We start from the raw sequence: 55,712 nt of genomic DNA on the forward strand, positions 1-55,712 counted from the left end.
GCGCGGCGTGCTCGACGGGCATGCAGAACCTGTGCGAGCTCGGCGCGCACCTCGGTGCGGGCACCCAGATCAGCGATCACACCGCCCGCCACCACGCCCGTGGGCAGGACCTCGGCCTGATGTGCCTGCTGGGCACCTTCGCCCGGCACACCGTGGTCAGCGAGGCCAACTGCATCAAGATCGACGGGGACGTCGCGCTGGACAAGGCGTGCCTCCTCGGCTGCGGAGTTGTGACGGGCTGGGGTTCGGCGGTCAACGCGGGCGGCGTGAAACCCGGCGACACCACCGTGGTCGTGGGCGTTGGCGGCATCGGCATCAACGCGGTGCAGGGCGCGGCGCTCGCCGGCTCCGAGTTCCTGGTCGCCGTCGACCCGGTCGAGTTCAAGCGGCAGAAGGCGATCGAGTTCGGCGCCACCCACGCCGTCGCCACGAGCGAGGAGGCGACCGAGCTCGTCGCCGGGCTCACCCATGGGCGCGGTGCCAACGTCGTGGTCAACACGATGGGCGTCGGCACCGGCGAGCAGATCGCGAAGAGCCTGGCCATGACCGCAAAGCGCGGCACGGTCGTGGTGACCAACCTGCACGAGGCCACCGAGACGACGGTCTCGATGTCCGCGCTCGACCTCGTCCTGATGGAGAAGCGGGTGGTCGGTTCGCTGTTCGGCACGGCGAACCCGCGTCGTGACATCCCACGGCTGCTCGACCTGTACCGGCACGGCAAGCTCAAGCTCGACGAGCTGGCCACCCGCAGTTACAAGCTGGAGGACGTCAACGCCGGCTACCAGGACATGCGGGACGGGCACAACCTCCGCGGAGTGATCACGTTCTAATATTTCTTCACGCGGCGCGCATCTTAAGTAGAATGTGCGGACCCTGTCCAGGGACGAAGGGGTCCGCCATGGGAGTCGCCGGTCCGCAGCTGAGGCCGGTGATCGCCCTGTCATGGCGCCGGGCCGCGATGAGCGGCCTCGACCCCGGCGCGCCGGTCGGCCACCTCGGCATCGAGGACGTCGACCGGCGCAGCCGGCTCATGACCGCCGCCACCCCGGTGCTCGACGAGATGGCGGAGGACCTGGACGGCACCGGCTTCGCGGTCATGCTCGCCGACCGGCGGGCGCGGCTCGTGGATCTCCGCTTCGGCGATCCGGCACTGCGCCCGCGTGTCGAGCGGGTGGGCGCCGTCCCCGGCTACCGCTTCGTCGAGCAGACGACCGGCACCAACTCGATCGCCACCACGTTCGAGGTGCGCCGCGGTGTCGCCGTCCACGGCGAGGAGCACTTCATCGAGTCGCTCAAGAAGTTCAGCTGCTACGGCCACCCCGTGCTGCACCCGGTGACCCGGCGCCTGGAAGGCGTACTGGACATCACCTGCCTCGCCGAGCACGACAACCCGCTGCTCGCACCGTTCCTCCTCCGCGCGGCGGCGCGGATCGAGGAGCGCCTGCTGTCCGGGGCCCGCGAGGCCGAGCAGCGGATCCTGGCCGCCTTCCAGCACGCCCAGCGGCGCGGCCGCTCGGTTCCCGTGGTCGCGGTGGGTGACGACCTGCTGCTGGCCAACACCGCCGCGACCGAGCTGCTCGACGCCGCCGACCAGGCCATGCTGCGCGGCGCGGCCGTCGACGCGTCGGCGGGCCTGCCGGTATCGCGCCGGCTCACGCTCGGCACCGGACAGGAGGTGCTGGCCTCGATCGAGCGGGTCCCCGGCGGTACAGGTGCGGTGTTCGTCCTCGAGCCCGTCGCCGTCCCGTGGTCAACGACGGTGCCTCGCCGGGGGAGCGCGCCCGTGCTCGTCCACGGCGAGCCCGGGTCGGGCCGCACCACTGCCGTGCACGACATCGCCGGGGGCGAGCCGGTGTCCGTCCTGGACGCGGGGGACGTGCCCGTCGTGGGTGGGCGGGTCTGGCTGGCCACACTGGACGACCTCCTGGCGACGGCGCCGCTGGTCGCGGTCGAAGCCGTGCACCTGCTTCCCGAGGCGCTGGCCCGCCGGGTCGCCGCCGCGCTGCCGAAGGCCACCGGGCGGGTCGTGCTCACCAGCGGTCCCGTCGCCGAGCTCAGCGGCGAGCACGCGGGCCTGGCCGGTCACTGCGCGGAACGCATCGAGCTGCGGCCGCTGCGCCATCGCCGGGACGAGATTCCCGCGCTCGTCCGCTCGATGCTCACCGCGCTCGGCGCGCCACGGGAACTGCGGTTCACGCCGGGCGCGCTCGAGGCGCTGGCCGGGCAGGACTGGCCGGGCAACCTGCGTGAGCTGCTCGCGGTGCTGCGGCAGGTGGCCGAGACGCGTCAGGTCGGCGACGTCGTCGTCGGCGATCTCCCGGAGGCCTACCGCGGCAGCGCGCGGTGCCGCCTGCTCACCCCGATGGAGCGGGCGGGACGCGACGCCATCGTCGAGGCCCTGCGCGCCGCGGGCGGGAACAAGAAGGACGCGGCTCGACGTCTCGGCATCAGCAGGACCACGCTCTACAACGCGATCCGCGCGTTCGGCATCGTGGCGCCCGTGTCCAGAAGTTGAACACCGCCGCGATCCGAGGTTCGCGACGATCTCCTTCGAGCGCGACGTCGAAGGAGCCGCTGTGGACCTGCACTACGAATCGTTGCTGATCGGCGGCCGGTGGGCCGCACCTCGCTCTGCCGGCCGGATCACCGTGGTCTCGGCCAGCACCGAGGCCACGATCGGCTCGGTGCCGGAGGCGAACGAGTCCGATGTGGACGCCGCCGTGGACGCCGCGCGCGGCGCCTTCGAGGATCCGCACGGCTGGGCGCACTGGGCGCCGGCCGACCGCGCCGCGGCGATGGAGCGCCTCGCCGACATCATCGAACGCGACGCCGAGGAGTTCGCCCAGCGCGTCGGCGCGCAGAACGGAATGCCGGTCGCGGTGGCGCGCCAGCTCGAGGGCGCCTTCCCCGCTGTGCTGCTGCGCTACTACGCCGGCATCGCGCGGGAGTCGGCGTTCGAGGAAGCCCGGCCGGGCCTGTTCGGCGGGCAGACGCTCGTGCGGCGCGAACCGATCGGCGTGGTGGGCGCGATCGTGCCGTGGAACTTCCCCCAGACACTGGCCGCGTTCAAGTACGCCCGCGATGGCCGCGGGCGCGACGGTCGTGCTCAAGCCCTCTCCCGAGACCGTGCTGGATGCATTCCTCCTTGCCGAGGCCGTGGTGGAGGCGGGCATCCCCGCCGGCGTGATCAACATCGTCCCGGGTGGCCGCGAGATCGGCGCGTACCTGGTGTCCCACCCGGGCGTCGACAAGATCGCCTTCACCGGGTCGACGGCAGCGGGGCGCTCGATCGCCGAAACCTGCGGCCGTCTGCTCCGGCCGGTCACCCTCGAACTCGGCGGCAAGTCCGCCGCGATCGTGCTCGACGACGCGGAGCTGGAGCTGGAGAAGATCGCCGAGCAGCTGTTCACCGCGACCCTGCTCAACAACGGCCAGACCTGCTTCCTCGGCACGCGGGTACTGGCCCCACGGGCCCGCTACGGCGAGATCGTGGATCTGTTCACCGGGTTCGCCGCGGCGCTCAGGGTCGGTGACGCGCTCGACCCGAACACGCAGATCGGCCCGATGGCGAGCGCGCGGCAGCGGGAGCGGGTCGAGAGCTACATCGCCAAGGGACGAGCCGAAGGCGCGCGGGTCACCACCGGCGGTGGGCGCCCGGACGGCCTCGGTAAGGGCTGGTTCGTCGAACCGACGATCTTCGCCGACGTGGACAACAACCACACGATCGCGCAGGAGGAGATCTTCGGGCCCGTGCTGTCGGTGATCCCGTACGGCGACGAGGACGAGGCCGTCCGCATCGCCAACGACTCCGACTACGGGCTGGGCGGCACCGTGTGGACGAGCGACCCGGAGCGCGGCGTGGCCGTGGCCAAGCGGGTGCAGACCGGCACGATCGGCGTCAACACGTACCTGCCCGATCCGACCGCGCCCTTCGGCGGAGTCAAGGCCAGCGGAATCGGGCGCGAGCTCGGGCCGGAGGCGCTCGCGAACTACCAGCAGCTCAAGTCCGTGTACCTCGGCACGGCCTAGTCCTACAGCCGGATTTTGTGATCATGGGTGTTCGGCGCTGCTGCCGGGTCCCGTTCGGCGGTGGCCGCGCCCATGATCCGCAGTATCGGTTGCTCATGGCTGTGGCGACAACCGTGTGCAACCGATACTTGTGATCTTCGCGTCCATGATCTGGAGTTTCGGGTGCTCATGGTCGTAGCGGCGGCCGTGGGCACCCGATAGTTCGGATCTTGCCCGCCGCCGGCCCGGGCGCCTGGCGGCCCGGGGTGCGATCGTGTCGGTCCATCGGGTCGGTCTGGTCGGTTACCTGCCGGTGGGCGCGCCGTTCCCGGCCCGGGTCGCCCGGCGCCCGCCCCGTGGTCCGGGCTTCGCGTGTGTGTCCGCCGGCTGCATCGACCCGGTCGCTTTGCCGGGGTGGCTGGGTTGGGTGCACTACCGATTAGTGGGGTTGCGTGGGCGGCCGTCCCCGACGCGGGCACAGGCCCGTTGCGACGAGACCGTCCTGCCGGGTGCCACGCGACTGGCTGTGGTCCCGACCCTCCACCCCCAGTGGCTCTCCTGGATGATCACGGCCAGACCACCCCAGGGACAGGGCCCACGCACAGGTCCAGCAGGAACGGGACATCAACCGCAGGGTGCCTTCCCGGTCAGAACACACCGGCTGCCGGGGTGCAGCTCAGGTATCGATTCCGCTGATCACCCCCCAGATTCCAGGCGTGGCCAGGGGGCGCCGACGGGACCACAGCCAGTCGCGTGGCACCCAAACCGCGGTGGTCTCGTCGAGGACGGGCGTGCCTCCGCGTCGGGGACGGCCGCCCGAGCAACCACATGATTCGGTAGTGCACCCAACCCAGCCATCCCCGGAAGGCGAAGGGTTGAGGTGAACCGGATCGCTACGACGGCAGCCCCCGCGGCTGGTGGGGAGGCCCGGGGGCTACCCGGTGCCGGGAACGGCGCGCCCACGAAAGCGTCCGGCACCCGGCCGTATCCCCGGGGGGCGCGGAACGCACCGCGACCCAGACGGTGATCAGCGGCTCGGCGCGAAACCCGACGCCCCGCGTCGGGAAAGGCGCCGACCTGATGATCACAGACTCGCCGAGCCACCCAGCCCGGGCTCTGTGGAGCCCGGCGCGCTCGTTCTCGGCCGGCGCACCCCGTCGACGGGGTGTCTGACCTGCGACGGGCTGCGTCGGCCGACACGGGTTGCGCCGGCGGCTCCGCCGTGCCGAGCGGCGGCCCGAGCCCTGCGATCAGAGGAATGATCACGAAGTCCGGCTGCTAGGTGGCTGGTGTCTTTCGCGTGGTGGTCCGGCCTCCGGTGGCCCTGATCACCAGAAGTGGTGCCAGGGCGACAGATCTGACGCTTTGGCACCACTCCTGCCGATCATGCGAACCTTGATCACCCCGAGTGGTCCCGGGACGACAGATGTGTCGTCCCGCCACCACTTCCGACGTCACGAGCCTCTGGCGGACGCGGGGGCCGACACCGGCCGCCGCGGAGGCTGCCCACGCACTGAACCGGGTGCGGGACGGCCCGGGGAGATCCGTGAGACCGCCTCCTGGCGGCGCCGCGCGCACCACCGGCAGGCCCCGCACCATGCGCGGCGCCGTCAGAAGGCCGGTTCATGTCCAGGACACCAACCACCGAAAGACACCAGCCACCTAGCGTCCCCCCGGCGGCAACCGTCAGCCGCCCTCGGCGATCTGGACGGTGCGCGCGACGGCTTCGGTGGTCGCCCCCAGTGACTCGGATACCTCCCACGCCACCGCCCGTACGCGCTCGCCGAGCTCGGCGGCTCGCCGCTCGTCCATCCGCACCTCGGGCACGGAGGTGCCGAGCGCCCCGACCACGTTGCCGGTGTGGTCGAAGAGCGGGGCCGCGACGGCCCAGATGCCGGGATAGCGCTCGGCGTGCGACTCCGCCCAGCCGCGGGAGCGGATCGTGGCGAGCTGGGCGCGCAGCTCGCCGGGGTCGGTGACCGTCCGGGGCGTGGCGGCCGGGATCGGCCGGGAGAGCCAGCGCTCCTGCCGGTCGGGGGGCAGCATCGAGAGGATCGCCTTGCCCGGGGCGCCGTGCGGCAGGGCCAGCGGCACGCCGATGTCGGTGTAGGTGCGCCGCAGCGACTGGTGGCTCTCCACCTGGTCGATGACGGCACGTTCGTCCGTGGGTAGCAGCTCGTGCACGGCGACGGTCTCGTCGATCTCGTCCCGCAGCGCACGAAGGAACGGGAGCGCCGCGTCGCGCAGCGTGGTGGGCACGGCTCCGCTGCGCGCGAGCTGCACGAGCAGCGGCCCGAGGCCGTAGCGGCGGCCCGGGGTCTGGCGCACCAGGCTGTTGCTCTGCATCGCGGCGAGCAGCCGGTGGGTGGTGCTCGTCGACAGGCCCGTCATGCGGGCGATCTCGCTGATACCCAGCTCGGGGCGGCGCGCGTCGAAGCAGCGCAGGATCGCGACCGCCCGGTCGATCGACTGGACGCCTGCCCGCGTGGGGGCGTCCGCTGCCTCCGTGCTCACCGCTCCTCCGCTGCCCGAGCCTTGACCACGTCCAGGACGGATCGTAGGGTTTCCATAACACGGGATGATATCCCGTGATACGGGAAAGGCGGTAAGGTGCTCCCGCTCGACGGATTCCGCGTCCTCGACCTGACCCGGTTCCTCTCCGGGCCGTACTGCACGATGGTGCTGGCCGAGCTGGGCGCCGACGTGATCAAGGTCGAGCAGCCGGTCACGGGTGACGACTCCCGCAGGCTCGCGCCGAAGGTGGAAGGCGAGAGCTACCCCTTCGCGATGCCCAACCGGAGCAAGCGCAGCATCTCGCTCGACCTCAAGACCGACCGAGGGCGCGAGCTCTTCCTCCGCCTTGCCGCGGGCGCCGACCTGGTGATCGAGAACTTCCGCCCCGGCGTGGTGCGCCGCCTCGGCATCGACTACGCGGCCGTGAAGGCGGTCCGGCCCGACGTCATCTACTGCTCCATCAGCGGCTTCGGCCAGACCGGGCCGTACCGCGACCGCCCGGGCTTCGACATCATGGCCCAGGGCGCCGTCGGCCTCATGCGCATGACCGGGGAACCGGGAGGCAGGCCGGTCAAGGTCGGCATCGCGATCAACGACATCGCGGCCGGAGCCACCGCGATCTACTCCGTGCTCGCGGCGCACCTCCAGCGGTCCCACACCGGCGAGGGGCAGTACCTGGACATCTCGCTGGTCGACGCGGGCCTCGCATGGACGGTGTGGGAGTCGGGCGCGTGGTTCGGCGGGGGCGAGGAGCCCGCGGCCACGGGCACCCGGCACCGGCGGTCCACGCCGTACCAGGCGTACCGCACCGCCGACGGCTACGTCACGATGGGCGCCAACAACGACCGGCTCTGGCAGCGCCTGGTCACGGGCGTGCTCGACCGGCCCGAGTGGCTCACCGACCCCCGGTTCACCACGCTTCCCGACCGGATGGCGCACATCGACGAGCTCGAGGTCGAGATCGAGCGGATCACCACCGAGCTCAGCACCGATGAGTGGATCAAGCGCCTCGACCGGGCAGGCGTGCCGGGTGGCCCGGTGCTCACCTACGCCGAGGCGCTCGACGATCCGCACGTCATCGAGCGGGGGATGATCGTCGAGCAGGAGCACCCGATCATCGGGCCGATGCGCACGATCGCGCCGCCCACCAAGTTCTCCGGCCTCGACTTCCGGGTGCGCGGCCCCGCGCCGTGGCTCGGCCAGCACACCGCGCAGGTGCTGCGCGACAGCGGGATCGGCGACGCCGAGGTGGCCGAGCTGTTCGCGAGCGGCGTGGCCTACGACGCCCACCCGGAAAGGCAAGCATCCTGATCATGTCCGACCAGATCCTCATCGAACGCGCCGGGCCGGACGGCGTCGCCACCGTGGTGCTCAACCGGCCCCAGAGCCACAACGCGATCACCATCGACATGTACCGGGAGCTCCCCGGCCTGCTCGCCGGGCTCGACGCCGACCCGGACGTGAAGGTCGTCGTGCTGCGCGGCGCCGGGCAGAAGGCCTTCGCCTCGGGCGCGGACATCGCGGAGTTCGAACGCGAGCGCGGCGACGCCGAACGCGCCCGCCGCTACAACGAGCACGTCGCGGCGGCCGAGCGCGCGCTGGACGGCATGGTGAAGCCGACGATCGCGATGGTCCACGGCTACTGCATCGGCGGCGGGGCAGGGCTCGCCCTCGCTTGCGATCTGAGGTTCGCCGACGACCGCGCCCGCTTCGCGATCACCCCCTCCAAGCTCGGCCTCGTCTACAGCCTCGAGTCGACGCGGCGCCTCGTCGACCTCGCCGGGCCGTCGCGCGCCACCTGGATCCTCGTCTCGGGCCAGCAGATCCCGGCCGATCGTGCGTTGCAGCTCGGCCTGTTCGACGAGGTCGTGCCCACCGACGACCTCGCCACCACCACCTACGCGTTCGCCGAGGTCGTCACGACGCGGGCGCAGTACAGCGTGCGGAAGGGCAAGGAGATGGTCCGCCGGGTCGTGGCGGGCCAGCTCGCCGACGACGCGGAGACCACGGCGATCCGCAACGGTTCGTTCGACACCGCCGACTACGCCGAGGGCGTGCGCGCGTTCCTGGAGAAGCGCCCGCCGCGGTTCACGTGGACGTGAGCACCGACATGACGGCCGATCCCGCCGTGGCACGGGCCGCGGAGGCGGCGGCCGAGGCCCGTCCCGAGTTCGGCGCCTTCTTCCTGGCTCGCTTCCTCGACCTCGGCATCTCCTACGACGACGAGGCCCGGACCTGCACCGTCGTGCTGCCCTACGCCGCCCACCTGTGCAACCCGCAGGGCTCGATGCACGGCGGCGTGATCGCCACGGCGATGGACGTGTCCATGGGGCACCTGTGCCACCACTTCCTCTCGACCGCCGTGACGATCGAGATGAACCTGCGGTTCTTCCGGCCGCTCACCGGCCCAGGCCGCTGCACCGCCGCGATCCTCAACGCCGGTCGCAGGCTCGTGCACATGGAGTCCCGCCTCACCGACGACGAGGACCGGCTCGTGGCGTTCGCTGCCGGTTCGTGGCACCGGCTCGACCCGAATCCCAGCACGTAGACCCCGCACTCCGGCACCGGCGCCGGGAAGGGAGATCGTCATGTTCAGGACTTTCCTCCGAAGGGTGCTCGCCGCGGCCGCTGTGCTGGCGATGGCCGCCTGCTCCGGCGTGGGGACGCGCGAGTCCCCGGAGCAGTACCCGTCGCAGGACCTGGACTGGACGATCGCCTTCGGACCGGGCGGCGGGAACGACATCATGGCCCGCACGATCGTCGACATCCTGCAGAAGCATCGGCTCTACCCGCACGACATCGTCGTCGAGAACCGGGAGGGCGGCAGCGGCGCCACCGGGTGGGGGCAGGTCTTCAGCGACGCGGGCAGCGGGTACTCGATCTCGACGACGTCCGGCTCGTTCATCACCACCCCGCTGCAGGCCGACACCGGGTGGCACCCGCAGGACTTCACGCCGGTCGGGCTCTTCGCCACCGACGACTCGCTGTTCCTGGTGCCCGGCACGAGCCCGATCGCCGACTGGGCGAGCTGGGTGGAGCACGCCCGCGGGAAGGGCACCGTGGTCGTCGGTGGGATCGGCACCGTCAACGTCGACTTCATCGTCCAGGCGATGCTCGCCGACCAGGCCGGCTACCAGATCGAGTACGTGCCGTTCAACGACGAGGGCCAGATGCAGACGGCCATGCTGTCCGGGAGCCTCGAGGCGATCATCTCCAACCCGGGCACGGTGCTCGGCCAGGTAGAGGCCGGCCAGCTGCGGGCGCTGCTCACCACCGCGGCCGAGCCGCTGCCGGAGATCCCGGACGTGCCCACCGACGAGTCGCTCGGCTTCACCGGCCTCCCGTCGATGCCCCGCGGGCTGATCCTCCCGCCCGGCGCCCCCGACTACGCGCAGCAGTGGTGGATCCGCACGATGCAGCAGGTGGTCGAGACGCCCGAGTGGAAGTCCTACGTCGAGAGCAACCACCTGTCCCAGGACCTGCGCTGGGGCCCGGACTTCACCGCGTTCCTCGAGCAGACGCAGGCGGACTTCAAGCGCATCCTCACCGAGCGGGGCGCGCTGTGACCGCCGTGCAGCCCGAGGTCGTTCCGGTGGCGGTCACACGGCGGTTCCACGTCAGCGCACGGGCGGTGTTCTTCGGGATCCTGCTCGTGGTCCTCGCCGTCTACTTCCAGCTCGCACTCGGCATGGAGTGGCGCACCGCCGCGGGACGGATCGGGCCCGGGTTCTTCCCGCGCATCATCGGCGGGATCGGGATCGTGCTCACGATCGTGGCGCTGGTGGGCAGCGTGCGGCGCGCGGATCCCGCCGCCGACGCCGACCGGGAGACCGACGCCGGTGCCGCGGACCTCGGCCGGCACCCGGGCACCATGGCGATCGTCGTGGCGGCAAGTGCGGCGCTCGCGGCCGCCTTCACGCTGCTCGGGGCTGCCGTCGCGGGCGCGTTGTTCCTGCTCGGCTGTCTGTGGCTGCTCAACCGCGAGCACCCGGTGTTGAACGCCGTGCTCGCCGTCGGCACGGCCACCGGGCTGTACCTGCTGTTCCAGACCCTGCTGGACGCGGGCCTGCCGGCCGGCGTGCTGCCGTTCTAGAGGAGCCGGGGGACGACACCGTGGACGTCTTCACCGACCTGGGCCAGGGGATACTGGCGCTGCTCACCGTGCAGAACGTGTTGCTGCTCGCGGCCGGTGTGATGATCGGGATGGTCGTCGGCGTCATCCCGGGCCTCGGCCCGTCGGCCGGCCTCGCGATCCTGCTGCCGCTCACGTTCGGCCTCGACCCGACCGGCGCGATCATCATGCTGGCCGCGGTCTACTACGGCGCGATGTACGGCGGCACGATCACCTCGGTGTTGATCAACACGCCAGGCGAGTCGGCCACCGTCGCCAGCACGTTCGACGGCTACCCGCTCGCGCGGCAGGGGCGGGCGGGTCCCGCGCTGATGATCGCCGCGGTCGCCTCGTTCGTCGCCGGCACGGTCGGGGCCGTCCTGATCAGCATCGCGGCGCCGCTCATGGCGTCGGTGGCGAGCAGCTTCGGCCCGCCGGAGCTGTTCCTCGTCGTGATCGCCGGGCTGCTCACGCTGATCGTGATCATCGGCAGGAACTGGTTGCTCGGCGCGCTGTCGGCGCTCATCGGGTTCGCGCTCGCCACCGTCGGCGTCGACATCGGTGGCGGTGCGCAGCGCTACACGTTCGGCTCGACGGAGCTGATCAACGGGATCGACTTCATACCGGTCGCGATCGGCCTGTTCGGCATCGGCGAGATCCTGCACACCCTCTGGCGGGGCGGGCATCTGGAGCGCATCGGCTACTTCACCGTCGGGTCGCGCGGGCGCGCCTTCTGGCCCGATCGGGAGGATGTGCGCGAGTCGCGCGGCCCGATCCTGCGTGGCTCCTTCCTCGGCTTCCTCGTGGGCACGGCACCGGGGGCGGGCGCCACGGTCGCGTCGCTGATGTCGTACAGCCTGGAGAAGTCGATCTCGCGGCGCCCGGAGCGGTTCGGCAAGGGCGCGATGGCAGGGCTCGCCGGGCCGGAGGCGGCCAACAACGCCGCCTCCGCCGGGGCGATGGTGCCGTTGCTGACGCTGGGCATCCCGGGGTCGGCGGCCACCGCTGTGCTGATCGGCGGGTTCCTGATGTGGGGGTTGCAGCCGGGGCCGCTGCTCATGGAGCAGAACCCCGAGTTCGCGTGGGGCCTCATCGCGAGCATGTACCTGGGCAACGTGATGTTGCTGCTGGTCAACGTGTTCTGCATCCCGGCGTTCGCGAGCATCGCCCGCGTCCCGTTCCGGGTGCTGGCGCCGGTGATCATCCTGCTCTGCATCACTGGGACCTACTCGGTGAACGGGAGCATCGTCGAGGTCGGGATCATGCTCGCCTGCGGCGTGCTGGGGTTCTTCATGCGCCGCTACGGCATGTCGCCCGCGGCGCTGGTGATCGCACTGGTGCTCGGCCCGCTCGCCGAGGAGACGCTGCGCCAGACGATGATCATCTCGGGCGGCGATTTCACGATCTTCCTGGAGCACACGGCGTCGCGGGTGCTGCTCATCGCGATCGTGCTGCTCGTACTGCTGCCGACGGTGGTGCCGCGCATCCGCCGGATGATCGCGGCCCGGCTGGCCGCCGTGGGGCGGCGACGGGCCGCAGCCGCCGAACCCGCCGACTCGCCCGCGCCCCGTCCGTGAGACAACTGGAGCATGAGCATGCGCCTGGCCAGCATCCGTGTCGACGGGACCGAGGTGCCCGCCGTCGTCGACCCCGCCCGCGGCGTCGCCCGCGTGCCCGAGCTGCTCCCCGGGTTCGACGGGGACATCAGGGCGGTCCTCGTCGAGGAACGCGTGGCGGAGCTGGCGAAGGCGGTGGAGTCCGCGGCCGAGGCGCTGTTCGTACCGGAGTCGTCGGTGGAGTTCGGCGCGCCGTACCGGCACCCGCGGCTGATCTGGGGCATCGGGCTGAACTACGTCGACCACGCCGCCGACCTCTCCGAGCAGGTCCCCGATGAGCCCGCGTCGTTCATCAAGGCCGACCACACCGTGATCGGACCGGGCGAGGAGATCCCGATCCCGCCGCAGAGCAACCGCACCACCGCGGAGGCCGAGCTGGGCCTCGTGATCGGGCGCTACTGCCGCAACGTGACCGAGGAGGACGCGCTCGACCACGTCTTCGGCGTCACGACCGTGCTCGACCAGACCGCCGAGGACATCCTGGAGCGCAACCCGCGGTTCCTCACCCGCTCCAAGAACTTCCCGGGCTTCTTCTCGTTCGGGCCGCAGATCGTGCCGCTCGCCGAGGTGGGCGACCTGGCGCCCGTGGAGGTGAGCACCGTCCTGGACGGCGCGGTGCACCGCAGCAACACCGTCTCGCGCATGCGCTACTCACCGCAGTTCCTGGTGAGCTTCCACAGCGCGGTGATGCCGCTGTACCCCGGCGACATCATCTCCACGGGAACGCCGGGCGCGGTGCACATCCGCCCCGGCACGGTGGCCGAGTGCCGCATCCCCGGCGTCGGGGTCCTGACGAACCCGGTCGTCCAGGGGTAGCAACCGGCGTGTGACGCACACCACCGCCCCATCTGCGGCGGTGGTGACGGATTCTGCTCCGGCGGCTGGTCTTGATAGGTACCGACCAGCCTGCTCCAGGAGTCCTCGATGCCGTCGAATTCCGAGTTCGCCGCCCAGACCGAGCAGTTCCGGCCGGAGCTGCTGGCTCACTGCTACCGGATGCTCGGCTCGATCCACGACGCCGAGGACCTGGTCCAGGAGACCTACCTGCGCGCGTGGCGCGCCTTCGGTGGCTTCGAGGGCCGCTCATCGGTGCGGCGCTGGCTGTACAAGATCGCCACCATGGCGTGCCTCACGGCGCTGCAGACGCGTTCGCGCCGGCCGCTTCCCTCAGGCCTCGGGGCGCCCGCCGACGACCACCGGGTGGCGGTGGCACCCGGTGAGACGTCGGTGGCATGGCTCCAGCCGGCCCCGGACGCGCTGTTCGGCTCGGACGACCCGGCGGTCGTCGTGGCGAGCCGGACCGGGGTGCGGCTCGCGTTCATCGCCGCGCTCCAGTTCCTGCCCGCCCGGCAGCGGGCCGTGCTGACGCTGCGCGACGTGCTGGCGTTCCGGACCGCCGAGGTCGCGGAGATGCTGGACACGACGACCGCGGCCGTCGACAGCACGCTGCGCCGGGCCCGTGCGCAGCTGGCGGCGGCAGGCCCGATAGAGGACGACATGGTCGAGCCGCGCGAGGACGTCCGGCGGGCCCTGCTCGACGGCTACGTCGAGGCGTTCACCCGCGCCGACCCCGGCGCGCTGGTCGACCTGCTCCGGGCCGACGTCGAGCTGGAGATGCCGCCCATCCCCACCTGGTTCACCGGCCGGCCGGCCGTCGTCGGGTTCCTGGCGAGCCGCGTGCTGCGCCGCGATGGCCAGTGGCGGATGGTCCGCACGAGCGCCAACGGCCAGCTCGCGGCCGTCGCGTACGAGCACACGGCCGACGGCCGGTACGAGGCGCACGGCGTCGAGGTCCTGACGCTGATCGGGGACCGGATCGCCCGCATCACCGCGTTCAACGACCCGAGCCTGGTGCCGACGTTCGGTCTCGCGCAGGCGCTCGCGACCTGACGCACCGCTTCCACCGCGTTCCGGCCCACTGGCGGCCGGAGCGCCATCGAGACACGGCCGCCGTCGATCCGTCGGCGCCCAACGAATTCATGACGTGACTAGGAAAGGTGTACATGAGCACCCAGCGGGTTGGATCGAGTACCGGCAGGGCGAACCTCGTCCTGACCACCCTGTTCCTCGGGATGTTCGTACTGGGTACCGCCGAGCTGCTCGTGGTCGGCGTGCTGGACCTGATCGCCGCCGACATGCGGGTCTCCATCCCCGCAGCCGGCGCATCGGTCACCGGATACGCGCTCGGCCTGGCCGTCGGCGGCCCGCTACTGGCCGCGCTCACCATCAGGCTGGACAAGCGGACGGTGCTGGTGGGCGCGCTCGTGCTGTTCATCATGGCGAACCTGGTCACGGTGCTGACCGCGAGCTACGGGCTGTTCCTCGTGGCACGGGTCGCCACCGGCGCGTTCCAGGGCCTGTTCATCGCCGCCGCGTTCGGGGTCGGCATCTCGGTCGTCCCGCCGGAGCGCATGGGCCGGGCGATCTCGGTGGTCGTCTCCGGCGTCACCGTGTCGGCCGCGCTGGGGGTGCCGCTGGGCACGCTCGTCGGCCAGACATTGGGCTGGCGCGGCTCGTTCGCCGCGATCGTCGCGCTCAGCGTCATCGCACTGATCGCCACGCTGGCGCTGGTCCCGTCCGTGCCCGGCACCGCAGGCGGCGCGGGTCGCCAGGCCAGGTACGCGTTCGCGCCGCGGGTGCTCGCCGTGCTGGTCCTGCACACCCTGGTGTTCGCCGCGGTGTTCGCGGCGCTGACCTACATCGTGCCGTTCCTGCAGATCGTCACCGGCATCTCCGGCGCATGGGTCAGTGCGTTCCTGCTGGCCTACGGGGTGGCGACGGCGGTGGGTTCGTTCGGCGGTGGCCGGTTCGCCGACAAGAACGCCGCCCGCACGCTGATCGCCGGAACCATCGGGGTGGTGGTCGCGCTGGCGGTGCTGCACCTACTGGGCGCGATCGCGCTGCTCGCCGCGATCGCGGTGCTGGCACTGGGCCTGTTCGGCATGGGCATGGCACCTTCCCTCCAGTACCGCGTGGTGAGCCTGGCCGGGCCGGGCGCAGCGCTGGCGCAGTCGCTGCCGGCCTCCGCGGTCAACGTGGGGATCGCGCTCGGCTCGTTCGCCGGGGGTGTGGCGATCGAACGCTCCACCGCATCGTCCACGGTGCTCCCCGGCCTGGCCATCGCCGTGATCGCCGTTGGGGTCGCTTGGGCCACCAGGAACTTGGCGCCGCCGGTGGTCGATGCGGCGGACGCGGCCGTCGAGCCCGCGCAGCCGGGTCCGGCGTCCTTGACAAATGATACGCATCTGTAGACGATATGCATGTGTCTACGATTGCCGCTCGCGCGGCCGCACTGCTGCCCAGCCGGGTCTGGATCCCGTGGGAGCCCGGCCCGGAGGCGGCCACGGCCGGGCCGGTGGTCGTGAGTCTCACCGACTTCACCATGCACTCGCTGCGGTCGCTGCCGGGTATCGCGCGGACCGGACGACGCCTCGGCCTGGGTTGGTACGCGGTGCCGGGAGCGGTCGGCGTGCATCTGTGGACCGACCCGCTCAGGCGCAAGGTCGGCTCGTTGTCGGTGTGGACCGACCTCGCAGCGATGCGCCGGTGGGTCGGGCTGCCCCTCCACGTCGCGACCATGCGCCGCTACCGCACCCACGGTTCGGTCAGCTCGACGACGTGGCACGACGAGAGCTTCGACCGCGAGGCGACGGTCGCAGAAGCCACGCGGATCCTCGACGGTGGTCAGCGGGGGAGGTAGGTCTCCAGCATCGCGTTGCGGAACTTGCCCTCCGGGTCGTGCTTCAGCGTGAGGGTGGCGAAGTCCGTGAGGTGCGGCCAGAGCGACGCGACGGTCGCGGGCGCGGTGCCGAACACCTTGCCCCAGTGCGGCCGGGTGCCGAACTCGACGAGCGCCGACTCCAGCGCGGCCACCGCGGGCAGCACGGCGTCGGTGTCGGGAACCCAGGTGAAGTGCAGTGCCGCGGTGTCGCGGCCATGGGCGGGGGAGAGCCACAGGTCGTCGGCGGCCACCAGGCGGATCTCCGAGACCTGCAGCACCGGCCGCAGGTGATCCCGGACGCCGTCGATGGCACGCAGGGCGTCGGCGAGGGCGGCGCGTGGCACGAAGTACTCCGACTGCAGCTCGTCGCCGCTGCTCGGGGTGAACGCGAGCCGGAAGTGCGGCAGGCGCTCGTGCCACGGGCCCGGCTCGCCCAGCTGCGGGGTGCAGTGCTGCGGGTCGACGCCGGGCACCATGTGCACCGGCGCGGGTGCCCTCGTCGCGCCGAGCCAGCGGACAGGCGGCTCGGGGTCGGTGTCGAGCTGCTTGAGCCACACCTGCTCGAAGCCGTCGCCCGCCCAGTGGGTGAACAGGCTGACGCTGTAGCCCGCGACGAGGGCCTCCTCGGCGTCGTCGAGCGCGAGCCCCTCGTAGATCCACTGCCGGATGCCGAACGTCGGGCGTAGATCCAGCGTGAGCGCGGTGACGATGCCGAGCGCGCCGAGCGCAACCACCGAGCCGGGGAACTCGTCGTCGCCCCTGCGGACGGTGCGCAGCTCGCCGTCGGCGCCCACCAGCTCGACGGCGGACACCGCCGTGCCCAGCGCGCCGTTGCCCTGCCCGGACCCGTGCGTGCCGGTGGCGCAGGCGCCGGCCACCACGATGTGCGGGAGCGAACCCAGGTTGGGCAGCGCGAACCCGGCCTCGTGCAGCTGCCCGGTGAACTCGCCGTAGCGCAGGCCGGCAGAGACCCGTGCGGTCGCGGCGGCCGAGTCGATCTCGACGACGGGCGGGAGCCCGGCGAGCGTGACGTGCTCGCCGTCGGTGTCGGCGATCCGGCTGAACGAGTGCCCCGAACCGAGCGCCCTGACCCGGTCGCTCCGCGCGACCAGCTCCTGCAGCTGGGCCATCGAGGCGGGGCGGTGGACCTCCCGCGAGGAGAAGACGACGTTGCCTGCCCAGTTCGCGGTCACCATGGAGCTGAACCTACCCACCCGGCGGGACCGTCTAGGCTGGTTGTCCGGTAAGCGAGTGGAGCAGGGGAAGTCCGTGTCGATCGAGGTGTGCAACGAGTCGGGCGTGCCCGTCGACGAATCGCTCGTGGCATCGGTGGCGCGCTTCTCCCTCGACGCGATGCACGTCAACCCTGCGGCCGAGCTGTCGATCCTCGTCGTGACCGAGGAGGTCATGAGCGAGCTGCACGAGCGCTGGATGGACGAGCCGGGGCCAACCGACGTCCTGTCGTTCCCGATGGACGAGCTGGTGGAGGAGTCGCGGCGCCCTGACGCCCCCGACACCGGCCCCGCGCTGCTCGGCGACATCGTGCTCTGCCCCGAGTTCGCCAAGGCTCAGGCCCGCAAGGCAGGCCACGGCCTCGCCGACGAGATGCACCTGCTCACCGTGCACGGGGTGCTGCACCTGCTCGGGTACGACCACGCCGAGCCGGAGCAGGAGCGGGAGATGTTCGGCCTGCAGGCCAGGCTGCTCTCCGACTGGCAGGCTGCGCGCAAGAAGGCCGCCGCCCAGGTCGCGCGGCAGCGCAGCGACTCCGCGGTACTGGGCACCGCAGGCCTCGAGGACGACTGATCACCCCGATCATGGACGGCACCCTCCCGCTGATCGTCACCGCGATCCTGCTGGTCCCGCTCGCAGGGCTGTTCGCCGCCGCCGACGCGGCCCTCAACACCGTGTCGCGCGCCCGTGTCGACGCGCTCGTGCGCGCCGGCCGCCCCGGCTCGCGCGCGCTCGCCGCCGTCGCCGCCGACCGCCCCCGGCACGTCAACCTGCTCCTGCTGCTGCGGCTCGCCGCCGAGACCGCCGCCACCGTGCTGCTCGCGATCGCGCTGATCCAGATCTACGACCGGGACTGGGCGGGCGGGCTCACCGCAGGCGCGATCATGGTCGTGGTCAGCTACGTGCTCATCGGTGTCGGCCCGCGCACGCTCGGCCGCCAGCACCCCTACCGCATCGGCATGCTCGTCGCGGCGCCCGTCCGCGCGCTCGCCACGCTGCTCGGCCCGCTCACCAAGCTGCTGATCCTCGTCGGCAACGCGATCACGCCCGGCCAGGGGTTCCGGCAGGGCCCGTTCTCCTCCGAGGTGGAGCTGCGCGAGCTCGTCGACATGGCGAGCACGAGCGGCGTCGTCGACGAGGACGAGCGCCAGATGATCCACTCCGTGTTCGAGCTGGGCGACACGCTGGTGCGCGAGGTGATGGTGCCGCGCCCCGACGTCGTGTGGACCGACCGTGACACGCCCGTCGACAAGGTGCTGCGGCTCGCCCTCAAGAGCGGGTACTCCCGGATCCCGGTGCTCGGGGAGAACATCGACGACATCATCGGTGTCGCCTACCTCAAGGACCTCGTGCGCGCGCAGGTCGAGACGCCGGACGCCCCGCTGGCCGAGGTGATGCGGCCCGCTGTGCTCGTGCCCGACACCAAGCGGGTCGACGAGCTGCTCAAGGAGATGCAGGCGGCGCGCAACCACATGGCGATCGTGGTGGACGAGTACGGCGGCACCGCGGGCGTCGTCACCATCGAGGACATCCTCGAGGAGATCGTCGGGGAGATCACCGACGAGTACGACACCGAGGAGGTGCCCGACGTCCAGGAGCTGGAGGAGGGACGCCTCCGGGTGTCGGCGCGCCTGCCCGTCGAGGACCTCCTCGAGCTCTTCGCAGGCCCCGACGGACCGGCGGGGCAGGAGGACGACCTGGGCGAGGTGCTCGCCGCCGCCGACGTCGACACCGTCGGCGGGCTGCTCGCCCAGCAGCTCGGCCGCGTGCCGCTGCCCGGGGCAGAGACCGAGGTGGCCGGGCTGCGGCTGCTGGCCGAGGGCGGCAAGGACGCCCGCGGCCGGGTGCGGATCAATACGGTGCTCGTGGAGCCCGTCGACAAGCCGGCGCCGGACGACGCCGAACAGCGGGAGGAGAGCGATGCCCGACCAGGGTGACCCTGTGACGCTTGATGCCGAGGACGCAAAGATCGTCACGCTGGCGCGGTCGGCCCGGGCGCGTACTGGCGCCGCGGAGGGGGCCGCCGTCCGTGACACGGACGGGCGCACCTACGCCGCAGCCACCGTCGCGCTGCCGTCGCTCACGCTCACCGCGCTGCAGGCCGCCGTCGCCGCCGCGGTGTCCAGCGGCGCACCCGGGCTGGAGGCGGCCGCCGTCGTCACCGGGGGCGGGACCGTCGACGCGGCCTCGCTGGCCGCCGTGCGTGACCTCGCTCCGTCCGCATACGTCCTGCGTGCTGACCAGTCCGGCACCGTCGTCGAGATCCACACACCGGAGACCGCTTCATGAGCACCCCCTCGTTCGACGTCGTCGTGGTCGGCGGCGGCATCGTCGGCCTCGCCACCGCTCACGCCGTGGCCCGCACCGGGCGTTCCGTCGCCGTCGTCGAGCGCGAGCCGCAGCTCGCCCGCCACCAGACCGGCAACAACTCCAACGTCATCCACTCCGGGCTCTACTACGCCCCCGGTGGCTACAAGGCGCGCCTCGCGGTGGCCGGGTGCGCCGAGACCGTGGCGTTCTGCCGCGAACACGACCTGCCGCACGAGGTCACCGGCAAGCTGGTGGTCGCCACCGATCCGGAGGAGCTGCCGCGGATGGCGGAGCTCAAGCGGCGCGGCGACGCCAACGGCGTCGAGAACCACGAGCTGGACCAGGCCGGCATGCGCGAGCACGAGCCGCACGTCCGCGGCATCGCCGCCCTGTACGTCCCGTCGACCGGCATCACCGACTACCGCGTGATCGCGGAGAAGATCGGCGAGCTCGTCGCGAAGGAGGGTGGCGAGATCCACCTGAACCGGCCGGTGCTCGGGATCGCGCGCCGGGCCGACGACGTCGTGGTGCGCACCGCGACCGGCGATCTCCTCGGCAAGCAGGTCGTCGTGTGCGCCGGGCTGCGCTGCGACGAGGTCGCGAAGGCCGCGGGCGCCGACCCGGGTGTGCGGATCATCCCGTTCCGCGGCGAGTACACCGGCTTCAGCGACCGGGCCGCCGACCTCGTCAAGGGCCTGATCTACCCGGTGCCCGACCCGGCGTTCCCGTTCCTGGGCGTGCACGCCACCCGCGGCATCGACGGGCACGTGCACGCAGGCCCGAACGCGGTGCTCGCGCTCGCCCGCGAGGGCTACTCATGGGGCGTGGTCAAGCCCAAGGAGTTCCTGCAGACGATCACCTACCCGGGCATGATCAAGGTTGCGCAGCGGCACTGGAAGTACGGGTTCGGCGAGATGCACCGATCGCTCTCGCGCAAGGCGATGGTCAAGCAGATCCAGCGGATGCTGCCCGACGTCCGCGCCGAGGACCTGCACCGCGCGGGTGCCGGCGTGCGCGCCCAGGCGGTGAAGGCCGACGGCACGCTCGTCGACGACTTCCTGTTCGTCGAGCAGGGGTCGGGTGCCGGCTCCGTCCTGCACGTGCTGAACGCCCCCTCGCCCGCCGCCACCGCGGCGCTGCCGATCGGCCGGGAGATCCTCGAGAAGCTCACCGGTGAGAAGCTCGCACCCCTGACGGCGTCGTGACCGGCTTCGCGCAGGTCCCGGACGGCTTCCGGTCCGGGTTCGCCTGCTTCGTCGGGCGGCCCAACGCGGGCAAGTCGACGCTGACCAACGCGCTGATCGGGCAGAAGATCGCGATCACCTCCAGCCGCCCGCAGACCACGCGGCACGCGATCCGCGGCATCCTGCACCGAAAGGACGCCCAGCTCGTCGTCGTCGACACGCCGGGCCTGCACAAGCCACGCACGCTGCTGGGCAGCCGGCTCAACGACGTCGTGCGCGAGACGTGGGCGGAGGTCGACGTGATCGGCTTCTGCGTGCCCGCCGACCAACCGGTGGGCCGCGGTGACGAGTTCATCGTGAACGAGCTGCGCTCGGTGGCGGCCCGCACGCCCGTGTTCGGCATCGTCACGAAGACGGACAAGGCGCAGCCCGACCAGGTCGCCGAGCGGCTCACGCAGATGGCGGGGCTCATGGAGTTCGCGGAGGTCCTGCCGTGCTCGGCCGTCCGCGGCTTCCAGGTCGACCTCCTCGCCGACCTGCTCGTCGCCCGCCTCCCCGAGGGCCCGCCGCTCTACCCGGACGGCGAGCTCACCGACGAGCCGGAGGAGACGCTCGTCGCGGAGCTGATCCGCGAGGCCGCGCTCGAAGGTGTGCGCGACGAGCTGCCGCACTCCATCGCCGTCGTGATCGAGGAGATGGTGCCGCGCGAAGGCCGGGACGACCTGCTGGACGTGCACGCCAACCTCTACGTCGAGCGGTCCAGCCAGAAGGGCATCGTGATCGGCAAGGGCGGCGCGCGGCTGCGGCAGGTGGGCGCCGACGCGCGCCGCCAGATCGAGGCGCTGCTGGGCACGAGGATCTACCTCGATCTGCACGTGAAGATCGCCAAGGACTGGCAGCGGGACCCGAGGCAGCTGCGCAAGCTGGGCTTCTGAGGCGGGCGCCCCCGCGAGTCGCGCTGTTAGTGCACGCGAGTCGCGCTGTGAGTGCGGCTGAGTCGGGCTCCTGGCTCAGAGCGTGACGGGCAGCGCGGCCAGTCGCCAGGTGCCGCCGTCGGGCGCGCGCTGCACGTCGCCGGCGAGGGCGAGGCCGGGGGCGCGGCGCAGGAGCGCCGTGAGCGCCACCTGCGTCTGCACCCTGGCGAACGAGGCCCCCAGGCAGAAGTGCGGCCCGTGGGCGAAGCCGAGGTGGGCCGCGGAGCCGGTGCGGGTGATGTCGAGCGTGTCAGGGTCGGGAAACACCCGCGGGTCCCGGTTGGCCGCCGGGATCACGGCGGTGACCAGCCCGCCCTTCGCGATCGGCACGCCGGCCAGCTCGACGTCCTGCGCCGCGATCCGGGGGATCGTCAGCAGCTGAGGGCTGCACCACCGGATCAGCTCGTCGACGGCCTGTGGCGCCAGGCCGGGATCGGCGCGGAGCGCGGCGAGCTGACCGGGGTGCGCGAGGAGCGCCTCGACGGAGTTGGCGATGAGGTTGCTCGGCGTCTGTCCGGCGAGGACGAGCAGCCAGACGAGGGCGACGAGTTCGACGTCGGTGAGCCGGTCGCCGTCCGCGGCGTGCGCGCGGACGAGGTCGGACACGATGTCGTCGCGTGGCTCGCGCCTGCGAGCCTCGACCGCGGCCTTGGCGTCGCGGACGATCTCGGAGAACGCCGCGGCGAACTCCGCAACCGCACCGGCCGAGATCGCCGCGCCGTACCGCAGCCACCGCGGACGATCTTCGTCGGGAATGCCGACGAGCTCGCACATCACCGCCATCGGCAGGGGCTGCGCAACATGGGTGAGCAGGTCGGCGGCGCCGGCCGTGGCCTGCTTGGCCAGGTCGTCGAGGAGCTCCTCGACGATCGGTTCGATCCGGGGCCGGAACTCGGCCGCCCGCCGCGCGGTGAACGCCGGTGCCACGAGCTTGCGCAGCCGAACGTGATTGGGGCCCTCCATTTCCTGCACGGTGTGCAGGTAGGGCAGCAGGTCGTCGGAGACCTCCAGCCGGAAGGCGTAGCTCGCGGGGCTGAGCGCGAAGCGTGACGGGTCGGAGAGCATCGCCCGCGCCTCGGCGTGGCGCAGCACGCCCCACATCGGCGGCATCCCCGGGGCGTGCAGCCGGGCTATCGCTGAGCGCTCCCGCGCCGGTCCGTAGGCGGTGAAGGGGTCGTTCAGTACGGCTGGGTCGGTGAGGTCGATCTCGGGCAGGTCAGGCAACGGATCTCCAGATGCTGCTATCAGATGTTCTCGTCATCTGAATGATGACCGTAGCATCGCGGCTCGAGTTGCGGCAACGACGGGAGGGCGATGGCTCGCCTCACGAGGGCGCAGGCACAGGAGCGCACCCGCGAGCGGGTGCTGGCGGCTGCCCGCACCGAGTTCGTCGAACGCGGCTTCCGCGACGCCAAGATCGACGTCATCGCCGAGCGCGCGGAGCTGACGAGGGGCGCGGTCTACTCGAACTTCCCGGGCAAGCGAGCCCTCTACCTCGCCGTGCTCGCCGCGGAGGCGGAGCGGGCGCCGATCCCGGAAGTGGTCGCGGGCACGACGGCGCGCACCGCGCTCGGCGCGTTCGCGAGGGCATGGGCCGGGCGGATGCCCCTCCCGTCGGACGACCCGGACGGCACGGTCCCGCTCGGCGCCGACCTCCTGCCGGAGGTATTGGCCGACGAGCGCATGCGCACGCCGTTCGCCCAGCTCATGGCCCTCGACGCGATCCTGCTCGGGCTCGCTCTCGAGCAGATGCACGGGCCGTCGGCGGCAGGCCGCCGGGTGCGTGCGGCCGAGGTCGCGCTCACCACGCTGCACGGTGCGAGCCAGCTGGCTGCCGCCGCTCCGGGGTTCGCCGACCCGTTCGACGTCGTCAGCGCCTGCGAAGGGCTCTCCGACCTCGAGCTCGGCAGCGGGCGGGGGGACGAGTGGGCCCCGCCCCACCTGCCGTACGTGCCCCGCGCACGCCCGGCAGGCCGGCCGTGGGAGCCGCCCGCGGCGATCGACGCCGTACGGGGTACCGCGGCCCGCCTCACCGGCGACGGCGTCGTCGCGGTGCTCGGCCTGCACCGGCTCGTGGCCGTCGAGGAGGCGGTGCGGGCCGCGCCGCCCGGCTCGGTCGTCACCGCGGTGCTGGTCTCCGGTGAGCCCGGCGAGCTGGCCTCACTCGCCCGGCTCGTGGTCGCGGACGTCTGCCGCTGCATCCGGCTCGCGTTCCCCGAGTCGGCGTGGCCCCGGCTCCAGGTCGTGCACGACGAGACGGGAGCCGTGGCGGCGGCCGCGGGGGAGCGGGTCGTCAGCGACGCCACCGAGGTCGCCGTCCGCGTCGCGGGCCGCCGGATCGTGGCCCACGCCGAGGGACGGGGAGCCTGCCACGCCGCCGCCTCGGCGTGACGTTGTTCACGCCGTCTTCACCATTCCGCCGTCGATCACCAGGTCCGACCCGCTCATGTTGGGCACGCGCCCGGAGGCGAGCAGCACCACGAGCGCCGCGATCTCCTCCGGCTCGGTGAACCGGCCGGTCGTCACCCCGAGCATCGCCGGGAGCCGGTCGGGGACGTCCTCCGGTGCGATGCCCGCCCGCCGCGCGAGCGCGTCGCCGGGGCCGCCCTCGGCCCGCCACACGTCGGTCAACACCGGGCCGGGGGAGATGGTGTTCACCCGCAGCCCGCGGCCGGCGAACTCCTCGGCGAGCGCCTTGCCCAGGTTCGCCAACGCCGCCTTGGCGGCCGACAGGGCGACCAGGCGCGGCTGCGCAAGGCGGGCGTTGATCGAACCGATGTTGATCACCGCGCCCCTGCGCTCGAGGAGGCTCGGGAGCGCCTCTCGCGTCGCGCGGACGGCCGACAGGAACGCCAGGTCGAACGTGTGCCGCCACGCGTCGTCGTCGAGCTCCAGGAACCCACCGGCGGGTGTCGAGGTGCCCGCGACGTTGTTGACGAGCAGGTCGACTCTGCCGTGCCGGTCGATCGCGTGCCGCACGAGGAGCGCGGGCCCCTCCGGGGTCGAGAGGTCCACCTCGAGCGCCTCCGGTGTGGCCACGCGCAAGGCGTCGGTGACGGTGCGGCTGCCGGCGACCACCGTGAACCCGTCGTCGACGAGCGCCCGCACGATCGCGAGCCCGATCCCCCTCCCCGCCCCGGTGACCACCGCCAGGCGCGCACCATTCGTCGTCACCACGATCCTCCAACCGCTCGCACATGATCTCTTCCACAGCGAGCCTGCAGGTTGAACTACGGTTCACGTCAATGGCCGGACTGTCGATCTCCGAGCTGCGGGCCCGCACCGGGTTGGCGGCGTCGGCGCTGCGCTTCTACGAGCGCAAGGGCCTCCTGCGTGCCACGGGGCGCGTGGGAGGCAAACGGTTCTACGACGAGGGCGCCGTCGAGCGGGTCGCGTTCATCGACCTGCTCAAGCTGGCCGGGTTCACCCTGTCCGAGATCGCGGCGATCGTCCCCCCGGCCGGCGGAACCGCACCCGGCTGGCGAGCGATCGCGGTGGAGAAGCTGCGGCAGCTCGACGACCGCGTCCGGGAGATCGAGCGGGCCCGGACGGCGCTGCACGCCATGCTCGAGGCGCCGCACGACCGTCTCGACGAGTGCCCCGAACACCACCGGATCCTCCGCGCGCACGCCGAGGAGCTCGCCACCGCGAAGCGAAGCTAGTGTCCCGAACCGGACTTCCGGTTCTGGATACGAGGAGCTGTTCGGGAAGTCGGGGTGCGGGCTCGGCGGTACTGCAGCGGGATTTCGTGATCGCACGCGTTCGGCGCTGGCCGGGAACATGATCCGACGTTGCGGGTGTTCACGGTCGTGGGGACAGCCGTGGGCAACCGCTAGATCGGATCATGTCCCGCCGGGGCAGTGGTGCTGGTGGTGACCAACGCCTTCTAAGGATCGATCTTTTGCCAGGTGAAGCGTTGCTGCCAGGCGTTGTCGTGGCGGGCGAATCCGGTGAACGCGGTGATGACCTCGTCGAGGTCGGGGACCTCGGAGCGGAAGTGCTCGTCCGCGGAGCCGTGGCGACGCTCCAGTGCGTACCAGCCGGGACGGGTTCCGGCCTGCTCGCCGTAGCCGACCTGGACGTACGTGCCGCCATGCTCGAGAACGGCGAACCAGTTGTCGCGGGACAAGGTGCGCAGCATGCGCTCGATCGAGCTCGCACCGGGGTCATCGGCCTGAGAGCCGTCGCAGGTCGACAAGACCGAGTCGGGCTTGGTCCGCATGACGTCCGGGTGGTGCACCGATCGGTTCTGCGGGTCGTAAAGCACCAAGCCGTGCTCTTCGGCCAGGCTCCTCACGTAGGGCGCGACTTCGTCGACCCGGGACCAGCTCATCGGCATGACAACGGCGTCGGTCGTCACCGTCAGCCCGGCGGACCAGGGTGAACGCTCGTCGTCGGCCGGCAGGCTGTCCAGCTCCGGATACCGGCCTGTCAGCTCCCTGTGGAACGCCGTCACCTGCGGATGCGCCGGACCGGTTCGCTCTGCAGGCTCCTCGCAGAGGTCGGTGTACTTGCGGGTCGCTTCGTGTGCCGCGATCCCGGACGATTCGTACCAAACGGCGAGGTCGTAGCTCACCCGGTCCCCCCTGAACGGCTGTCCTTCAGTCCACGCTCAGAGCGTAGGGGCGGGGTTAGGCGGCTCGCGCCCGCCCCAGCAGCTGGATCATCGCCTTCCGGACGGCGTCCGGGGTGTCGGTGCGCTCGTCGAACGGCAGCCGCACGGCCGTCTCCTGGCCGCCCGGCTCGTCGGCTGCGAGTACGGCGAAGCCGTAGCGGTCGACGCCCACCATCCGCGCCTCGGCCGTGTCGGGCCGTTCGGCGAAGCGGCGGCAGAACAGCACGAGCGCCTCGGCGTGGTCGTCGTTCATGTGGGCGATGATCCGCTCGGCGTGCGGGCGCAGCGGGTCGGGCTCGGCGTCGGCGTAGCTCGCGGCGTCCACCCAGCTCATCCGGCCGAATCCGCCGACGTAGCGGACCGACTCCACCTGCAGGCGGTAGAGCCGGAAATCGGCGAACCCGGCGTAGAACGCACCGGGCTGGGCGGCCTGATACATCTCGAGTGCTGCCGCGCGCTCGTCGCCCGCGAGCTCCCCGACGCGGCCGATCACGGTGACCCGCGCAAGCGCGAGCGGGTCGCCTGCGCCCGCCTCGGTGGCCATCAGCGACGCCCTCGGGTCGGCGGCGAGGTTGCGGCTGTGCTCGGCGAGGTCGCTGAGCAGCAGCAACGGTCGGCCGACCGCGTCGACCGCGTGCGACACGAGCGAGCCGAACGGGAACCCGCCCTCGCCGATAGTGGCGAGCGAGCCGGTGCGGACGGCGGCGATCAGCGTGCGGGAGCGCTCGGCGTCGCTTGGCTCGCCACGCACCCCCGGTGTGGCCGCGAGAGTGCGTTCGGCCGCATCACGCTGATGCTCGGGCACGACGTGGGTCACCTGGTCTCCTCGGATCGGGGTTAGGGTCACCTCACCCGGTGTGGGATGGAGGTGTCAAGCGGGAGCGGCCGTAGGCTTGGGCGGTGACCCTGTGGCGTGACACCGGCCTCGTGCTGCGGGTGCAGAAGCTCGGCGAGGCGGACCGCATCGTCACGCTGCTCACCCGCCGCCGCGGCAAGGTGCGCGCGGTGGCGAAGGGCGTGCGGCGCACCCGGTCGCGCTGGGGTGCGCGGCTCGAGCCGTTCAACCACGTCGATGTGCAGTGCTACACCGGCCGCTCCCTGGACATCGTCACGCAGGCCGAGACCGTCGACGCGTTCGGCGCCGGCATCATCGGCGACTACAGCCGCTACACGACCGGCTGCGCGATGCTGGAGACGGCCGACCGGCTCGTCGCGGAGGAGGGCGAGCCCGCGCTGCGCGTGTACCTGCTGCTGGTGGGTGCCGTGCGGGCACTGGTCGGCCATGAGCGCGACCCGTCGCTCGTGCTCGACGCGTTCCTGCTGCGCGCGATGACCCACGCCGGGTGGGCACCAGCGATCTCCGAGTGTGCCCGCTGCGCCGAGCCCGGCCCGCATACCGCGTTCAACATCGCCGCGGGGGGAGCGGTGTGCCCTCGCTGTCGCCCGCCCGGCTCGGTGCGCCCATCGCGGGAGACGTTCGCGCTGCTCGACGCGCTGCTGCACGGCGACTGGGACACCGCAGACTCCGCCACCGGCGTGACCCGCCGCGACACCAGCGGGCTCGTCGCCGCCCACCTGCAGTGGCACATGGAACGGCAGCTGCGGTCGCTGCCGCTGGTGGAGCGGCGGGTTACGACCTGATCCCGGCCCGCCGCGCGAACGCAGGAGCGTGCTCGGGGCGCAGCCCCACCCCGATGAGGTAGGCAGGCACGAACGACGCCGCGGGGATCGCCTTCAGCAGCGCGACGATGGGCTTCGGTGGGCCCTGCCGCTCCCCGTCGATGATCGGTTTCACGACGGCGCGGTGCAGGATCCTCTGCAGGGTCTGCACGGCGATGGTGGGCACCAGCCTGCGCCTGCGGACCTTGGCCAGCACGTCCACGCCGACGGCGCCCCGCCGCAGCGGCTCGGCCAGCAGGGTGGCCGCGGCGACGGCGTCCTGCACGGCGAGGTTGATCCCGACCCCGCCGATGGGCGACATGGCGTGTGCGGCGTCGCCGATGCACAGCAGCCCGTCGACGTGCCAGCGGTCGAGCCGGTTCAGCCGGACGTCGAGGTGCTTGACGTCGTCCATCGACGCCAGCTCGTGGACCCGGTCGGCGAGCCACGGCACGGCCTCGGCGATCTCCCGGCGGAACCACTCGATCCCCCGCTCGCGGAGCTGGGTGTCACCACCCTTCGTGGCGAGGTACGCGATCTGGAGGAAGTCCTCGCGCGGGATCACGAGCACGAACCGTCGGCTGCTCGCGACCGGTGTCAGCGCGGTCGGGTCGCCTGGCGTGCGCGGCAGCCGGAACCACCAGGTGTCGATCGGGACCGGCAGCTCCTTCGGCCGCAGCTCCGCCTGCGCGCGGGCGATCGACCAGCGGCCGTCCGCGGCCACCGTGAGGTCCGTGCGCAGCTCGTGCAGCTCGCCGTCCTCGGTGCGGTAGCGCACCCCGCGCACGCTCCCGGACTCGCGGATCAGCTCGGTGACCTCGGCATGCATTCGCAGCGTGTACGCCGGCTCGTGCGATCCGGCCTCCGCGAGCAGGTTGAGCAGGTCCCACTGCGGCACCATCGCGATGTAGGGATGGGCCACTTTCAGGCGGCTCAGGTCGCCGACGACGACCCGGCTGCCGTCGGGGAACGGGAAGGCGATCTCGTGCAGCTCGCTGTGCGGGAGCTCGGCGAAGCGCGGGCCGAGCCCGAGTTCGTCGAGCAGCTGCAGGGTGGACGGGTGGACGGTGTCCCCGCGGAAGTCGCGCAGGAAGTCGCCGTGCTTCTCCAGGACTGTGACGTCGACTCCTGCCCTGGCGAGCAGGAGGCCGAGCACCATGCCGGCCGGGCCGCCGCCAACGACAGCGCAGGTCGTGCGCTCGGTCATCGCGATCCTCCTTTTTCATCGGTTGATGAATAGAGGAGACGGTACTCCGCGGCAGGGGCAGCGTCCAGGTTCACGACCCCAGGTAGCGCAGCACCGCCAGCACTCGCCTGCTGTAGCCCGCCGTCTCGGGGATCCCCAGCTTCCCGAAGATCGAGGCGACGTGCTTCTCCACGGCGCTCACCGACATCCGCAACCGCTCCGCCGTGCCGGCGTTCGTGAGGCCCTCGGCCATGGCGTCGAGCACGTCGCGTTCGCGGGGCGTGAGGCGGGAGAGCGGGTCGGCCCGCCTGCCTGCGGCGAGCAGCTGCCGCACCACCTCCGGGTCGAACGCCGCACCGCCCGCCCCGACCCGTTCGAGGGCGTCCAGGAACTCCCCGACCTGGGCCACCCGGTCCTTCAACAGGTAGCCGACGCGGCCGCCGTCGTCGCCGATCAGCTGCGCCGTGTGCCTGCGCTCGACGTACTGCGACAGTACGAGCACCCCCACCCGCGGCCACCGGCGCCGGATCTCCAGCGCCGCGACCACACCCTCGTCACTGTGGGTCGGCGGCATGCGCACGTCGGCCACGACGACGTCGGGCTGGTCGCGCTCGACCGCCCCGAGCAGCGCGCGGGCGTCGCCGACCGCGGCCACCACCTCGTGGCCCTCGTCGACGAGCAGGCGGACGAGCCCCTCGCGCAGCAGCGCGGAGTCCTCGGCGATCGTCACGCGCACGGCAGCTCCGCGGTGACGACGGTCGGCCCGCCCGGCGGGCTCTCGACGGCGAACTCGCCGTCGGCGGCTGCGACGCGGCGGGCCAGCCCGGCGAGGCCGCCGCCTGCGGGGTCGGCGCCGCCGCGGCCGTCGTCGCGAACGCTGGCGTGCAGCCGCCCGTCCACCATCGCCACCTCCACGTCCACGCGCAGCGCCCCCGAGTGCTTGGCCGCGTTCGTCACCGCCTCGCTGATCACGAACCAGGCCGCGGCGCGCACGGTAGCCGGCGGCTCGACGGGCAGGTCGCAGCGGATGCGGACCGGCAGGGGAGCCCGCTCGGCCACCGACTCCAGCGCGGTTGCCAGCCCGCCGGTGTCCAGCGCCGCCGGGTAGACCCGCCACGACACGTCGCGCAGCTCCACGAGCGCGTGCTGCGCCTCGTCGTGGGCCTGGGCGACGAACTCGGCCGCGCGGTCGGGGTGGCGGCGCGCCCTGCCCAGCAGCATGCCGAGCGCGACGAGCCGCTGCTGCACGCCGTCGTGGAGGTCGCGCTCGATGCGGCGGCGCTCGTCGTCGACGGCCGCGACGATCGCGTCCCGGGTGCGCGAGAGCTCCTCGACGCGCTGGGTGAGCCGTTCCTCGCGCGAGGGTGCGAGCATCCGGGCGAGCAGGCTGCGTTCCCAGCGGGCAACGCCCGCGGCGCCGGCGAGCGCGAGGTAGAGCAGCACGGCGCCGGGAATCGCGTAGTACGCGACCAGTGCACCGCTGACGACGACGGCCGGATCGCGCTCCATCACCCACGGGGTCTGGGTGACCCACGAGAGGAGGAGCGTGGCGGCGAAGGTCAGGCCGATGCCGAGCAGCGTGAGCACCGCGCCACCCAGCAGCCCGACGGGAATCCGCGCCGCCAGGTAGCGCAGCGCACGGGCCGACGGTGGCTCGGTACTCGCGTCCGTGCCGCCGAACAGGACCGCGATCCGGCGGCGCTCCAGCGCGGCGACCCGCCGGACCGCCACCTCCGCCTTCGGCCGGAGCGCGGGCGCGAGCAGGACCGCGGCGACCGGGAGCGCCAGCAGCAGGTGCACCGCGGCCGAGCAGGCCCCGATGGCGAGGCCCGCGCCGGTGCGCGCCCAGGTCCGCACGGCGCTAACGCGATGACCGGTGCGGCGGCGCGTCGGGCCGGACCACCGGGAGCCGCTGGGTGGGCTGCGCCGACCACTCCGTCGACGACGGCTCGGCCGACCATTGCCGCACCGGCTCCTGCGGCCGGACCCGGATCACCGGGATCTGCTCGGTCGGCGCGTCGTCGAGGTCCGCGGGAACCTCATTGCGCTTGCGCCTGATCCGCAGCACCACGAAGACCACCACCGCGATCGCGACCGCCACGAGCACGACCCTCGAGAGGATGCCCGCGTAGCTCTCGACGATGTGCCAGTTCTCGCCCAGCTGGTAGCCGGCGACGACGAACACCGAGTTCCAGATCAGGCTGCCGGCTGCGGTGAGGGCGAGGAACAGCCCGATGTTCATCCGCTCGACCCCGGCCGGCACCGAGATCATGCTGCGGACCAGCGGCACCATCCGTCCGAAGAACACCGCCTTCGCGCCGTGCCTCGCGAACCACGCCTCCGCCTTGTGGATGTCGCCGACGTCCACGAGCGGCATCTTCTCGGCGATGGCGCACAGCCGGTCACGGCCGAGCGCGGCGCCGATCCCGTACAGCGCGAGGGCGCCGACGACGGAGCCGATCGTCGTCCAGACGATCGCGGCGACGAGGCTGAGCTCGCCTCGGGAGGCGGCGAACCCGGCGAGTGGCAGGAACACCTCGCTGGGCAGCGGTGGGAACACGTTCTCGAGCGCGATCGCGAGACCGACGCCGGGCGCGCCGAGCGTCTCCATCAGATCGACGACCCAGCCGACGATGCCGTCGAGCTGCGGGGCGGTGGTCATGATTCACACGGTAGAGGGATGGGCGGTATGCCCGGACTGGGGTGCTCGCCGGAGGGACCCTGAGGTTTCCCGCACCCCGCCCCCTAGGGTTGGCTCGTGAGCCGCCGGTTCCAGCCTCCGCCGCCGCACCCGTCGGGCGCGCGGCCCCCGGCGATCCCGCGCGAGCTGGTGCCGAACCACGTCGCGCTGGTCATGGACGGCAACGGCCGCTGGGCCAACGCCCGCGGGCTGCCCCGGATCGAGGGGCACCGCCGCGGAGAGGCCGCCCTGATGGACGTGGCCCGCGGCGCGATCGACATCGGGGTCCGGTGGCTGTCGGCCTACGCGTTCTCCACCGAGAACTGGAAACGCAGCCCCGACGAGGTGCGCTTCCTCATGGGCTTCAACCGGGACGTGATCCGCCGCCGCGTCGACGAGATGGACGCGATGGGCGTGCGCGTGCGCTGGGCGGGCAGGCGTCCCCGGCTGTGGCGTTCGGTGATCAAGGAGCTGGAGATCGCCGAGGAGAAGACGAAGCACAACGACGTGCTGACGCTCACCATGTGCGTCAACTACGGCGGGCGGGCAGAGATCGCCGACGCCGTGAAGCAGATCGCGCGCCAGGTCGCGGAGGGCCGGATCAAGCCCGACAAGATCGACGAGCGGACGATCGCGCGGTACCTCGACGAGCCGGACATGCCCGACGTCGACCTGTTCGTGCGTTCATCGGGGGAGCAGCGCACATCGAACTTCCTGCTCTGGCAGTCCGCATACGCGGAGCTGGTCTTCCTCGACACGCTCTTCCCCGACTTCGACCGCCGCCACCTGTGGCAGGCGATCGAGATCTACGCACGGCGCGACCGCCGGTTCGGCGGCGCGCTCGACACCCCGGAGGCCGCCTCGTGACCGGTGCCATCGCCGACCAGCTGGCCGTCGCGAAAGCCGCGCTGGAACGCTTCCACGACGTCACCGTCGACGAGGACGGCGCCCTCACCTTCGCCCACGGCGGCGTCGTCTGCGCGCTGCAGGGCCTCGACATCGAGGATGGCCTGCCGGTCCTCAACCTCACCTGCGTGGTGGCGTGGGACCTGCCCGCCGAGTCCGACGTGCCCACGCAGGTGGCGCTCGGCGTGGGCGAGGGCCTGTTCGGCACCGCGCGCGTGATTCGCGGCAGCGCAGGCTGGGACGTCACCTGGCGCTACGCGTTCCCCGCCGCCGGTCTGGACGAGAAGGCGATGGGAACGCTGCTGATGCTCGTGGTGAGCGGTGCCTCCAGCTTGCGAGCGGAGCTCAGCCCGGCGACGTGACGTGTGCGCCGGCGCCCGGCTGGAAGACGGACTCGTGGCCGTCCTGCCAGCGCACCCGGTAGCAGGTGCGGTCGCCGGAGCCGATCACTTCGAGAATCTCGCCCTCGCGTCGCGCCTGGTCGACGATCGTGCCTTCGACGACGATGTGGTCGCCCGTCTTGGCCTCCATCGGCAGGTCATCTCCCTTCCGGTTCGGGCTCTCCACGATGCTCCCGCAGCAGGCGGCCGGGGTCCAGGGCTGGCCACGATCGGACGGTTCCGCGCTGATCGTCAGCGGGCGGCGCCGCAGTCCTTGCAGAGGCCGAAGACCTCGGCCGTGTGGCTCAGCTCCACGAACCCGTGGGTCTCGGCCACCCGCCGCGCCCATGTCTCCACCGCGGGACCCTCGATCTCGACCGTGTGGCCGCAGCGGCGGCAGACGAGGTGGTGGTGGTGCTCCGCGGAGGCGCAGCGGCGGTAGACGGCCTCGCCCGAGCCGGTGCGCAGCACGTCGACCTCGCCGCCGTCGGCGAGGGTCTGCAGCGTGCGGTAGACCGTGGTGAGCCCGATTCCCTCGCCCGCGCGGCGCAGCTCTTCGTGGATCTCCTGAGCGGAGCGGAAGTCCTCCAGCCGGTCCAGCAGTGCGGACACCGCCGCCCGCTGCCGGGTGGCGCGCAGCGCTCTGGTGGTGGGCGCCTGCCCGTTCACGTCGGTGTTCATCGCCCCTCCTCGACGTGTGCGACCGCGTCGACCACGATGTGCGCGAGGTGGTCGTCGACCAGGGAGTACACCACCTCCCGGCCGCGGCGCTCGCCGTGCACCACGCCTGCCGACTTCAACACCCGAAGGTGCTGGCTGATGAGTGGCTGGGCGACGCCGAGCGCGTCGACGAGGTCGTGCACGCACCGGTCGGACACCAGGAGCTGCAGCACGATCGCGATGCGTACCGGAGCGGCGAGCGCACGCAGCAGGTCGCCCGCTGCCGCGAGCGTGCGCGGGGTGCGTACCGGCGCCGGCGTGGACCGCGGGTGCTCGGCGTGATCGTCGACGGGCAGCACACCATCGGCGGTGGTCGGGCCGGAATGCCCCGCACCTGCGACGATCGACATCTGCGTCCCCATCCCCGGGAGCGGCGGCCGCGCTCCCCGGCGGTCGATCCGTGCGGGCCGCACCCCCATCGTAGGCGTGTGCTGGAAGGGTGGGGGCGTGCTGCTCGTGTGCCGGTTCACCACCACCCCCGATCTGCTCGCCCGCGCCCGCACGGCGCTGGAACTGCTCACGGCCGCGGACGGGTGCCTCGGCGGTGAACTGGGCCGTTCGGTCGACGAGCCGAGCCGCTGGGTGCTGACCGTCCGCTTCTCCTCGGTGGACGCCTACCGCCGCGCCCTGTCCCCGTTCCCGGTGCGCGAGCACGTGGTGCCGCTGCTGTCGGAGGCGCTGGCCGACGAGCCCGCCACGTTCGAGACGCTGGTCACGGCGGAGGCGGGCAGGGCGAGCACCCATCCGAGCCTGCTCGCTCAGATCCCGGTGGTCGAGTAGAGACGGCGCCCCAGCGCCGTCCCGTATCGAGACCACGATCCTGCAGGTGGAGGTGGTCTCGATACGCGCCGGCCCTGGCGGGCCGGCGCTACTCGACCACCGGGAGTGCCGGGTCTCAGGCCCGGAGTTCGGTCTGCAACGGGGCCGGGAAGCGAGGAGTGAAGCGGACGTCTCCCAACAGGCGCTCCAGCTCGTGGGCCGTGCGCTCGACCTCGGCGTGTCGCTCGGCGCCGATGTCCTCCAGCACCCGCAGTGCGATGGTGCCGTCGGCGCGCTGCACCCATCCGCCGACGATTCGGCCGTCCACCCAGATCGTCGGGCCGCCGTTGCCGTTGCGGTCGAACAGGAGCGGGACGTGGACGGGGTCGAGGTGGAAGCCGCGCTGCTTCCAGCCCATCGTGGAGGGGTCGAGCCCGGGCAGCAGCGCCACGGACGGCTCGGCGGAGGCAGCCGGGTCGACGTCGTCGGGCAGCACGTAGCCGGGCCCTTCGGCGAGCTCGACCTCGACGGCGCCGACGTCGGCCAGCGCCCGCTTCGTGGTGGCGACCGTCCAGCCGGCCCACCACTGCAGGTCGGCCCTGGTGCCCGGGCCGTATGCGCGCAGCCAGGAGCGGGCGAGCGTGGCGGCCGCGGCGTGCGGGTCGACGGGCTCGGAGAACACCCGTGCCCAGGCGTGGGTCGCTGCCCACCGGTACTGCCCGTTGATCCACGTGCCGGTGGGCTGGGCCCGCAGCACCCTGCCCTCGAACCCGAGCACCAGCAGCAGCCGGGAATGAGCGGCCAGCACGGTGGCCTGCCGCCCGGTGCCGATCGTGATCGGCACGGCGAGGTGCGGTACCAGCTTTCCGAGTTCGCGTGCGCTCACCGGCCCCTTGTCGGCGAGCACGGCGAGGATCTCGGTGGACGCGGCGCCGACCCAGCGCTCTGCATCGGGCCCGAGGCCCGCGCCGGCGACGGCGTCCAGCAGCATCTTCCGCTGCCGCGCCAGCAGCGTGACGGTGGACGAGTGGTGGGCCGCCCGCGCGAGCTCGTGCCCGAACACCCAGAGCGTGCGCCGCATGGCGTGGTGGCGCACCAGCGACCGCTCGGCGTAGAGCGCCTTGTCGACGGCCGGCAGCACGGGGTGGCGCATCCGGGCCGCCACCGACAGATGCACGGTGACGGGGTCGCTGGAGTGCAGGCCGGACAGCGCGTCGGCGATGGCGACGACGTCGTCGGTGCGGCCTGCAGGCGTCAGCAGGTGCCGAGCCGCGAGCCGGTTCCGCCGCTCGGCGACGTCGATGAAGCGCACCTGGGAAGCGTGCCAGACGGCGCGCGGGGTGCGGTCCTCGCAGACCCCCGGGCTCCTGCGAGGACCGCAGCGAGCGCGTGGTTCAGGCGGTGTACGCCTCGACCGTCCGGTCGGCAGCGGCCCGGGCGGCCTCGGGGTCGGCGCCGCCCGCGACGTCGGCCTCGTACCAGCGCTCCCCGGACGCGGCGAGGTACCGCTTGCCGTTGTCCGACGCCCAGAAGCCGGCGTGCTCGGTGTCGTTGGTGGTCCCGCCGGTGGACAGGTGCAGCGCCAGCGCGGCGAGGGCCATGTCGTACCCGAGCCCAACGGCGCCCGGCCCGTACTGCTCCCAGTGCTCCTCGGGGTGGGCGGTGTGTTCGAGCTCGAAGCGCGAGCCGCCGCCGGGCTCTGGCGTGAGGCGCACGTCGACCCAGCTCACCCCGCCGCCGAACTCCCACGTGAGGGAGAAGCTCTTGGGCGGATCGCAACTCTCGACCGTGCCGCTCGCATTGCCCTCGATCTGGTAGCGCCCGCCGAGCCGCAGCTCGCCGGACACCGGGGCGAACCAGCGCCCGAGGCGCTCGGCCGTCGTGCAGGCCTGCCAGAGATCCTCGACGTCGGTGTCGTAGGCCTGGCTGATCGTCACGACCTTGGCCTCGCGGCCGTCGCGCTCCCGACTGCCGACCGCGCGGTTCACAGCGCTGATCTGGGGGTCGATGTCGAACATGTCACTCCTCGGGGTGGGTGTCGTGTCGCCTGCGCTCCCGCTTGCCGCGCTCGATCTCGGTGGCCAGTGCGGCCAGGCGCGGCGTCCAGAACCGCCGGAAGCGCTCCAGCCACACGTCGACGTCCTGCAGCGGCTCCGGCCGCACCGCGTAGAGCCTGCGGGTGCCCTCGGGGCGCACGGTGGCGAAGCCGCTGTTGCGCAGCACCTTGAGGTGCTGGGACACCGCGGGCTGCGAGATGCCGAACTCCGCGCGGACGACGGCGGTGACCGCTCCGGAGGTCTGCTCGCCCTCGGCCAGTAGCTCGAGGATCCGGCGGCGGACCGGGTCGCCGAGGACGTCGAACGCGTGCACAGGGCCAATGTACAGCCTCCACTTATATAAGTACAAGCTGTATATGGAGGCGTGCGGAACCGGGGTCGGGCAATGCGGTGGATCGCGCCGGATACCCTGGGAGCTCACCGTCCGTCCACCTGGAGTCACCCGTGGCCAGCAAGCCCTCGTCCGCAAAGATCGACACCATCGTCGCGCTCGCCAAGCGGCGCGGCTTCGTCTTCGCGTCGGGGGAGATCTACGGCGGTACGCGGTCGGCGTGGGACTACGGTCCGCTGGGCGTCGAGCTCAAGGAGAACATCAAGCGGCAGTGGTGGAAGGCAACGGTCACCAGCCGCGAGGATGTCGTGGGCCTCGACTCGTCGGTGATCCTGCCGCGCCAGGTGTGGGTGGCCTCCGGCCACGTCGGCGTGTTCACCGACCCGCTGGTGGAGTGCCTGTCCTGCCACCGCAGGTTCCGGGCCGACCAGCTCGCCGAGGAGTACTCCGAGCGCACGGGCAAGGAGGTGTCGGAGGACGATCTGTCCGACGTGCCCTGCCCCAACTGCGGCACGCGCGGCCAGTACACCGAGCCGCGCGACTTCAACATGATGCTCAAGACCTACCTCGGCCCGGTGGAGTCCGAGGAGGGCCTGCACTACCTGCGTCCGGAGACGGCGCAGGGCATCTTCGTCAACTTCCTCAACGTGCAGACCACGTCGCGCAAGAAGCCGCCGTTCGGCATCGGCCAGATGGGCAAGAGCTTCCGCAACGAGATCACGCCCGGCAACTTCATCTTCCGCACGCGCGAGTTCGAGCAGATGGAGATGGAGTACTTCGTCGAGCCCGGCTCCGACGAGGAGCTGCACCAGTACTGGATCGACGAGCGCACGGCCTGGTACGTCGACCTCGGCATCTCGCAGGAGAACCTGCGCCACTACGAACACCCCAAGGAGAAGCTCTCCCACTACTCGAAGCGCACCGTCGACATCGAGTACCGGTTCGGCTTCCAGGGGCAGGAGTGGGGCGAGCTGGAGGGCATCGCCAACCGCACCGACTTCGACCTGTCCACGCACTCCAACCACTCCGGTGTGGACCTGTCGTTCTACGACCAGGCCACCGACACCCGCTACCGCCCGTACGTCATCGAGCCTGCGGCAGGCGTCGGCCGGTCGATGATGGCGTTCCTCGTCGAGGCCTACGTCGAGGACGAGGCGCCCAACGCCAAGGGCGGTGTCGACAAGCGGGTGGTGCTGCGGCTCGACCGACGGCTGGCGCCCGTCAAGGCCGCCGTGCTGCCGCTCTCGCGGAACGCCGACCTCTCGCCGAAGGCCCGTGACCTGGCCGCTCAGCTGCGCAAGCACTGGAACGTGGAGTTCGACGACGCGGGCGCGATCGGCCGCCGCTACCGCCGCCAGGACGAGATCGGCACGCCGTTCTGCGTCACGGTTGACTTCGACACCCTCACCGACCAGGCCGTCACGATCCGCGAGCGCGACTCGATGGCTCAGGAGCGTGTGGCGCTGGACCAGGTGGAGAGCTACCTGGCGACCCGCTTGCTCGGCTGCTGAACGGAACGCCCACGATCGGCCCGCCCGAGGACGATGATCGCGGAGTGTGGTCACAGAGCCGCACCGGTGCGGCCGGAGAACCGCAGGTGCTGATCATCCTCGGGCTGCCGGTACCGAGATGGCACTGAGCGTCCTTCAGGCGAAGACCTGACAGCGCAGGGTGCCATCTCGGCGGGTGTGCCCCGCGCCATGATCGCCAGGAACGGGACATCAGCTGCAGGGGTGCAGCTCAGGTCCCGATTCCGCTGATCACACCTCAGATTCCAGAGCTGGCCAGGGGCGACAACGGGACCACAGCCAGTCGCGTAGCACACAAACCGCGGCGGTCTCGTCGAGAACAGGCGTGCCCCCGCGTCGGGGACGGCCGCCCGAGTAACCACATGATCCGGTCGTGCACCCAACCCAGCCACCCCCACAAGGCGACGCGGTCGAGGTGAACCGGCGAGAACACGACGCAGCCGAGGGCCGGTGGGCGAGGCCGGGGGCTACCCGGGGCCGGGTACGGCGCGCCCATGAAAGCGTCCGGCACCCGGCCGCACCCCCCGGGGGGTGCGTTCCGCGGAACGCACCGCGCCCCAGGCGCTGATCAGCGGCTCGGCGCGAAACCCGACGCCCCGTGTCGGGAAACGCGCCAACCTGATGATCGCAGGCCAACCTGTGTCGCCGGCGCGCTCGTTCTCGGCTGACACACCCGGTCGACGGGGTGTCTGACCTACGACGGGCTGCGTCGACCGACACGGGCTGCGCCGGCGGCGAGGTCCACGATCACGGCGCCGGAACGGTCTCCGGGTTGCCCGCCACGGCCTTCTCCAACAGCGGCACGAGGTTGTCGAGCACGTACGGCAGGCTCAGCGGGGTGGTGAAGTAGATGGCCCCGGCGAGCGTGGCGTCGGTGAACACCAGGTGCCCGTCGCGCACCGGTGTGAGCTGGCGGTAGAGCGGCTGCGCCTCGAGCGCGGTCCTGGCCTCCGCGTCCTCGGTGGCCCAGATCAGAACCTTTCCCGCGTTGAGCACGCTCAGCTGCTCGAGCGGGATCGGCGCCTGGCCGAAGACGTCCCCGTTGGCCGGAGCGAAGCGCTGCACCTCGTCCGGCACCACGAACCCGAGGTCGGTCAGGAACGCGGTGGACAGGCCCTCCGGGTAGGCGAGCGCCGCGCCCTCGTAGTACGGGGCCTGCAGGAAGATCGCGGGCGTCCCGGCGAACTGCGGGTGCGCGGCGGCGACGGCCGCGAACCGCGCCTTGATGCCGTCCACGAGCTCCCGCGCGGCCTGCTCCTTGCCCAGCGCCCTGCCGATCTGGACGGTCTGGGCGTCCCACGGCGAGAAGAAGGCGGTGGCCCCGGCCGGCTGCGCGATGGTGGGGGCGATCGCCGAGAGCCGGTCGTAGCTCGCCTGGTCCACGCCGGCGTTGGTGGCCACGATGAGGTCGGGACGGAGCGCCGCGATCCGCTCGTACTGGAACCCGTCGTTGATGCTCAGCACCTCCGGCCGGGCGTTGCCCAGCTCGTCCTGCGCCCACGGCCAGGTGGCGGACGGGTGCTCGCCGTACCACTCGGTCACCCCGATCGGGGACGCGCCGAGCGCCAGCACGACGTCCTGCTCGGTGTAACCCGCCGTCACGATGCGCTGCGGCGCCGCGGGCACCACCGTGGCGCCGAAGGCGTGCTCGACCGTGACCGGGAACGCCCTGCCCTCTACCGGCGCGGCGGGCGGCGGTGGGGCGGGCTGCCCGGCACACCCGGCCAGCAGCGCGGCCACCATCAACGCGACGGTGACTGCTCCCGACTTCCTTCGCCCCACGGCTGCTCCCCTCAACGACGTCGGGTGGAGCTTAGGCTGACCTTCCTCGCCGGTCAGCGTGACCTTGGCGGCACGGTCTACGCGGGTGCGGGCAGCAGCCGGTCCAGCAGGTCGTGCAGCGTCACGAGGCCCACGACCGCGCCGTCGGACTCCACGAGCGCGATCTGGTTGCGCTCGGCCTGCATGGCGGACAGGGCGTCGTGGATCGGCAGGTCGGCCGGGAGCCTGCGGACCGGGCGCATGAGCTCGCCCGCCGTGGTGGTGGCCGGCACGGCCAGCGCGTCGCGGACGTGCACCACGCCGACCGCGCGCCCGTCGCCGTCGCCGACGACGAGCCGCAGGTGGCCGCTCGCCCTCGCGGCGGCGCGGATCGCGGCGGCGTCGGCGCTGCTCGGCACGCCTGCCACCTCGGGTCGCACCACCTCGCGCAGCGGCGCGCGGTCGAGCTCGAGTGCGGTGACGATCTGGTCGCGCCGCTCGGGGTCGAGGGCACCCGCGGTTGCGGAGTGCTCCACCAGCTCGCGCAGGTCGTCCGGGTTGCGCCCGCCCGCGAGCTCGTCGACGGGCTCGACGCCGACCCGGCGAAGGCACCAGTTCGCCATGCCGTTCAGGCTGACGAGCACCGGCCGCGTGAGCAGCATGAACGCCCGCATCGGCAGCGCCAGCATCGTGGCGGAGCGTTCGGGGTGGGCGATCGCCCACGACTTGGGCGCCATCTCGCCGACGACGAGGTGCACGAATGTCACCACGATGAGCGAGAGCACGAACGAGACGACATAGGTCCAGGGGTCGCCGAGGCCCGTGAAGAGCGGGTGCAGCAGCTCCTCGACGGCAGGCTTGCCGATCGCGCCGAGGCCGACGGTGCAGAGGGTGATGCCCAGCTGCGAGCCGGCGAGCAGCATCGACAGGTCACGGGCAGAGCGCAGCGCCGCCCTGGCCGCCGCGCTCGTTGCGGCCGCCTCCTCGAGGCGGTAGCGGCGGGCGGCGACGAGCGCGAACTCGATCGCGACGAAGAACGCGGAGAGCGCGACGAGCAGTGCGGAGACGCCGAGCGCAACGCCGATGCTCATGACTCCACCTCGAGGTCGGCCCAGGCCAGCCGCACCGAGGACGGCACGTGCCGCTCGACGGCGAGCACGGTGAGCACGAGCGTGCGGGGTGGCTCGCCCTCCTCCGACAGCGACGGGTTCTCCAGCGTGAGCCGGACGCCGTCGCCGGGTTCGGGGAGCCGCTGCAGCTCGTGGATCAGCAGGCCGCCGATGGTCTGGTACTCGCCTTCTGGCAGGTCGGCGTCGAGCAGGCGCTCGACCTCGTCGACGGAGAGCGTGCCGGGCACCGTCCAGTCGCCCTCGTCCTCGCCCGCGGCGAGGCCGTCGGTGCCGGCGGGGTCGTGCTCGTCGGTGATCTCGCCGACGAGCTCCTCTGCGATGTCCTCGACCGTGATGACGCCCGCGAGGCCGCCGTACTCGTCGACGACCACGGCGAACTCGTCGTCCGCCGCGCGCAGCCGGTCGAGCACCGTGGGCAGCGGCAGCGACGCCGGCACGAGCACGGGCCTGCGTGCCACGTCGATGACGCGCAGGGTGGCGAGGTCGGCGCGGCCCTCGATGGCGAGGACGTCCCGCAGGCAGATCACGCCGACCACGTCGTCGGGGCCATCCCCGATGACCGGCAGGCGCGAGTGGCCCGATGCCATCACCTCGACCAGCTCGGGCACCGTGGCGTCGGCGCGGATCGAGGTGACCCGCGGCCGCGGGATCATCGCCGCCCGCGCGGTGCGGTCGGTGAAGTCGAGCACGCGGTCGAGCAGGGTGGACAGGTCGTCGTCGAGGTCGCCGCTGTCGCGGGACTCGTCGATGATCGCCTCGAGGTCGCGCGGGGTCGCCGCGTGCTCGACGTCGTGCACCGGCTCGATCCGCAGGGCCTTGAGCAGCACGTTCGAGGCGGCGTCGAAGAGCCGGATCAGCCAGCCGAACGCGGTCAGGTAGATCGACGTGGAGAGCGCGAGGGCACGGGCGACCGGTTCGGGCCGGGCGATCGCGAGGTTCTTCGGGAACAGCTCTCCGAACACCATCTGCACGACGGTGACCACGGCCAGCGCCACGACGGCGCCGACGGCGATGCCGACGCCCTCCGGCACGCCGGTGCCGCCGAGCAGCGCCGCCAGACCGTCGCCGATCATCGGCTCGGCGACGTAGCCGGCCAGCAGGCCGGTGACGGTGATGCCCAGCTGCGCGCCGGACAGCATGAACGAGGTGCGGCGGGTGATGCCGAGTGCGCGCCGTGCGCCCACGTCGCCCGCCGAGGCGCGGGCCTGGAGCCGGGAGCGGTCGACGGCCATGTAGCCGAACTCCTGGGCCACGAAGTAGCCGGTGAGCACGGTCAGGGCGGCGACGGCCAGAACGCCGAGGAGGATGGAGAGGATGGTCACGGGCGAGCCGCCCGTTCAGAACGCCGTCCTGCGAGGACGGCGCCGGTACTGTCTGCGGGATCCATGATTCCTGTGCCGTAGGTATAGAGGTTCGTCTCTCCCAACGTCGGAGATCATTGGTGCGTTCCACAGTCGCCTGCGGATCACGTCACACGATCGGCGCGTTCGGGCAGCGGTTCCGTCGGAACCGGTCGCTACCCTGGGCCCTGTGACGGAAGCGGGCGCGGCCCCGGGGCTCAGGGAGCTCGGTGCGGCATTGCGGAAGTGGGCACCCGACGGCATCGGTGTGGTGCGTGTGCTGGCTCGTCACGGTTTCGGCACGGTCGAGAGCGGGCAGCTCGTCGCGGGCACGGCGGATGGCTCGGTGGCCGGTGCGCTCTACCGCGGCACGCTCGACGACGCGGTCCTGCCGCTGGCCGCCGCCGCGGTGTCCGGGCCGGACACGCGCGATGCGCACGTCGCGGAGGCAACCGCCCTCGACGCCGGGCTCGCCTGCGCGGGCGGCGCCACGCTGCTGGGCCACCCGCTGCCCGCCGAGCAGGCGGTCGCGCTGGGTGAGGCGCTCGAACGTGGCGCTCCGGCCGCGCTGGTCTCCACCGTGCAGGGCGCGGGCGCGGTCGTCCTCACCGGGCCCGAACTGGAGTCCGTGCACGGGTCGCTGGGCACGCCGGAGCTCGATGCGGAGGCCACCGGAGCGGCCCGCGGGCTGCTGCGCCGCGGGGCCACCGCCACCGAGCGCGTGCAGACCGATGCCGGCGAGCTGCTGGTCGACATCTGGGTGCCGGTGCCGTCGGTGCTGGTCGCCGGGGCGGGCGCCATCGGCGAGGCGCTGATCGCGCAGGCCGGGTTGCTCGGCTGGGCGGCGCGTGCCGAGACCGATCTCGACGCCGTGCACAGCGCCGTCGCCGCGTTCACCGACGCCGACGTCCTCGTGCTGCTCGACCACGCGCCCGCCTTCGACGTCGTGCTGGTCGACGCGCTCCGGCGGGGCCGAGGGTTCGTCGGCGCCCTGGGCTCGCGCCGCACCCAGGCCGCGCGCCGCGGGCGGCTGCTCGCGGCCGGCCTCACCGAGGCCGAGCTGGCGCGGCTGCACGGGCCGGTCGGGCTCGACCTGGGCGCGCGCACCCCGGCGGAGACGGCGGTGTCGATCGTCGCGCAGGTGGTGGCGGCCCGGTCCGGGCGTGCGGGTATCGCACTCGCCGCCGGCGACGGCCGGATCGGCTGATGACCGCCCGCCACGATCTCACGCGAGCGCTTCCCACCGCAGGCCCACCGCGCCGCGTCGCGGATCTGGTCGGGGCGGAGGCACCCACCCTCCCGCTGCGCGACCTCCCCCCGCCGCCCCGGAGTCGCGGCTGGGTGTTCCGGCTGATCGTCGGCGCGGTGCTGATAGCCGCGCTCGTGGTCGGTGGCACGGCCTTCCGGGTGTGGCAGGTGGCGCGGGTCGACGACCGGCAGCCCGTCGACGCCGTGATCGTGCTGGGGGCAGCGCAGTACGACGGCGAGCCCAGCTCGGTCTTCGCCTACCGGCTGCGGCACGCGGAGGCCCTGTACGAGGACGGCCTCGCCCCACGGATCGTCACCACCGGCGGCGGCCGGGTCGGCGACGCCTACACCGAGGCCGAGGCCGGGCGGCGCTACCTGATCGAGCGCGGGGTGCCCGCCGAGTCCGTGATCGCCGTCGCCGAGGGATCGGACACACTCGGCAGCCTGCAGGCCGTGGCGGCGCGGGCCGAGCAGGACGGCTGGTCGAGCGCTCTCGTCGTGAGCGATCCGTGGCACTCGTTGCGGGCCCGCACCATGGCGCGCGACAGCGGGCTCGACGCGTGGACCTCGCCCACCCGCAGCGGCCCGGTGGTACAGACGCGGGAGACGCAGCTGCGCTACATCGTCCGCGAGACCGCGGCACTGCTGTACTACCAGCTCACCCACGCGTCCGTGGACACCGAGTCCACGGGGCTCGGGTGATGTCAGCCGAGTACTCCGCGCACGATCGAGCCCGTCCGGCGCCGGAGTCCCCGAAGGGCGCGGGCAGGGAGCGGCGCAGCCCGTTCGCCCGCGACCGCGCCCGGGTGCTGCACTCGGCCGCTCTGCGCCGCCTTGCCGGAAAGACCCAGGTCGTCGGGCCGGGGGAGGGCGCCGAGATCAGCGGCGTGCCGCGCACGCGGCTCACCCACTCGCTGGAGGTCGCGCAGATCGGGCGCGGGATCGCCGAGGAGCTGGGCTGCGATCCGGACGTCGTCGACACAGCCGGGCTCGCCCACGACATCGGCCACCCGCCGTTCGGGCACAACGGCGAGCGCGCGCTCGACGGGTTCGCGGCCGACTGCGGGCTCGACGGTGGTTTCGAGGGCAACGCGCAGACACTGCGCATCCTCACGAAGCTGGAGCTCAAGATCGACGGGGTTGGCCTCAACCTCACCCGGGCCTCGCTCGACGCGTCCTGCAAGTACCCGTGGGTGCGGCGGACCGGCGACCGCAAGTACAGCGCCTACCCCGAGGACGCCGACGTGTTCGCGTGGGTCCGCGAGGGCGGCCCTCCGGAGCGGCGCTGCCTCGAGGCACAGATCATGGACTGGTCCGACGACGTCGCGTACTCCGTGCACGACGTCGAGGACGGCATCCTCGCCGGGCGCATCGACCTGGCCGCGCTCGGCGCGCCGGGTGAGCGCGCCGCGCTCGTGGACCTCGCGGTGCGGTCCTTCGGGGGCGAGGCGGGTGCGCTCGCGGAGGCCGCCGACGCGCTGCTGGCGCTGCCGGTCGTCGCCGCAGTACGCGGCTTCTCGGCCGCTTCCGCGTCCGCAGGCGACCATGTGGCGCTCAAGCGGCTCACGAGCGAGCTCGTGGGGCGGTTCGTGCATGCCGCCGTCAACGCGACGAGTGCGGCCCACGGCGACCGCCCGCTGTTGCGCTACACCGCCGACCTGGTCGTCCCGGACCGGGCAGCAGCGGAGGTAGCGCTGCTCAAGGCGGTGGCGCTGCGGTACGTGATGAGCGACCCCGGCCGGCTCGCCATGCAGGCCCGCCAGCGCGAGCTCCTCGTCGAGCTGGCCACGGCCTTGCGCGACGGCGCACCGGACTCGCTCGACCCGGTGTTCGCCGCCGAGTGGAAGGCCGCCGCCGACGACGCGGCCCGGCTGCGGGTGGTGCTCGACCAAATTGCGATCCTCACCGACCAGCAGGCCGTCGCCCGCCATCGCGCCGTCGCCGCCTACCAGGGGCGCTGACCCCGCTGCGGGATGCCGGCGCGTCCGTGGAGGACGAGTGCCCAGAGGAGGCACCCGAAGGCGGCAATGGTGGCGACGGTCCGGACCGCGTGCCAGTTGGCCCAGCGGGTCTCGTCGAAGGCATCGCGTACGGCCCCGAGGTCGGTGATGCGGTCGGGATCACCCGCGGCCACGAGTGCGTCGTTGAGCGGGACGTGGACCACGACGGTGATGACGAAGGCCACCAGGTAGAGGCCGAACGCCGCCGCGACCCACGGCAGCGGCGCGCGGTCGTCGCCGCGCATGTGGAGGACCGCGGCGACGGCGGTGAACGCCAGCGCGCCCATGAAGGCGAGCATGAACGGAGCGTTATTGATCGCCTGCTCGAGGGCCTGGAATGCGCCGACGAACGTGCGGTCGTCGGTGGTGTGCAGGCCCGGCATGATCGTGAGCGCCCAGTCGCCGAACAGGCCGGCCATGAGCCCCATCGTGACGGTGGCGCCCATCAGGGAGGCGAGGCGCCAGTATCGCGTGGTCCTGCCGGTCGCACCCATGAGCGCCGGTCGGTTCTCGGCCATCTCGGTCCCCCTCGACGTGGCGGTGATGCTGGCAACGATCGGCCCCGGAGCGGCGACGAACAACGGCGGAGTGCGCAACGACCGTTAACAGAGAGGTTCACGAACGAGCTGCTGTCACGAACTCCCGGGCCGTCTCGTCCTCCCTGTGTCGATGACATCGAGGAGGACGACATGCCACGCATTCCCGCGGTTCCCGAGTCGGAGGCCGGCTTCTTCGCCCGGCTGGTGTACCGCTATGCCCGGCGACGGTTCGGTGCCATGCCGGAGCCGTTCGCGGTGGCCCTGCACAACCGGCGCTTGTTCTGGGCGTCGCTGGTGGCGGACGGCGTGCAGGAGTGGGCGCCGCGCGTGCTGCCCAAACGGGTGCGCGAGCTCGCCGTGTATCGCACCGCCACCGTGGTGGGGTGCTCGTGGTGCGTCGACTTCGGCACGATGCTCCAGCGCCTCGACGGGCTGGACGTCGAGCGCCTGCGGCACATCGACGAGTACGAGACGAGCCCGCTCTACGACCGGGCCGAGCGGCTCGCGATCGCCTACGCCGACGCGATGACCGCCCAGCCGATGACCGTGACCGACGCGCAGGTGGCCGAGCTGGAGGCCGAGTTCGGGCGGGCTGGGCTCGTCGAGCTCACCCACTCCATCGCACTGGAGAACATGCGCGGCCGGGCCAACCACGCCCTCGGCATCACCGACCAGGGGTTCGACGCAGCGTGCCGGGTGCGCCTGAATCCGGCAGGTGCGTCAGCTTTTCGGGGTTGACGACCTGGTAGACGGCGGCGATCCGGCCATCGCGAACCGCGAAGACCGCGACGGCGCCTGCCGGCGACTCGACGGCAGGCGTGCGCAGGCCGAGCTCGCCGTTGACCTGTAGCACCGATGAGCGGTGCAGCATGTCCTCGCCGTAGGTCGCGAGCAGCCCGAGCAGCAACCGGGCCACCTTCTCCGCGCCGACGACCGGGCGGCGGGCGGCCTTCGCCCTTCCGTCCGAATCGCTCACCCAGACGACGTCCGGGTGCAGGAGCTCCACCAGCGCGGCGCCGTCGGCCCGCGCCATCGCCTCGGCGAAGCGGGCCAGCAGGGCCTCCTGCTCGGCGGTGGCCGCCCGCGGCGGCGGGTCGGCGTCGGCCACGATCTTGCGGGCCCGGGCCGCGTGCTGGCGGGCGGTGGCCTCCGAGCAGCCGAGCACCTCCCCGATCTGCGCGTACGGCAGGGCGAGGGCCTCGTGCAGCACGAACGCCACCCGCTGCGGCGGGGACAGGCTTTCCAACACCACCATCGCGGCCATCCGCACGTCCTCGTGGCGGACCACCGCGGCGAGGGGATCGTCGGCGTCGCCGCTGGTGAGCAGCGGTTCGGGCAGCCACGGTCCGACGTACCGCTCGCGCCGCGCCGCCGCGGAGCGCAGGCGGTCGAGGCACAGCCGCCCGACGACGGTGGTGAGCCACGCGCGCTCGTCGCGGATGGCCGCCCGCGCCGCCGCGTCGAGCCCGGCGATGCGCAGCCACGCCTCCTGCACGGCGTCCTCGGCGTCGGCGACGCTGCCGGTGATGCGGTACCCGACGCGGAGGAGATGTGCCCGGAGCTCGGAGAACACGCGCTCGTCGGTCAGCACGGCATCGACGCTACGCGTCACCGCTGACGGCCAGCGGTGCGGTCCGCTCGGCCGGGCGCCGGGCGAGCACCCGGATCCGGGCCCCGCGGTGCGGGACGAGGGTGATGTGCTTCGCGCGCTGGCGCTCGGATCGGGCGCTGCTGGGGGCGAGCTCTACGCTGCGCAGGATCTCGCGCAGCACCACCCGCATCTCGACCTGCGCGAACGTGGCGCCGAGGCAGCGTCGTGCACCCCCGCCGAAGGGCAGCCACGTGGTCGGGGTGAGGGTCGCGCCGAGCATCCGGTCGGGGTCGAAGCGCAGCGGGTCCGGGTAGTGCCGGGCCGAGCGCTGCACGAGCCCGATGCTCGGCGCCACCGTCACCCCGGCGGGAATCCGGTGGCCGCCCAGCTCGACGGGCTCGGTGAGCTTGCGGGCCACGTCGAAGAGCACGGGACGCACCCGCAGGCTCTCCTTGACGATCGCCTCCAGGTACTCGTCGTCCCCGTCGTCGGCCGCGCGAACGGCACGGGCGAGCACGTCCGGGTGGCGCACGAGCCGCTCGAGGGTCCAGGACAGCGCGGTGGCGGTGGTCTCGTGGCCGGCGAGCAGGAGCGTCATCAGCTGGTCGCGCAGCTCGTCTTCGCTCATGTCCGTCGATCGGACCAGCATCGCGAGGACGTCGGTGCGCTCGTCCAGTGCGGGGTCGGCCTTCCGGTCGGCGATCTCGGCCCGCAGCAGCCGGTCGGCCTCGGCGCGGGCCCGGCGCACCCCGGCCCACAGCCGGTTGTCCAGCAGGCTCGGGCGGATCATGGCGGCGGCCGTCATGAACCCCGAGTTCACGACGGGCGGCAGAGCGCGGCGCAGCGCGTCGAGGCGGTGCTCGTCCCGGGCGCCGATCACGACGCGCAGGATGACCTCGAGCGTGATCGCCGCCATCCGCGGTGCCACCGGGAACTCCCGCCCCACCGGCCACGTCGCGACGTCCGCGGCCGCGATCGCGGCCATCTGCTCGACCTGGCGGCGCACCGCGTCCCTGTGGAACGGGGGCAGCATCTGCCGGCGCCGCTCGCGGTGCTCCTGCCCGTCGAGCAGCAACACGGAGCTCTCGCCGACGAGGCCGCCCACCACGGTGTTCCCCTCGCCTGCGCGGTAGATCCGGGGATCGCCTGCGAACACGGCCTTGATGTCGTCGGGGTCGGCCAGGAAGACGACCGTGCCGAGCGGAGCGCCCCGCACGGCGAAGACGTCGCCGTAGCGGCGGTGGCAGCGGTCGAGCCACCAGCGGGGGAGCCCCCAGGCCAGCGCGGTCTGGAGGGCGGACGGAAGGCGGGGACCGGGAACCGTCTGCATGCCGGTCAATCATACGTATGTATAGATCGGGTGCCTAGGATTATCGGGTGGGACATCGAGAGGACCTGCTCGCCGCGGCACGCCGCTGCCTGGAGAAGCGCGGGTACGCGCGCACGACCGCGCGGGACCTGGTTGCCGACTCGGGCACGAACCTCGCCTCGATCGGCTACCACTTCGGGTCGAAGGAGGCGCTGCTCAACCAGGCGCTGGGGCAGTCGTTCCAGGAGTGGGCCGAGCGGGTCCGCTCGCTCGCCCTCGCGGTCGAGCCCACCGCCGACCGGAGGGCCATGCTCGCGGCCTCGTGGGACGCGATGATCACGTCCTTCACGGAGTACCGCGGGCTCGCGGTGGCCTTCACCGAGGCGCTCGCGCAGGCCGAGCGCCAGCCCGAGCTGCGTGCCCAGCTCGCCGGGATCTACGAGCAGAGCCGCGCTGCCGTCGCGGCGATGATCACCGAGATCATCGGTGTGCCGACCGGCCCGGCGAGGGCGCTGGCGACCTTCCAGATCGTGGTCTGCGACGGCCTGCTCGTGCAGTGGCTGCTCGACCCGGACGCCACTCCGTCCGGGGCGGAGCTCACAGATGCGTTCATGCTGGCGTTGGGACAGGACCAGGGATCCTGATGCTCCCAGCCGGACTTCGTGATCATTCCTCTGGTCGCAGGGCTCGGGCCGTCGCTCGGCACTGCGGAGCTGTCGGCGCATCCCGTGTCGGCCGACGCAGCCGGTCGTAGGTCAGACACCCCGTCGACCGGGCGCGTCGCCGGAGGACGAGCGCGCCGGGCTCCACAGTGTCCGGCTGGGCGGCTCGGCGGGCCAGTGATCATCAGGTCGGCGCGTTTCCCGACGCGGGGCGTCGGGTTTTGCGCCGAGCCGCTGATCATCGCTTGGGTCGGAGGGCGTTCCGCGGAACGCCCCCGGGGGGCGGCCGGGTGCCGGACGCTTTCGTGGGCGCGCCGTTCCCGGCCCCGGGTAGCCCCGGGCCTCACCCACCGGCCCCGGCTGCCGTCGTGTTCTCGCCGGTTCGCCTCAACCCCCGCACCATGGCGAGGTGGCCGGGTTGGTGAACTACCGGATCATGTGGTTGCTCGGGCGGCCGTCCCCGACGCGGGGGCACGCCCGTTCTCGACGAGACCGCCGCGGTTTGGGTGCTACGCGACTGGCTGTGGTCCCGTTGTCGCCCTGGCCAGCCCTTGGATCTGGGGTGTGATCAGCGGGATCGGGACTTGGGCTGCACCCCTGCAGCTGGTGTGTTCTGACCGGGGAGGCGCCCCTGCAGCGGGCAAGATCCGAACTATCGGTTGCCCACGGCTGCCCCCACGACCATGAGCACCCGAAATTCCAGATCATGGAAGCGAAGATCGCAAGTAGAGGTTGCACACGGCTGCCGGCACAGCCATGGCCAACCGATACTTCAGATCATGGGCGCGGCCACGCCGAACGGGACCCAGCAGCGGCCCCGAACACCCATGATCACAAAATCCGGCGTAGGACTAAGACCCCGGGATACCCGAGTCGGGTGGCAGTTCCTGTCCGGGGCACGCGCTCAGCACGGCGGCGATCGCGTCCCGTTCGGCGGAGGTGACCCACAACCGGTACTTGGTCTTCACCGCCACCTGCCGCGCCACGTAGTCGCAGCGGTAACCGCGAGCCGGCGGGAGCCAGGTCGCCGCGTCACCGTCGCCCTTCGACTGGTTGACCACCCCCTCGGTGGCCATCAGGTTGAGCGGGTCGTTCGCGAACCGCTCGCGCGCCTCGACGTCCAGCTGCTGTGCCCCGGTCTGCCACGCGTTGCTCAGCGCCACGACGTGGTCGATCTGCACATCGTCGCTCGTGTCCTGGCCGCGCCGGAACCGGAAGGTGTGGCCGGAGTACGGGTCGGCGAACATGCCGGCCTGCACCACGCACGAGTGCGTCCCCGGCCGGTACTCGACCTCGGCGAGGTCGCGGGCGAGCACGTCGTTGCGCTGGTCGCAGCCGTTGCGGTCGATGTCGCGCCAGCTCTGCCCGAACTGATCACGGTCGTACCCGGTGCGCGGCGCCCTGCCCTTCACCGGGATCGCGACGAGTGCCGTGGCGGCGTCCCCAGTGGGGAGCGGGACGGGGTCGATCCGCACCTGCAACTCGGCGCAACCCGTCAACAGTGTGAAAAGAAGGACGATAGGGATGAAGTCAGACCATCGCCCGTTACGCACGGTCATATGATGCATGTGGTGCGTGGTTCGCATCTGGCCGGAGCGGCTTCATCGGCCGAACGGCCGAGTGCCCACGCGGAATCCATACCTCCGGCTGAGGTGGCTCTCCGTATGCCGGGCGGACCGTGGGGGCATGACGAACTTCGCAGAGGTGCTCACCGTGCTGGCCGCGGGCGGCGGGCTCGCAGTGCTGCTGGTGATGGCAGCGGTCCCGTTGATGCTCGATCGCGACCCCACGCCGGAGCGCGTGCCGGTGCACCGGGCCGGTGGCGCGCCGGCCCGTCGGTAGGCGCGCCTACACTCCCCATCGTGGCGGGCCGGATCCGGGACAGTGACATCGCAGAGGTCCGCGACAGGGTCCGGGTCGACGAGGTCGTCGGCGAGTACGTGGCCCTGCGCAGGGCCGGGGCCGGGTCGCTGAAGGGCCTCTGCCCCTTCCACGAGGAGAAGACGCCGTCGTTCAACGTGCGGCCGAGCCACGGCACGTTCCACTGCTTCGGCTGCGGCGAGGGCGGCGACGCCATCGCGTTTCTCATGAAGATGGACCACATCTCGTTCGTCGAGGCGGTGGAGCGGCTCGCAGAGCGGGTCGGCTTCCGGCTCACGTACGAGGGCGGCGGCAGCTCGGTGCAGCGCGACCGCGGCACGCGTTCGCGGCTGCTGGAGGCCAACAAGAAGGCCGCCGAGTTCTACGCCGCGCAGCTCAAGACGCCCGAGGCGGCCACGGCCGTCCAGTTCCTCACCAGCCGCGGTTTCGATGTCGCGGCGGCGCAGCACTTCGGCTGCGGGTACGCGCCCGCCGGGTGGGACGGGCTCACCCGCCACCTGCTCGCGGCCGGGTTCACGCTCGACGAGCTGATGAAGGCGGGCCTGTCCAAGGAGGGCAGGCGCGGGCCGATCGACCGGTTCCACCGGCGGCTGGTGTGGTCGATCAGGGACCTCGGCGGCGACGTCGTCGGGTTCGGCGCCCGCAGGCTGTTCGACGACGACGGCATCGAGGCCAAGTACCTCAACACCTCCGACACGCCCGTCTACCACAAGACGAAGGTGCTGTTCGGGCTCGACCTCGCGAAGCGGGAGATCGCCAAGCGCCGCCAGGTGGTGGTCGTCGAGGGCTACACCGACGTGATGGCGATGCACCTCGCGGGCGTGCCCACCGCCGTCGCGTCCTGTGGCACCGCGTTCGGGGCCGAGCACATCTCGGTGATCCGCCGCCTCATCGGCGACGACTCGTTCGACCTCGGCGAGGTGATCTACACATTCGACGGCGACGCGGCGGGGCAGGCGGCGGCGCTCAAGGCGTTCGAGGGCGACCAGAGCTTCGCGGCGCAGACCTTCGTCGCGGTCGCGCCGGACGGGCAGGACCCGTGCGAGCTGCGCCAGGCCCACGGCGACACCGCCGTGCGCGACCTGGTGGCGCGTCGCGAGCCGCTGTTCGAGTTCGCGATCCGCAGCATGTTGCGCGACCACAACCTGGACACCGCGGAGGGCCGGGTCGCCGCGCTGCAGCGCACGGTGCCGCTCGTGGCGCGGATCAAGCGCGAGGACCTGCGCGACGAGTACGCCCGCCGCCTCGCAGGCTGGACGAGCTGGGACGACATCGCGCTGGTGGTCCGGCGCGTCCGGGAGGCGGCAGGGGCGCCTGCCGAGCCGGTGCGCGGCGCCCGCAACGGGCGCCGGGAGCACGCCGCGCCACCGCCGACGGACGACCCGCGGCTGCACCTGCAGCGCGAGGCGCTCAAGGCGGCGCTGCAGATCCCGGCCGTGGCCGGGCCGAGCTACGACGAGCTACCCGAGCAGGTCTTCGTCCACCCGGCGTTCGCCGCCGTGCACCGCGCCATGCAGGCCGCCGGCGGTGTGTGCAGCGGCCGGGATGGCCACGCGTGGCTGGAGGCGGTGCTCGCCGAGTGCCCGCAGGAGGCGCGCGGGCTGGTCACGGAGCTGGCCGTGGAGCCGCTCGAGCTGCCGAAGCGCAACACCGACGAGGCCCGCTACGTCGGCAGCGTCATCGCGGGGGTGCGACTGGCGCTGGTCGAGGCGCAGGTGGCGGAGCTGAAGGCCCGGCTGCAGCGCACCAATCCGGTGGAGGAAACCGATGCCTACCACCAGCTCTTCGGCGACCTCGTACCGCTGGAGCAGTACCGGATCGCGCTGCGGGAGCAGGCGGCGAGATGAACCTGTTCCGCAAGCTGCTGGGGCGCGAGGAGGCGCCCGCCGACATCGCGGGCCGGCTCGCCACCGACGAACGCGTGCTCGCGGTCGCCGCGGTTGGTGACGACGCGCATCTCGTCGTCACCTCCCACGGGCTGTGGCTTCCGGGCGACGAGGGTCCGCGGCTGGTGGGGTGGCACCTGGTCAGCAAGGCCACCTGGGGAAATGGCGCCCTCACGGTCGTCGAGGCGGAGGAGACCGAGACGATCGGAGGCGCCGTGCTGCTCACCGACCTGCCACCGCGCCGGCTACGGCTGGCCGAACCCGGTCGCGTTCCGGAGACGGTGCACGCCCGGGTGGAGGAGTCGATCCGCAGCCGCCACCACCGCGACCTGCCCGGGGGCGGAGCATGGTTCGTGCAGCGCAAGATTGCCGGCGGCGACGGCATCGTGCTGCAGGTCCGGCCCGACCCGGGCACCGACGTGGCGCTCGTGCGCCAGGTCGTGGCCGACGTCGAGCGCACCCTGGGCCGCGCATGACCGCGCCCACCTGGGATCCCGCGCTCTACCTCGACTTCGACGACCACCGCTCGCGCCCGTTCCGCGACCTGCTCGCGCGGGTGGGTGCCACATCCCCGCGCCGGGTCGTCGACCTCGGCTGCGGCCCTGGCCACCTCACGGACCTGCTCTCCGCCCGCTGGCCGGAGGCACAGGTCACCGCACTCGACTCCTCTCCGGACATGGTGGCGGCTGCCCGGGAACGCGGGGTCGCCGCGGAGCTCGCCGACGTCGTCGACTGGACGCCTGCCCCCGACACCGACGTGGTGATCACCAACGCGGTGCTGCAATGGGTGCCGTCGCACCCGCGGCTGCTGCCCCGCTGGCTCGAGGCGCTGCCCTCGAGGGCGTGGTTCGCGATGCAGGTGCCGGGCAACTTCGACGCCCCGTCCCACGTGCTGATCCGGGAGCTGCTCGCCGAGCCGCGTTGGCAGGGCAGCGTGCAGGTGCGCGCGGAGACGACGGTGCCGGAGCCCGCCGAGTACGCGGAGATCCTCGCCGCGCACGCGGTGCACGTCGACGTCTGGGAGACCACCTACTTGCAGCGGCTCACCGGCGACGACCCGGTGCTGCAGTGGGTGAGCGGCACCGCGCTGCGTCCCGTCCGCGACGCGCTCCCCGCCGACGACTACGCGGCCTTCCGCGCCGAGCTGGCACCGCGGCTACGAGCCGCATACCCCGTGCGGGGAGACGGCAGCACGTGGTTCCCCTTCCGCCGCATCTTTGCCGTGGCGCAGACGGGATAGCCAATTCGCGGGTGCGCCCGGCTCCCGGCTGGTACACCTCTCCCGTGGAGGAGATCACCAAGGGCCTGCTGAACTGGGCGTCGATCCTCGAGGACGCCACCCGTGAACAGGCTCTCCAGACCGCCCGGATGCCGTTCGTACGCCCGCACGTCGCGCTGATGCCCGACGCGCACCTCGGCATGGGATCGACGGTCGGCAGCGTGATCCCCACGGTGAAGGCGGTGATGCCGGCGAGCGTCGGCGTCGACATCGGCTGTGGCATGGCGGCGGTGCGCACCCAGCTCACGAAGGACGACATCGCCGAGATCGGCGAGCTGTCCGCGCTGCGGAAGGCGATCGAGGCCACCGTTCCCGTCTCCAAGGGCGGCTACAACCGGAAGCTGACGGACACGGCAGAGGCCCGCGTCATCGAGCTGGAGGCGCTCGCCGAGCGGGCACAGTTCGACCCGGGTTCCTACGCGGGGAACTGGCGGCTGCAGCTGGGCACGCTCGGCTCGGGCAACCACTTCATCGAGCTGTGCCTCGACGAGGCCGACCGGCTGTGGGTGTTCCTGCACTCCGGCTCGCGCGGGGTGGGCAACAAGATCGCGCAGCGGCACGTCCGCACCGCGCAGCAGCTGTGCGAGCGGTGG

At 72.3% G+C, this 55,712-nt stretch carries 57 protein-coding genes and 1 pseudogene (2 of these 58 cut by a window edge); 35 read left to right on the forward strand and 23 right to left on the reverse strand.

The window, feature by feature from the left end; genetic code table 11:
* The 3 genes and pseudogenes from K1T35_RS12740 to K1T35_RS12750 all read left to right on the forward strand — a co-directional run.
* Positions 1–830: the 3' portion of an NDMA-dependent alcohol dehydrogenase gene (locus K1T35_RS12740; RefSeq protein ID WP_220260372.1), read on the forward strand. It extends 280 nt beyond the left edge of the window; 830 of the gene's 1,110 nt are visible here — the last part of the coding sequence; the start codon falls outside the window, past its left edge; it ends in the stop codon at positions 828–830.
* A 68-nt stretch (positions 831–898) separates the two neighbouring features.
* On the forward strand, positions 899–2,515 hold the full coding sequence (locus K1T35_RS12745) for a sigma-54-dependent Fis family transcriptional regulator (RefSeq protein ID WP_220260373.1): 1,617 nt from the start codon (positions 899–901) through the stop codon (positions 2,513–2,515).
* 133 nt (positions 2,516–2,648) lie between these two features.
* Positions 2,649–4,029, forward strand: a pseudogene (locus K1T35_RS12750) (aldehyde dehydrogenase).
* A 1,665-nt stretch (positions 4,030–5,694) separates the two neighbouring features.
* On the opposite strand, the gene K1T35_RS12755 reads toward K1T35_RS12750, so the two are convergent.
* The gene (locus K1T35_RS12755) at positions 5,695–6,522 is read right to left on the reverse strand and encodes an IclR family transcriptional regulator (RefSeq protein WP_220260374.1); all 828 of its coding nucleotides are present in this window, start codon (positions 6,520–6,522) and stop codon (positions 5,695–5,697) included.
* Between the two features lie 96 nt (positions 6,523–6,618).
* Between K1T35_RS12755 and K1T35_RS12760 the strand changes: the two genes are divergently transcribed.
* The 10 genes from K1T35_RS12760 (at position 6,619) to K1T35_RS12805 (ending at position 15,949) form a co-directional block, all read left to right on the forward strand.
* Complete coding sequence (locus tag K1T35_RS12760; protein WP_220260375.1) at positions 6,619–7,833, forward strand: CaiB/BaiF CoA-transferase family protein; 1,215 nt, start codon at positions 6,619–6,621, stop codon at positions 7,831–7,833.
* A 2-nt stretch (positions 7,834–7,835) separates the two neighbouring features.
* Positions 7,836–8,624 (forward strand): enoyl-CoA hydratase-related protein, encoded by a 789-nt coding sequence (locus K1T35_RS12765; RefSeq protein ID WP_220260376.1) that lies wholly within the window; start codon positions 7,836–7,838, stop codon positions 8,622–8,624.
* Entirely contained in the window at positions 8,621–9,070 is a 450-nt protein-coding gene (locus K1T35_RS12770) for a PaaI family thioesterase (RefSeq protein WP_220260377.1), read from the forward strand. Before K1T35_RS12765 ends, K1T35_RS12770 begins: the two co-directional genes overlap by 4 nt.
* 40 nt (positions 9,071–9,110) lie before the next feature.
* Entirely contained in the window at positions 9,111–10,088 is a 978-nt protein-coding gene (locus K1T35_RS12775) for a tripartite tricarboxylate transporter substrate binding protein (RefSeq protein ID WP_220260378.1), read from the forward strand.
* Positions 10,089–10,114: 26 nt separating this feature from the next.
* Positions 10,115–10,615, forward strand: a complete 501-nt coding sequence (locus tag K1T35_RS12780; RefSeq protein ID WP_220260379.1) for a tripartite tricarboxylate transporter TctB family protein — start codon at positions 10,115–10,117, stop codon at positions 10,613–10,615.
* A gap of 20 nt (positions 10,616–10,635) precedes the next feature.
* A complete protein-coding gene (locus tag K1T35_RS12785) occupies positions 10,636–12,210 on the forward strand; it encodes a tripartite tricarboxylate transporter permease (RefSeq protein ID WP_220260380.1) in 1,575 nt (524 codons plus the stop codon).
* A gap of 12 nt (positions 12,211–12,222) precedes the next feature.
* Complete coding sequence (locus tag K1T35_RS12790; RefSeq protein ID WP_220260381.1) at positions 12,223–13,065, forward strand: fumarylacetoacetate hydrolase family protein; 843 nt, start codon at positions 12,223–12,225, stop codon at positions 13,063–13,065.
* A 108-nt stretch (positions 13,066–13,173) separates the two neighbouring features.
* A complete protein-coding gene (locus tag K1T35_RS12795) occupies positions 13,174–14,139 on the forward strand; it encodes an RNA polymerase subunit sigma-70 (RefSeq protein WP_220260382.1) in 966 nt (321 codons plus the stop codon).
* A gap of 113 nt (positions 14,140–14,252) precedes the next feature.
* Positions 14,253–15,500 carry an MFS transporter gene (locus tag K1T35_RS12800; protein WP_220260383.1) on the forward strand — a complete coding sequence of 416 codons (1,248 nt, stop codon included), beginning with the start codon at positions 14,253–14,255 and terminating at the stop codon, positions 15,498–15,500.
* A gap of 11 nt (positions 15,501–15,511) precedes the next feature.
* Positions 15,512–15,949 (forward strand): hypothetical protein, encoded by a 438-nt coding sequence (locus K1T35_RS12805; protein WP_220260384.1) that lies wholly within the window; start codon positions 15,512–15,514, stop codon positions 15,947–15,949.
* Here the strand turns inward: K1T35_RS12805 and K1T35_RS12810 are convergent.
* Complete coding sequence (locus K1T35_RS12810; protein ID WP_220260385.1) at positions 15,934–17,166, reverse strand: D-arabinono-1,4-lactone oxidase; 1,233 nt, start codon at positions 17,164–17,166, stop codon at positions 15,934–15,936. The genes K1T35_RS12805 and K1T35_RS12810 overlap by 16 nt on opposite strands.
* Before the next feature lie 73 nt (positions 17,167–17,239).
* On the opposite strand from K1T35_RS12810, the gene ybeY reads away from it, so the two are divergent.
* From ybeY to era, 5 genes are read left to right on the forward strand one after another with little or no spacing between them, the layout of a single operon-like run.
* Positions 17,240–17,776, forward strand: coding sequence for an rRNA maturation RNase YbeY (gene ybeY, locus K1T35_RS12815; protein ID WP_220262559.1), 537 nt, complete (start codon positions 17,240–17,242; stop codon positions 17,774–17,776).
* An 11-nt stretch (positions 17,777–17,787) separates the two neighbouring features.
* Positions 17,788–19,140 carry a hemolysin family protein gene (locus K1T35_RS12820; RefSeq protein WP_220260386.1) on the forward strand — a complete coding sequence of 451 codons (1,353 nt, stop codon included), beginning with the start codon at positions 17,788–17,790 and terminating at the stop codon, positions 19,138–19,140.
* Positions 19,124–19,492, forward strand: a complete 369-nt coding sequence (locus tag K1T35_RS12825) for a cytidine deaminase (protein ID WP_220260387.1) — start codon at positions 19,124–19,126, stop codon at positions 19,490–19,492. Before K1T35_RS12820 ends, K1T35_RS12825 begins: the two co-directional genes overlap by 17 nt.
* Positions 19,489–20,718: an L-2-hydroxyglutarate oxidase gene (lhgO, locus tag K1T35_RS12830; RefSeq protein WP_220260388.1), complete on the forward strand. Its 1,230-nt coding sequence runs from the start codon at positions 19,489–19,491 to the stop codon at positions 20,716–20,718. Before K1T35_RS12825 ends, lhgO begins: the two co-directional genes overlap by 4 nt.
* On the forward strand, positions 20,715–21,632 hold the full coding sequence (gene era / locus K1T35_RS12835; RefSeq protein WP_220260389.1) for a GTPase Era: 918 nt from the start codon (positions 20,715–20,717) through the stop codon (positions 21,630–21,632). Before lhgO ends, era begins: the two co-directional genes overlap by 4 nt.
* Before the next feature lie 75 nt (positions 21,633–21,707).
* On the opposite strand, the gene K1T35_RS12840 is transcribed toward era, so the two are convergent.
* A complete protein-coding gene (locus K1T35_RS12840) occupies positions 21,708–22,895 on the reverse strand; it encodes a cytochrome P450 (protein WP_220260390.1) in 1,188 nt (395 codons plus the stop codon).
* Positions 22,896–22,985: 90 nt separating this feature from the next.
* Between K1T35_RS12840 and K1T35_RS12845 the strand changes: the two genes are divergently transcribed.
* Positions 22,986–24,062: a TetR/AcrR family transcriptional regulator gene (locus K1T35_RS12845; RefSeq protein WP_220260391.1), complete on the forward strand. Its 1,077-nt coding sequence runs from the start codon at positions 22,986–22,988 to the stop codon at positions 24,060–24,062.
* Positions 24,063–24,068: 6 nt separating this feature from the next.
* Here the strand turns inward: K1T35_RS12845 and K1T35_RS12850 are convergent, their stop codons facing one another.
* Positions 24,069–24,845: an SDR family oxidoreductase gene (locus K1T35_RS12850; RefSeq protein WP_370645359.1), complete on the reverse strand. Its 777-nt coding sequence runs from the start codon at positions 24,843–24,845 to the stop codon at positions 24,069–24,071.
* A gap of 71 nt (positions 24,846–24,916) precedes the next feature.
* Between K1T35_RS12850 and K1T35_RS12855 the strand changes: the two genes are divergently transcribed.
* Positions 24,917–25,333 carry a MerR family transcriptional regulator gene (locus K1T35_RS12855; protein WP_220260392.1) on the forward strand — a complete coding sequence of 139 codons (417 nt, stop codon included), beginning with the start codon at positions 24,917–24,919 and terminating at the stop codon, positions 25,331–25,333.
* 224 nt (positions 25,334–25,557) lie between these two features.
* On the opposite strand, the gene K1T35_RS12860 is transcribed toward K1T35_RS12855, so the two are convergent.
* The gene (locus K1T35_RS12860; RefSeq protein WP_220260393.1) at positions 25,558–26,247 is read right to left on the reverse strand and encodes a hypothetical protein; all 690 of its coding nucleotides are present in this window, start codon (positions 26,245–26,247) and stop codon (positions 25,558–25,560) included.
* Between the two features lie 55 nt (positions 26,248–26,302).
* Positions 26,303–27,103, reverse strand: coding sequence for a HugZ family protein (locus K1T35_RS12865; RefSeq protein ID WP_220260394.1), 801 nt, complete (start codon positions 27,101–27,103; stop codon positions 26,303–26,305).
* 83 nt (positions 27,104–27,186) lie between these two features.
* On the opposite strand from K1T35_RS12865, the gene recO reads away from it, so the two are divergent.
* On the forward strand, positions 27,187–27,927 hold the full coding sequence (gene recO, locus K1T35_RS12870) for a DNA repair protein RecO (protein WP_220260395.1): 741 nt from the start codon (positions 27,187–27,189) through the stop codon (positions 27,925–27,927).
* Here recO and K1T35_RS12875 read toward each other — a convergent pair.
* The 4 genes from K1T35_RS12875 to K1T35_RS12890 form a co-directional block, all read right to left on the reverse strand.
* The gene (locus tag K1T35_RS12875; RefSeq protein WP_220260396.1) at positions 27,917–29,152 is read right to left on the reverse strand and encodes an FAD-dependent oxidoreductase; all 1,236 of its coding nucleotides are present in this window, start codon (positions 29,150–29,152) and stop codon (positions 27,917–27,919) included. The genes recO and K1T35_RS12875 overlap by 11 nt on opposite strands.
* A 70-nt stretch (positions 29,153–29,222) precedes the next feature.
* Positions 29,223–29,867 (reverse strand): response regulator transcription factor, encoded by a 645-nt coding sequence (locus K1T35_RS12880; protein WP_220260397.1) that lies wholly within the window; start codon positions 29,865–29,867, stop codon positions 29,223–29,225.
* Entirely contained in the window at positions 29,858–30,988 is a 1,131-nt protein-coding gene (locus K1T35_RS12885) for a sensor histidine kinase (RefSeq protein ID WP_220260398.1), read from the reverse strand. The genes K1T35_RS12880 and K1T35_RS12885 overlap by 10 nt, the downstream gene beginning before the upstream one ends.
* A gap of 4 nt (positions 30,989–30,992) precedes the next feature.
* Positions 30,993–31,793, reverse strand: coding sequence for a DedA family protein (locus K1T35_RS12890; RefSeq protein WP_220260399.1), 801 nt, complete (start codon positions 31,791–31,793; stop codon positions 30,993–30,995).
* Between the two features lie 96 nt (positions 31,794–31,889).
* Between K1T35_RS12890 and K1T35_RS12895 the strand changes: the two genes are divergently transcribed.
* Complete coding sequence (locus tag K1T35_RS12895) at positions 31,890–32,678, forward strand: isoprenyl transferase (protein WP_220260400.1); 789 nt, start codon at positions 31,890–31,892, stop codon at positions 32,676–32,678.
* The gene (locus tag K1T35_RS12900; RefSeq protein WP_255621827.1) at positions 32,675–33,079 is read left to right on the forward strand and encodes a hypothetical protein; all 405 of its coding nucleotides are present in this window, start codon (positions 32,675–32,677) and stop codon (positions 33,077–33,079) included. Before K1T35_RS12895 ends, K1T35_RS12900 begins: the two co-directional genes overlap by 4 nt.
* Here the strand turns inward: K1T35_RS12900 and K1T35_RS12905 are convergent.
* From K1T35_RS12905 to K1T35_RS12915, 3 genes are all read right to left on the reverse strand, one after another.
* Positions 33,063–33,248, reverse strand: coding sequence for a DUF1918 domain-containing protein (locus tag K1T35_RS12905; RefSeq protein ID WP_220260401.1), 186 nt, complete (start codon positions 33,246–33,248; stop codon positions 33,063–33,065). The two genes, K1T35_RS12900 and K1T35_RS12905, sit on opposite strands and share 17 nt — an antisense overlap.
* 101 nt (positions 33,249–33,349) lie before the next feature.
* Positions 33,350–33,778, reverse strand: coding sequence for a Fur family transcriptional regulator (locus tag K1T35_RS12910; RefSeq protein WP_220260402.1), 429 nt, complete (start codon positions 33,776–33,778; stop codon positions 33,350–33,352).
* Positions 33,775–34,167 carry a metalloregulator ArsR/SmtB family transcription factor gene (locus K1T35_RS12915; protein WP_220260403.1) on the reverse strand — a complete coding sequence of 131 codons (393 nt, stop codon included), beginning with the start codon at positions 34,165–34,167 and terminating at the stop codon, positions 33,775–33,777. The genes K1T35_RS12910 and K1T35_RS12915 overlap by 4 nt, the downstream gene beginning before the upstream one ends.
* Before the next feature lie 97 nt (positions 34,168–34,264).
* Here K1T35_RS12915 and K1T35_RS12920 point away from each other — a divergent pair, with 97 nt between their 5' ends.
* Positions 34,265–34,597, forward strand: coding sequence for an antibiotic biosynthesis monooxygenase (locus K1T35_RS12920; RefSeq protein ID WP_220260404.1), 333 nt, complete (start codon positions 34,265–34,267; stop codon positions 34,595–34,597).
* A gap of 115 nt (positions 34,598–34,712) precedes the next feature.
* Here K1T35_RS12920 and K1T35_RS12925 read toward each other — a convergent pair whose 3' ends face one another.
* From K1T35_RS12925 to K1T35_RS12935, 3 genes are all read right to left on the reverse strand, one after another.
* Positions 34,713–35,888 (reverse strand): winged helix DNA-binding domain-containing protein, encoded by a 1,176-nt coding sequence (locus K1T35_RS12925; protein ID WP_220260405.1) that lies wholly within the window; start codon positions 35,886–35,888, stop codon positions 34,713–34,715.
* Positions 35,889–35,970: 82 nt separating this feature from the next.
* Complete coding sequence (locus tag K1T35_RS12930; RefSeq protein WP_220260406.1) at positions 35,971–36,594, reverse strand: SRPBCC family protein; 624 nt, start codon at positions 36,592–36,594, stop codon at positions 35,971–35,973.
* A 1-nt stretch (position 36,595) separates the two neighbouring features.
* Entirely contained in the window at positions 36,596–36,946 is a 351-nt protein-coding gene (locus K1T35_RS12935) for a helix-turn-helix transcriptional regulator (RefSeq protein WP_220260407.1), read from the reverse strand.
* Between the two features lie 131 nt (positions 36,947–37,077).
* On the opposite strand from K1T35_RS12935, the gene K1T35_RS12940 reads away from it, so the two are divergent.
* On the forward strand, positions 37,078–38,475 hold the full coding sequence (locus K1T35_RS12940; RefSeq protein ID WP_220260408.1) for a glycine--tRNA ligase: 1,398 nt from the start codon (positions 37,078–37,080) through the stop codon (positions 38,473–38,475).
* 765 nt (positions 38,476–39,240) lie between these two features.
* Here the strand turns inward: K1T35_RS12940 and K1T35_RS12945 are convergent.
* The 3 genes from K1T35_RS12945 to K1T35_RS12955 all read right to left on the reverse strand — a co-directional run bounded on the left by K1T35_RS12945 (position 39,241) and on the right by K1T35_RS12955 (position 42,706).
* On the reverse strand, positions 39,241–40,275 hold the full coding sequence (locus K1T35_RS12945; protein ID WP_220260409.1) for an ABC transporter substrate-binding protein: 1,035 nt from the start codon (positions 40,273–40,275) through the stop codon (positions 39,241–39,243).
* Between the two features lie 77 nt (positions 40,276–40,352).
* On the reverse strand, positions 40,353–41,345 hold the full coding sequence (locus K1T35_RS12950; RefSeq protein WP_220260410.1) for a hemolysin family protein: 993 nt from the start codon (positions 41,343–41,345) through the stop codon (positions 40,353–40,355).
* A complete protein-coding gene (locus tag K1T35_RS12955) occupies positions 41,342–42,706 on the reverse strand; it encodes a hemolysin family protein (RefSeq protein ID WP_220260411.1) in 1,365 nt (454 codons plus the stop codon). Before K1T35_RS12955 ends, K1T35_RS12950 begins: the two co-directional genes overlap by 4 nt.
* A 208-nt stretch (positions 42,707–42,914) precedes the next feature.
* On the opposite strand from K1T35_RS12955, the gene K1T35_RS12960 reads away from it, so the two are divergent.
* From K1T35_RS12960 to K1T35_RS12970, 3 genes are read left to right on the forward strand one after another with little or no spacing between them, the layout of a single operon-like run.
* A complete protein-coding gene (locus K1T35_RS12960; protein ID WP_255621829.1) occupies positions 42,915–43,931 on the forward strand; it encodes an XdhC family protein in 1,017 nt (338 codons plus the stop codon).
* Complete coding sequence (locus K1T35_RS12965; RefSeq protein WP_220260412.1) at positions 43,931–44,674, forward strand: YdcF family protein; 744 nt, start codon at positions 43,931–43,933, stop codon at positions 44,672–44,674. Before K1T35_RS12960 ends, K1T35_RS12965 begins: the two co-directional genes overlap by 1 nt.
* Entirely contained in the window at positions 44,674–45,933 is a 1,260-nt protein-coding gene (locus K1T35_RS12970) for a deoxyguanosinetriphosphate triphosphohydrolase (protein ID WP_220262563.1), read from the forward strand. Before K1T35_RS12965 ends, K1T35_RS12970 begins: the two co-directional genes overlap by 1 nt.
* Here K1T35_RS12970 and K1T35_RS12975 read toward each other — a convergent pair.
* On the reverse strand, positions 45,918–46,490 hold the full coding sequence (locus K1T35_RS12975) for a DUF1772 domain-containing protein (RefSeq protein WP_220260413.1): 573 nt from the start codon (positions 46,488–46,490) through the stop codon (positions 45,918–45,920). The genes K1T35_RS12970 and K1T35_RS12975 overlap by 16 nt on opposite strands.
* A 171-nt stretch (positions 46,491–46,661) precedes the next feature.
* Here K1T35_RS12975 and K1T35_RS12980 point away from each other — a divergent pair, with 171 nt between their 5' ends.
* Complete coding sequence (locus K1T35_RS12980; RefSeq protein ID WP_220260414.1) at positions 46,662–47,249, forward strand: carboxymuconolactone decarboxylase family protein; 588 nt, start codon at positions 46,662–46,664, stop codon at positions 47,247–47,249.
* Here K1T35_RS12980 and sigJ read toward each other — a convergent pair.
* On the reverse strand, positions 47,176–48,102 hold the full coding sequence (gene sigJ, locus K1T35_RS12985; RefSeq protein WP_255621830.1) for an RNA polymerase sigma factor SigJ: 927 nt from the start codon (positions 48,100–48,102) through the stop codon (positions 47,176–47,178). The two genes, K1T35_RS12980 and sigJ, sit on opposite strands and share 74 nt — an antisense overlap.
* A 10-nt stretch (positions 48,103–48,112) precedes the next feature.
* The gene (locus tag K1T35_RS12990; protein WP_220260417.1) at positions 48,113–49,432 is read right to left on the reverse strand and encodes a cytochrome P450; all 1,320 of its coding nucleotides are present in this window, start codon (positions 49,430–49,432) and stop codon (positions 48,113–48,115) included.
* Between the two features lie 47 nt (positions 49,433–49,479).
* On the opposite strand from K1T35_RS12990, the gene K1T35_RS12995 reads away from it, so the two are divergent.
* Positions 49,480–50,055 carry a TetR/AcrR family transcriptional regulator gene (locus tag K1T35_RS12995; protein WP_220260418.1) on the forward strand — a complete coding sequence of 192 codons (576 nt, stop codon included), beginning with the start codon at positions 49,480–49,482 and terminating at the stop codon, positions 50,053–50,055.
* Positions 50,056–50,924: 869 nt separating this feature from the next.
* Here K1T35_RS12995 and K1T35_RS13000 read toward each other — a convergent pair.
* A complete protein-coding gene (locus K1T35_RS13000; protein WP_255621831.1) occupies positions 50,925–51,548 on the reverse strand; it encodes an HNH endonuclease family protein in 624 nt (207 codons plus the stop codon).
* Positions 51,549–51,759: 211 nt separating this feature from the next.
* Between K1T35_RS13000 and K1T35_RS13005 the strand changes: the two genes are divergently transcribed.
* The 5 genes in view from K1T35_RS13005 to K1T35_RS13025 are tightly spaced (at most 44 nt apart) and all read left to right on the forward strand, a layout consistent with a single transcriptional unit that may run on beyond the window.
* Positions 51,760–51,915, forward strand: a complete 156-nt coding sequence (locus K1T35_RS13005) for a hypothetical protein (RefSeq protein WP_220260428.1) — start codon at positions 51,760–51,762, stop codon at positions 51,913–51,915.
* Positions 51,916–51,935: 20 nt separating this feature from the next.
* Positions 51,936–53,801, forward strand: a complete 1,866-nt coding sequence (dnaG, locus tag K1T35_RS13010; RefSeq protein ID WP_220260429.1) for a DNA primase — start codon at positions 51,936–51,938, stop codon at positions 53,799–53,801.
* Positions 53,798–54,316 (forward strand): hypothetical protein, encoded by a 519-nt coding sequence (locus K1T35_RS13015; protein WP_220260430.1) that lies wholly within the window; start codon positions 53,798–53,800, stop codon positions 54,314–54,316. Before dnaG ends, K1T35_RS13015 begins: the two co-directional genes overlap by 4 nt.
* Positions 54,313–55,080: a trans-aconitate 2-methyltransferase gene (locus tag K1T35_RS13020; RefSeq protein WP_220260431.1), complete on the forward strand. Its 768-nt coding sequence runs from the start codon at positions 54,313–54,315 to the stop codon at positions 55,078–55,080. Before K1T35_RS13015 ends, K1T35_RS13020 begins: the two co-directional genes overlap by 4 nt.
* A 44-nt stretch (positions 55,081–55,124) precedes the next feature.
* Positions 55,125–55,712, forward strand: the beginning of a protein-coding gene (locus tag K1T35_RS13025; RefSeq protein ID WP_220260432.1) for an RtcB family protein. Its footprint extends 591 nt past the window's final position; the window shows 588 of its 1,179 coding nt (coding positions 1–588); its start codon is at positions 55,125–55,127; the stop codon falls past the right edge of the window.

It is taken from the genome of Pseudonocardia sp. DSM 110487 (assembly GCF_019468565.1).
GTDB lineage: Bacteria > Actinomycetota > Actinomycetes > Mycobacteriales > Pseudonocardiaceae > Pseudonocardia.

Excerpts from the sequence above, each read along its gene's own strand:
- K1T35_RS12910 (WP_220260402.1), bottom strand. The coding sequence starts at position 33,778 with ATGAACACCGACGTGAACGGGCAGGCGCCCACCACCAGAGCGCTGCGC.
- K1T35_RS12950 (WP_220260410.1), bottom strand. The coding sequence starts at position 41,345 with ATGAGCATCGGCGTTGCGCTCGGCGTCTCCGCACTGCTCGTCGCGCTC.
- K1T35_RS12775 (WP_220260378.1), top strand. The coding sequence starts at position 9,111 with ATGTTCAGGACTTTCCTCCGAAGGGTGCTCGCCGCGGCCGCTGTGCTG.
- K1T35_RS12800 (WP_220260383.1), top strand. The coding sequence starts at position 14,253 with ATGAGCACCCAGCGGGTTGGATCGAGTACCGGCAGGGCGAACCTCGTC.
- K1T35_RS13020 (WP_220260431.1), top strand. The coding sequence starts at position 54,313 with ATGACCGCGCCCACCTGGGATCCCGCGCTCTACCTCGACTTCGACGAC.
- K1T35_RS12810 (WP_220260385.1), bottom strand. The coding sequence starts at position 17,166 with ATGGTGACCGCGAACTGGGCAGGCAACGTCGTCTTCTCCTCGCGGGAG.
- K1T35_RS13015 (WP_220260430.1), top strand. The coding sequence starts at position 53,798 with ATGAACCTGTTCCGCAAGCTGCTGGGGCGCGAGGAGGCGCCCGCCGAC.
- K1T35_RS12765 (WP_220260376.1), top strand. The coding sequence starts at position 7,836 with ATGTCCGACCAGATCCTCATCGAACGCGCCGGGCCGGACGGCGTCGCC.
- lhgO (WP_220260388.1), top strand. The coding sequence starts at position 19,489 with ATGAGCACCCCCTCGTTCGACGTCGTCGTGGTCGGCGGCGGCATCGTC.
- K1T35_RS12975 (WP_220260413.1), bottom strand. The coding sequence starts at position 46,490 with ATGGCCGAGAACCGACCGGCGCTCATGGGTGCGACCGGCAGGACCACG.
- K1T35_RS12825 (WP_220260387.1), top strand. The coding sequence starts at position 19,124 with ATGCCCGACCAGGGTGACCCTGTGACGCTTGATGCCGAGGACGCAAAG.
- K1T35_RS12845 (WP_220260391.1), top strand. The coding sequence starts at position 22,986 with ATGGCTCGCCTCACGAGGGCGCAGGCACAGGAGCGCACCCGCGAGCGG.
- K1T35_RS12820 (WP_220260386.1), top strand. The coding sequence starts at position 17,788 with ATGGACGGCACCCTCCCGCTGATCGTCACCGCGATCCTGCTGGTCCCG.
- K1T35_RS12790 (WP_220260381.1), top strand. The coding sequence starts at position 12,223 with ATGAGCATGCGCCTGGCCAGCATCCGTGTCGACGGGACCGAGGTGCCC.
- K1T35_RS12965 (WP_220260412.1), top strand. The coding sequence starts at position 43,931 with ATGACCGCCCGCCACGATCTCACGCGAGCGCTTCCCACCGCAGGCCCA.
- K1T35_RS12990 (WP_220260417.1), bottom strand. The coding sequence starts at position 49,432 with ATGCAGACGGTTCCCGGTCCCCGCCTTCCGTCCGCCCTCCAGACCGCG.
- K1T35_RS12930 (WP_220260406.1), bottom strand. The coding sequence starts at position 36,594 with ATGTTCGACATCGACCCCCAGATCAGCGCTGTGAACCGCGCGGTCGGC.
- K1T35_RS12795 (WP_220260382.1), top strand. The coding sequence starts at position 13,174 with ATGCCGTCGAATTCCGAGTTCGCCGCCCAGACCGAGCAGTTCCGGCCG.
- K1T35_RS12855 (WP_220260392.1), top strand. The coding sequence starts at position 24,917 with ATGGCCGGACTGTCGATCTCCGAGCTGCGGGCCCGCACCGGGTTGGCG.
- K1T35_RS13005 (WP_220260428.1), top strand. The coding sequence starts at position 51,760 with ATGACGAACTTCGCAGAGGTGCTCACCGTGCTGGCCGCGGGCGGCGGG.
- K1T35_RS12745 (WP_220260373.1), top strand. The coding sequence starts at position 899 with ATGGGAGTCGCCGGTCCGCAGCTGAGGCCGGTGATCGCCCTGTCATGG.
- K1T35_RS12915 (WP_220260403.1), bottom strand. The coding sequence starts at position 34,167 with ATGTCGATCGTCGCAGGTGCGGGGCATTCCGGCCCGACCACCGCCGAT.
- K1T35_RS12970 (WP_220262563.1), top strand. The coding sequence starts at position 44,674 with ATGTCAGCCGAGTACTCCGCGCACGATCGAGCCCGTCCGGCGCCGGAG.
- K1T35_RS12890 (WP_220260399.1), bottom strand. The coding sequence starts at position 31,793 with ATGACCACCGCCCCGCAGCTCGACGGCATCGTCGGCTGGGTCGTCGAT.
- K1T35_RS12905 (WP_220260401.1), bottom strand. The coding sequence starts at position 33,248 with ATGGAGGCCAAGACGGGCGACCACATCGTCGTCGAAGGCACGATCGTC.
- K1T35_RS12980 (WP_220260414.1), top strand. The coding sequence starts at position 46,662 with ATGCCACGCATTCCCGCGGTTCCCGAGTCGGAGGCCGGCTTCTTCGCC.
- K1T35_RS12875 (WP_220260396.1), bottom strand. The coding sequence starts at position 29,152 with ATGACCGAGCGCACGACCTGCGCTGTCGTTGGCGGCGGCCCGGCCGGC.